Genomic DNA, 55125 nt, shown 5'->3' with positions numbered 1-55125 from the left:
CTTCGTGAACACCTGGCCGCCGCACGGCGTGATCGGCACGGCGGGCGCGGACTTCCACGAGGCGCTCGACCTCGCGCCGATCGAGGTGGTGTTCAGCAAGGGCCGCGAGGCCGCCGCCTACAGCGGCTTCGAGGGCCTGAACGACGACGCCCAGCCGCTCGGCGACTGGCTGCGCGAGCGCGGCGTGGACGAGGTGGACGTCGTGGGCATCGCGACCGACCACTGCGTCCGGGCGACCGCGCTGGACGGCGTCCGGCAGGGGCTGCGCACCCGCGTCCTGCTCGACCTCACCGCCGCCGTCGCCAAGGACACCACCGACCGCGCGCTGGCCGAGCTGCGCTCGGCGGGCGTCACCCTGACCGGAGACCCCGTGCTGCGCCCGTGACCCCCGAACAAGCACGCGCCGCCTGGGGACGTCCCCTGCCCGCCACCCCGATCGTGCTGGTCATGGGTGTGGCGGGCAGCGGCAAGACGACGGTCGGGCGGTTGCTGGCCCAGCGGCTCGAGTGGAACTTCGCCGACGCCGACCAGTTCCACCCGGCCGCCAACATCGCCAAGATGAGCGCCGGGACCCCCCTCACCGACGCCGACCGCATGCCCTGGCTGCGCACCATCGGCACCTGGATCGACGTCCACGGCGCGGTGGGCCGTCCCGGCGTCGTCACCTGCTCGGCCCTGAAGCGCTCCTACCGGGCGCTGCTGACCAAGGACCGCCCCGAGGTGCTCCCGGTCTTCCTGGACGGCGACAGCGTCCTCATCGCCCGCCGGATGGCCCAGCGGTCCGCCCACTTCTTCCGCCGGGGCATGCTCGACGGCCAGTTCCGCATCCTCGAGCGCCCGGCCCCGGACGAGCACATCCTCGTCCTGCCCATCACCGAGACCGCCGACGACCTGGTCTCCCTGATCGCCGCCGCCGTCCGCCCCTGACCGCGCCGGGCCCGCCCGGTGTCGGCTGTGGCGGGCCCGCCGGGTTCAGTTGCGGCGGCGGGCGGCCCAGTCGCGGATCTTCGCGATCCGCTTGCGGATGTCCTCGCCGGTCGCCTGGGCGAGGACGGGACCGCCGCAGGTGCGGCGCAGCTCGGAGTGGATCACGCCGTGCGGCTGGCCGGTGCGGTGGCTCCAGGCGCCGACCAGGCCGTTCAGCTCCTTGCGGAGGGCGTGCAGGTCCTCGGCGGCGGTGCGGTCGGCGCGCGGGTCGCCGGTCTTGCGGCTCCGCTCGTTCTTGATCTGCTCGGCCTGGCGCTTGCGCAGCAGCTGGGTGACCTGCTCGGGCTCGAGCAGGCCGGGGATGCCGAGGAACTCCTCCTCCTCGGCCGAGCCGGGCAGCGCCTGCATGCCGAACTCGCCGCCGTCGTACAGGACGCGGTCGAACGTCGCGGACGCCTCGACCGTCTCGAACGGCAGTTCGTCGCCGACGACGTCCGGGGTGTTGCGCTCGCGGTTGGCCTCGGCGAGCAGGTCGTCGTCCAGGCCGTCCTCGCGGACGGGGCGGTCGAGGACGTGGTCGCGCTCGGTCTCCATCTCAGCCGCGTGCCCCATCAGCGTCGGCACCGACGGCAGGAACACCGACGCCGTCTCGCCGCGCTTGCGGGCGCGGACGAACCGTCCGATGGCCTGGGCGAAGAACAGCGGCGTGCTGGTCGAGGTCGCGTACACGCCGACGGCCAGGCGCGGGATGTCGACGCCCTCGGACACCATGCGGACCGCGACCATCCAGCGGTCCTCGGTGTCGGCGAACGCCTTGATCTTCTTGGACGCGGTCGGGTCGTCCGACAGGACGATCGTCGCGCCCTGCCCGGACACCTCGCGCAGCGTCCTGGCGTAGGCGCGGGCCGCCTCGTGGTCGGTCGCGATGACCAGGCCGCCCGCGTCGGGGATGGCGCGGCGCAACTCGGTCAGCCGCTTGTCGGCGGACGCCAGGACGTGCTTCATCCAGTCGCCCTTGGGGTCGAGCGCCGCGCGCCACGCCTGGGACATCTGGTCCTGCGTGAGGGGCTCGCCGAGGGTCGCGGCCAGCTCGTCGCCGGCCCGGGTGCGCCAGCGCATCTCGCCCGAGTACGCCAGGAAGATCACCGGCCGGACGACGCCGTCGGCGAGCGCCGGGCCGTAGCCGTAGGTGTAGTCGGCGCGGCTGCGGCGGATGCCGTCCGGGCCCTCCTCGTACTGGACGAAGGGGATCGGGTTGATGTCGGTGCGAAACGGCGTGCCGGACAGGCTCAGCCGCCGCGTCGCGGGCTCGAACGCCTCCCGCGCCGCGTCGCCCCAGGACAGGCCGTCGCCCGCGTGGTGCACCTCGTCGAAGACGACCAGGGTCTTCTTCATCTCGGTGCGGTTGCGGTGCAGCGCCGGGCGCGCCGCGACGGTCGCGTAGGTCACGGCGATGCCGTGGAACTCGCGGCCGACCGCGCCCTGCCCGTTCTGGAACTCGGGGTCGATCTTGATGCCGACCCGGGCGGCGGACTCGGCCCACTGCCGCTTCAGGTGCTCGGTCGGGCAGATGATGGTCAGGGCCTGGACGAGGCGGCGGTCCAGCAGCTCGCGAGCCAGGCGGAGGGCGAAGGTCGTCTTGCCCGCGCCGGGGGTCGCGACGGTCAGGAAGTCGCGCGGACCGGGCTGCGTTCCGTCCGACCCGAAGTAGACCTCGAGGGCCTGCTGCTGCCAGGCGCGCAGGGACGACGCGGTCCCCCACGCGGCCCGTTCGGGGAACGCGGGGGGCATGCTCGATGCGGCGAAGGTGCTCACGGTCATCGAAGGCTACCGATCCCGACCGACAGATCGCGCCGCCTGTCCCCTGTCGGCCTCCGTCCGACCCTCCCGGTACGCCGCCCAGACGGCCCGCACACGTTGCCCCTGACCTGCGGTGAACTCGCTCATGCAGTCGTCCCAGGCGTAGTCCATGAAGTTGTGCACCGGATCGTCGCCGGGCTGCGGGCAGGTGTCCTTCCTCACGGGACACGCCTCGGCCGCCGACGCCTCGTACGGGGTGTCGTCGACCGAGTCGCCCGGCGGACGGCAGCCGTTCTCGAACGTGTGGTAGAGCCCCAGCCAGTGCCCGATCTCGTGGACGGCCGTGTACCCCCGGTCGTAGTGCTGGAACCGGCCTCCGGGGATCGCCCGGTAGTCGATCACGACGCCGTCCAGCACCGGCTTCTTCCGGTAGGCCTGCGGGAACGTCGAGAACCCGAGCACGTCCGAGCCGACGGCGGCCGTGTACAGGTTCAGCGTGCCGGGCCCGCCGTGCCGCAGGGCCCGCTTGAACCGCTGCTCGAGCCGCTGCGGGTCGCTGAACCAGTTCGCGTGGTTCGTCCGGTCGATCCCCTTCAGCTTGAACACGACCGTCGTGTCGACGCCGCCGATCTTTCCCCCGTAGGCGTCGTTGAGCGCGGACACCTGGCCCTTGACCTCCTCGTCCGTCAGCGCGCCCTGGGAGCCGTCGGTGAGCACGTGGACCCGGACCGGCACCTCCAGCGGCCCCGCCCGCCGCACCGACCGGTCGACCGCCGCGATGTCGGACGTCCCGAACCGCGCGACCAGCATGCGCCCCAGATCGGCCTCCATCGCCTCGAAGCGCCTCCGCCCCAGCGTCTGCCCGTCCGACCCCCGAGCCGCCCGCGCGGCCCCGCCCAGGCCCCCAGCGCGCCGCTGGCGGGTGCAGGCGGGATGGACGGCCGAGACCGTCCGGACCTCTCTGTGCGCGCCCGTCCGGGACGCACCGGACACAAGCGGACGGACATCACCATCCGCGCTCGCGACCGTACCGAACGTGACCGACAATGCGCACAACGACAGCGCGAAACCCCGCCCCATGAGTCACTCCCCCGAACAGACCCGTACCGGAAAACGTCGTGATCCCCCTGCCGATCGTCGCACGACCGGCAGGGGGATCACCGCGAAGAACGCGCGCGGCCTGCGGCTACTTGTCGCCGCCCTTGTCGCCGCCGCCCTTCATCGACTCGTAGATCTCCTTGCACTCCGGGCAGACCGGGTACTTCTTGGGGTCGCGGTTCGGCACCCAGACCTTGCCGCACAGCGCGATCACGGGCGTGCCGGTGACGGCGCTCTCGGTGATCTTGGCCTTCTTGACGTAGTGCGCGAACCGCTCGTGGTCGCCGTCGCCGGTCGACAGGTCCGGCCGTACGTCGCTCTCGGGAAGGATCTTCGTGCTCACGTCACTCACCTTAGCCGTCAGTTCAGGGTGGGGTCGTCGGGGAAGGTCGACACGAACGCCAGGTCGCCGGCCTGGCGGCGCAGGACCTGCTGCCACAGGTGCTCGGGCTCGGCGGCGAACACGTCGCCGGCCTCGGCGGAGACCAGGTACCAGGCGCCGTCCTCGATCTCGCCGAGCAGTTGCCCCGCGCCCCAGCCCGCGTACCCCGCGAAGACGCGGAGCTGGAGCAGTTCGGGCGCGAGCAGCGCGGGCGGGGCGTCGAGGTCGACGAGGCCGACTCTGGCCACCGAGGAGTCGCCGTCGAGCGCCCGCCAGCCGAGCGGCTCGTCCTCGCCCGGCAGCCGGGCCAGGGCCAGCGCGTTGTCCAGCGCGACCGGGCCGCCCTGGAAGACCACCGAGGGGACGGTCACCAGCTCGGCCCACGGCGGCAGCACGCGGTCGACCGGCACCTCGGTCGGCCGGTTGAGGACGACGCCGAGGGTGCCGCCGTCACCGTCGTGCTCGACGACCAGCACGACCGTGCGGCGGAAGTTGGGGTCGTCGAGCTGGGGGGTCGCCACCAGCAGGGTCCCGACCGTGATGCCGTCTTCCATTGCACCATCATGCGTCGCCACACGCCCCGGCGGCACATCCCCCCACCGGTTGCCCCGTTACACGGGCCCGGCCGGGGGGATATGAAGAAAAATGGGTCAGGGTTTATGCATGCTCTAGATTACGGCCGTGCGCGGGGCGCGGTCCCGTCGGGTCGCTGGGCCGGAGGTCACCGATGCAGTTGCCGAGGGTCGTCATAGCCGCCGTCTTCTTCGTCATCGGAGCGCTGATCGCCGTGCCGGCGCTGATGAAGTGGAGCTCGGGCGGGGCCCACGCTTCGAACGAGCCCGTCTCCAACTCCAGCTCGGAGCCGACCGGGTCGCCGTCCGGCGGGACGGGCTCCCCGACCAAGGGCGCGCCGACCAAGGGCAAGGCGTCGCCGACGCACGGGACGACGCCGTCGTCCCCTCCGACCGGCGCGCAGCCGCTTGTGGTCACGTTCGGTCCGGTCGACTGCCCCGGACGGACCGTCGAGGTGACCGTCCGCAACGAGAGCTCCAAGGAGCAGGGCTACTCGGTCGAGCGGGACGACAACTCCACCCCGGTCACGGCCAAGATCGCCGCCGGTGCGACCCGGATCAGCACGCTCAGGATGCAGCAGGGACGGCGCACGCTGGTCGTGGTGAACGACTCCGCGCACCGCCTCGTCAAGCAGAAGGCGATCAAGGCGAACTGCGCCGCCGCCGCGCCCGGCAAGAAGCCGAACAAGCTGCCGCACACCGGCGCGGACTCGGCCATGATCTGGGCGCGGGTCGCGACCGGTGCGGGCGCCCTGGTGACCGGCGCGATCATCCTCTGGTACGGCGGCATCTGGCCGCGCCGCCGCGACCACATGTTCGGAGGCAAGCCCGCCAAGTAGGGCGGACGGAACCGGAACGGCCCGGGGCGGCGAAAGCGCCCCGGGCCGTTCGGCTGGTTCGTGCGGTGTGGCCGGAAGGTCAGGCTTCCGTGCGGGGACGGCCTCCGGCGGCCTCGCGGACGGCGCCCGCGACCCGTCCCGCGACCTCCGGGTGGAAGACGCTCGGGACGATGTAGTTCGGGCCCAGCTCGCCCGGCGTGACGACCTCGGCGAGGGCCTGGGCGGCGGCGAGCAGCATGCCCTGCGTGACGCCGTCGGCCTGCGCGTCCAGCAGGCCGCGGAAGACGCCGGGGAAGGCCAGCACGTTGTTGATCTGGTTCGGGTAGTCGCTGCGGCCGGTGGCGACGACGGCGGCGTGCTCGCGCGCCTCGTCCGGGGACACCTCGGGCTCGGGGTTGGCCAGCGCGAACACGATCGCGTCGTCGTTCATCGCGGCGATGTCGTCCCCGGTCAGGATGCCCGGCGCGGACACCCCGACGAACACGTCCGCGCCCGCGACCGCGCCCTTCAGGTCGCCGCTGTAGCCCTCGGCGTTGGTGTGCTCGGCGATCCAGCGGAGCGAGTCGTCCAGGTCGGTGCGGCCCAGGTGGACGGCGCCGTAGTAGTCGCAGACGACCACGTTCTTGGCCCCGGCGTGCAGCAGCAGCTTCAGGATCGCGCTGCCCGCCGCGCCCGCGCCGGACATCGCGATGCGGACGGACCCGATGTCCTTGCCGACCACGCGCAGCGCGTTGGTGAGCGCGGCGAGCACGCAGATCGCGGTGCCGTGCTGGTCGTCGTGGAAGACCGGGATGTCCAGCAGCTCACGCAGCCTGGCCTCGACCTCGAAGCAGCGCGGCGCGGAGATGTCCTCCAGGTTGATGCCGCCGAACGCGGGCGCCAGGATCTGCACGGTCCGGACGATCTCGTCGGTGTCCTGGGTGTCGAGGCAGATCGGCCAGGCGTCGATCCCGGCGAACCGCTTGAACAGCGCCGCCTTGCCCTCCATCACCGGCAGCGCGGCCTCCGGGCCGATGTTGCCGAGGCCGAGCACCGCCGAGCCGTCGGTGACGACCGCGACGCTGTTGCGCTTGATCGTCAGCCGCCGGACGTCCTCGGGGTTGCGGGCGATCGCGAGCGAGACCCGCGCGACGCCCGGCGTGTAGGCCATGGACAGCTCGTCGCGGTTGCGCAGCGGCACCTTGGACTGCATCTCGATCTTGCCGCCGAGGTGCATCAGGAAGGTCCGGTCCGAGACCTTGTGGATCTTGATGTCGTCGATCGTCTCCAGCGCGGCGGAGATCGCCTCGGCGTGCTCGGTGTCGCGGGTGGCGATGGTGACGTCGATGCGCAGCGTCTCGTGTCCGGCGGTGTTGACGTCGAGGGCGGTCACGATGCCCCCGGCGTTCTCCACGACGTGGGTGATCTGGCTGACGGCCTTGCCGCCGGCGGGAACCTCCAGCCGGACGGTGATGGAGTACGAAACGCTGGGCACGCTGGCCACGACACTGCTCCCTATCTACCGGCTACGCGCGCCGGCTACGTTCGTCGACCCGTCCGGAGCCCGTGTACCGGGTCCGGGACGGCGTGAGCGCGCCACTCCGAGGCGTCCTTCGAGGAGGGCGTCGCATGGGGCGGGCGGGGCGCGGTCACCGCCAATGAGGATACGCGCTCGCCGCGCGCTCCCCGATCAGAAGGACACTTTGTGCTTGCGGCGTTAAAAACGCGCATTCTGCAACATGTCGCACTGGTGCGTTCTGTCCCGGCTCGCGGTAGAGGCTCCGGAAGCGTCGGGCGGGGACGGCGCAGGGCGCGTCCCCGCGGCGGAGGAGCGCGCCCTGCGGCATGCCGTCGTCCGGTCTGGAAGTCGTCCCCTCCGAGAGGAGACGGCGTCTAGAAGAGGGCGCTCTGCAGCGAGCGGCGGCCCTTGGCGACGCGCGGGTCATCCGGCGGGAGGACCTCGAACAGCGTCAGAAGGTGCTTGCGGACGGCGTCGCGGTCGTCGCCCGCGGTGCGGCGGACGGCCGACACCAAGCGCCCGAACGCGGCCTCGACCTGGCCGGAGACCATCTCGACGTCGGCGCCGTCGATCTGCGCCTTGGCGTCACCGGGCTTGGCCTCGGCGTCCCGCAGCGCCTGCTGGGCGTCCAGCGCCTGGACGCGACGGCTCAGGTCGACGAGGGCGATGCCACGCCTGGCCTCGTCGTCCCGGGGGTCGCGGGCGAGGATCTCCTCGAACGCGGCGCGCGCCTCGTCCAGGTTCCCGGCGCGCAGGGCGTCCTCGGCGGCGGCGTAGGTGGAGTCGGCGGACGGCTCGGCGGACGACGCGGGGGCCTCACCGGCCGGGACGTCCGAGATCAGGCCCTCCTTGACCAGCGCCTCGAAGAGCTGGTCGATGGCCTGGCGGACCTGGGCCTCGGGGGCCGCGCCGTTCAGGAACGGCAGCAGCTGCCCCTGGACGACCGCCGCCACGAACGGGATGCCGCGCACGCCCATCTGCTGCATGTAGGCGCCGAGCTGCGGGTTGGCGTCGATGTCGACCTTGGCGAGGACCCAGCGGCCCGCGGCCTCCCCGGCCAGTTTCTCCAGGATCGGGCCGAGCTGCTTGCAGGGCCCGCACCACTCCGCCCAGAAGTCCACGAGGACCGGGACGGCCTGCGACCGCTCCACGACCTCGGTGTTGAAGGTCTCGTCGGTGACGTCCACGACGTACGGGCCGCCCGCCGGTGCACCGGCGGCCCCGGTCGCGCCGTCCCCGGCCTCGGCCGCGCGCGCCTGGCGTTCCTGGCGCTGCTTCGAAGCCGCCTGGACGGCTCCCAAGTCGACGGCCCCGTACATCGAAAAGTCCCGAGAAGGCATATGTACATCCTGCCGCATGAGAGCGCGTGTCGCATGAGCAGCCGCAGGTGTCCTCTGGAGGCGAACTCGATCTGCCTCCCGCGCCGCGCACTCCGTGGCGCGCGGTCTGTAGCACGCGTCACACCCCGCCGCGCCTCGCCGCGCGTGACACCTCGTCCGGCGACCGATCGCGGAGTGCCCACGAAGGGAAGCAGCGGACATAGACGACCGGTCCGGAATTCGGGCGACACGGATCCGACAACGGCACGAAAAGTAAAGAATCAGATCGCCGCAGCTCAATAGCAAAAGCGAGCTGACGCCGATCACCAAGACTGGTTATAGTCGCCTGGTCGTGCACGGTTCGACGTCCACGAGAGTTTCATCAGCCGGCCTGCTCGGCCGGGTGAAACTCTCCGCCGGGCGACGGGGGTCGCGGGCGGAACCGGGGCGTCGCGAACCGAGCTCGTGAACCAACGGGGGGGAAAACTGAAATGGTCGCGGACGCTTCCGCGATCGTGGCCCATGGGATGGGGGTCCGCCGCGGGGGGCGGTGGCTCCTCCGTCCGACGGCCCTCGGTATCGCTGAGGGCCTGATCGGTGTCGCCGGTCCGCCGGGCGCGGGCAAAACGACATTGCTGGCCACGTTCGCGACGCTTCGCCGACCCAGTGTCGGCGAAATCGAAATCCTCGGTCACCGTACCGGGAAAACATCAGATCTGCGCGCCGTGCGCGCCAGGATCGGCTATCTGCCGTCGGACTTCTGGCGCGAACCGCATCTCACCGCCGCTGAATTCGTGGGTTATGCGGCCTACTACCGGCGGGCACGGGAATCGGACGCGCGCGGCATTCTGCGGCGCATGGAACTGGCGGACGTGGCGGACACCGAACTGGCACTGCTGCCACCGGACGTCCGGCTCCGCGTGGGCCTCGCCGCCACGTGCGTCCACGAGCCCGACCTCGTCCTGCTGGACGACCCGCTGGACGAGCTCGTCGAGAGGACCGGCCCGGAAGGCGATCGCGGGGAGTACACGGCGTCCCTGCCGCGCCTGCTCGGCCGGCTGGGCTCGTTCACCCGAGGCGAGGACGACGGGCCGTCCGACGCGGGCAGGGACGCGGCGGTGCGTCCGCGGGATCCGGAGGCTCTGGGGGGAGCGGCTCATGCGCGCGCGTTGTCAGAGCTGGTTCCGGTGTTGCGTTCGCTGGCGCCGACCGTCCTTGTCACCGGGTCCTCGACGAAGGCCCTCGCGGGCATTTGTGATCAGGTGCTCTCGCTCGCGCGCGGACGGCTCACCGTGGTCTCCGAGGTGAGCCACGCGTCCCCGCCCCGCGCGTACGCACGAGCCGCCGCGCCCGCGCCCGCGCGGAGTGGCACGAGCATGCGCAGCGCGATCGTCCACCGACCGCGCCGGAACGAAGCTCAGAACGCTCCGAAGGCCGACGCGCGCCGCCGGAAGGACAAGACGGCAGGCCTTGGGGTGTGGAGGAGGCTGGTGCCGTTGGGAAGCACGGCCGGTGGCTGACCTCAGCCGCGTGCTCCGGGCGGACGCGCGGCGGGCCAGGCCCTTGGCCGGGGCCGCGGTGCTGGCCGTCTCGGGCGTGGCCGCCGCCTGGCCGACCCTGCTCCCGGGGGTCGCCTACTGGGACAACTCCATCGTCGCCCTCGTGAACGCGGTGCGGGTGATGGGCCCGATCACCGCCGGGTTCGCCGCCCTCGCGGGCGTGCGCGAGCGGCGCCTCGACTACCTGCGGGTCGTCACGTCCCGCTCTCCGATCACCGGCGTGCTCTTCGATCTGGCCCTGCTGATCACGGTGGCGCTGGCGTCCTACGCGGTGGTGGTCGGGGTGATCGTCGTCCGGACCCTGCTGCGCGAGGAGGCCGGGCACCCGAACCTGCTCGGCCTGACGGCGGCGTCCGCCGCGCTGGGCCTGCACGTCACGGCGGGCTACCTGGCCGGACGGCTCGTCCCGCGCCCCACGACGGCGCTGGTCGTCCCTGCGGCGGCGGCCCTGTGGGCGGCGGCACGGCTGCCCGGGACGTCCTGGTGGAGCCTGCTCCCGCCCGCCGCGCTTCACCGCGTCGAGCTGTTCACCAGCCTGAACCCCGTCGTCCTGGCGGATCAGACGGTGTGGGCGGTGGGGGTCGCCGGGGCGCTCGCGCTCGCGTACTGCTGGTGGATGACGCGCCGGTCCGCGCTGCTGCTGGGGGTCGCGTCGGCGCTCGTCCTCACGGGGGCGGTCACGGTGCGGCTGCACGGCACGCACGGGACGGCCGTCCAGGCGTCCCCGGCCGCGGACGTGTGCCACGAGTGGCCGCTGCGGGTGTGCGTGCACCCGGCGCTCGCGCCCGCGCTGCCCACCCTGGAGGAGACGCTGACGCCGCTCGCGGCACGCCTGGCGGACACCTCCGCCGCGTTCACACGCGTCGAGCAGCGTCCGGGGTCGGGGCCGGGCCCGGCGCTGGTCCGGCACGGGCTGGTCCGGCTGTACCTGCCGGGCGAGCTGGGCCCCGGTTTCGCCGACGGCGTGCTCCGGGACGTCCGGGACGGCCTGATCCGCCGGAACGCGTGCGCCGGGCGGGCCCGTCCGCCCCAGGAGTACGAGGCCCTCGTGGACGCGTGGCTGCTCGGCGGCGCCGCCCCGGTGATCTCCGACCGCGGCGCGGCCCGCCGCTTCGGCCTCTGGGACGAGGAGGACCGCCGCGCCTGGCTGCGCGTCCACTTCACGGGCTACCGGAGGTGCTCGCTCGACTCGTCCGACTTCTCTCCGCACACGCTCGCGAGGGTGAAGCAGCGTCCCGGCACGACGGACGGAGCGCCCGCGGGGAGGGCGTCGTCGGGGAGGGTGTCCTTGACCACACGATCGTCCGGCGGCGCGTCGACGTCGGGCGGGACGTCAGTGTCGGCGGCAGGCGATGAGTCGTCGTCCGACGGGAAGTCGTCGCCCCGCAGGAGGGCGTCGTCCGGCCGGACGTCGTGGGGCACGTCACCGTCGAGCAGGGCGTTCCCCAGGCCGTCGGCGTCCCGCAGGCCGGTTCCCGGGAGAGGGACGTCCGGGCGGACGGCGCCGGAGCGGGGCTGGAGGCACGGCGGCGTGGTGCCCGCGCCGTCAGAGAAGAGTGGCGGAAAAGGAATGCGCCCCGCGCCGGACGATCCCTTTCAGGACGCCCGGCGGGGGCGCGAAGACCCTCTGCGCGGCCACGACAGGACCCCCCAGACCCGCCGCGGCCACGCAGAAGCTTTTTGACGCGGCGCTCAGACCGCCTGCCGCTCCGGGGCCTCGTCCGCCCGCACCGCGGCGTCGGCGACCGGCCGGAGCCAGTTCCGCTCGACGAAGAACGGCGCGATCGGGAGCACCGAGGCGATGAGCGCCAGCAGCGTCCGCTTGTTGTCCCAGCCGGTGGCCTGACGGCCGACCAGCACGAGGCCGACATAGGCCAGGAACAGGACACCGTGGATCGGCCCCATGATCTGGACCGCGACCGGAGCGTCGGCGCCGTACTTCAGCGGCATGGCCACAAGAAGCAACACCAGGAACGAGACGGCCTCGGCCACGGAAACGATCCGCAGGGTCTTAACGATGTCCACGTGGAACTAACGTACCGGCACCTCCGTAGTGTTTCGGACGGCCCTATGGCGCTGCTCACATCCGGAACCCGGCCGGTGTCCCCCCACACCTCTAGGGTGACCGCGTGGACTGGAGTTTGCTGACCTGCGCGCGTAAGGGACACATCACCTACGCGCCCGACGAGACCCGGTTGCGGCTGCGGCTGCACACCGAGACCCCCATCGGCGACGCCTGGAGGTGCCTGCGCTGCGGCGCCTACATCCACGGCGAGCCGCACGGCGAGGGCCCGGCCGACCACGCCCCGCTGGTCCGGCGCGGCAAGGAACTGCGTGACGCGTTCATCATGCGGTTCTTCGCGGTCGAGCGGGTCATCCGCGGCCTGGTGGTGCTCGCCGCCGCCTACGGGGTGTGGCGGTTCGCCGCCAACCGCGGCTCGATCCAGCGGATCTTCGAGAAGGAGATCCCCCTGCTGCGCCCGCTGGCCAGGCAGGTCGGCTGGGACCTGGACCACTCCAAGATCGTGGAGTCGTTCCGGAAGGTGTTCGACCTGAACGCCGACACCCTGCGGTGGCTGGCGGTGGGCCTGCTGGTGTACGCCGCCGTCGAGATCACCGAGGCCATCGGGCTGTGGCTGCTGCAGCGCTGGGGCGAGTACTTCGCGGTGATCGCGACCTCGTTCGGGCTGCCGATCGAGATCTACGAGCTGACCGAGCGGATCACCGTCGTCCGGATCGGCGCGCTGGTGGTGAACATCGGGCTGATCGTCTACATCGTGGCCACCAAGCGGCTGTTCGGCGTCCGGGGCGGCAAGGCGGCCCACGAGGCCCACCTGCGCAGCGCGTCCCTCCTGGAGGTGGAGGAAGCTGCCGAGAGCCACGCCTGAGGCGGTTTCGGAACGCGCCTGAGGCGGGCGGCGGAACCGCGACGAGGCCCGCGCCTGAGCGGTTCCGAGAAGAGCCCCACATTCGTCAATTGGTAGTAAAGCGCAGTCATGGGCATGTTCTGGTCATGGCACGCTCACGACCGGACGACGCCGGTCCCGGGACGGAGGCGCCCCCGGCGCCCTCCCGGGGCCACCAACCCCCTCGGCGGCGCATCGGGGTCGCGCTGCTGCTGGTCGCGGCGACCGTGGCCGCCGTGATCGCCCTGCAGAACGGCCTGCGGCTGCTCCCCCACTGGCTGAACCCCTTCGCCGAGACCACCAGGGACCGCAGCGGCCCGGCGCTGCTGCGGTCCGTCCGCGACATGCACCGCTACCAGGCCGCCAGCGGCGACTTCCAGGTCGTCGTCGACCTGGACAAGGAGGGCAAGTACCTCCCGAACTCGCTGCGCGGCAGGCGCACGCTGTTCATCGGGCAGGGCACGGTGAACGCCTACGTGGACTTCTCCCGGCTCGGATCGGGGGCCATCAGCGTGAACTCCGACCGGACGGCCGCGACCGTCCGGCTCCCCCACGCGCAGCTCGACTCGACCAGCCTCGATCCGAAGCGCAGCTACGTGTTCTCGACGCAGCGCGGCCTGTTCGACCGCGTCGGGGACTTCTTCAGCTCCAACCCCAACGACCAGCAGCAGCTGTACGTGCTCGCGGCCCAGAAGATCCAGACGGCGGCGCGGGACGGCGGCCTCCAGGCCCGCGCCGACCAGAACACCAAGACGATGCTGGAGAACATGCTCCGCGCCCTGGGGTTCAAGACCATCACCGTCCAGCAGGCGGCCCAGTAGGCGCGCGAGCCCCCGTCCGGCGGACCGGACGGGGGCTCGACTGCAACAGGATCAGGCGGACGGGACGCGCAGGATCAGCGCATCGCCCTGGCCGCCGCCACCGCAGAGGGCGGCGGCGCCGACGCCGCCGCCGCGGCGCTTCAGCTCGTAGGCCAGGTGCAGGACGAGCCGGGCGCCGGACATGCCGACCGGGTGGCCGACCGCGATGGCGCCGCCGTCGACGTTGACCTTCTCCGGGTCGACGCCGAGGTCGCGCATGGACTGGATGCCGACGGACGCGAACGCCTCGTTGATCTCGATGAGGTCCAGCTCGTCCACGGTCATCCCGGCCTTGCCGAGCGCGTGCTTGATCGCGTTGGACGGCTGGGAGTGCAGCGAGCTGTCCGGTCCGGCGACGTTGCCGTGCGCGCCGATCTCGGCGATCCAGGTGAGGCCCAGCTCCTCGGCCTTCGCCCTCGACATCACCACGACGGCCGCGGCGCCGTCGGAGATCTGCGAGGCGGACCCGGCGGTGATCGTGCCGTCCTTGGCGAAGGACGGGCGCAGCCGGGCGAGGGTCTCGGTCGTGGTGTCGCCACGGACGCCCTCGTCGGCGGAGAACACGATCGGGTCGCCCTTGCGCTGCGGGATCTCGACCGGGGCGATCTCGGCGTCGAAGCGGCCGTTCTTGATGGCGTCGGCGGCGCGCTGGTGCGAGCGGGCGCTGAACTCGTCCTGCTCCTCGCGGGAGATGCCGAGCTTGGCGTTGCCCCGCTCGGTGGACTCGCCCATCGAGATGCCCTCGAACGAGTCGGTGAGCGCGTCGTAGGCCATGTGGTCGAGCACCTCGACCGAGCCGTACTTGTAGCCGCCGCGCGACTTCGGCAGCAGGTGCGGGGCCTGGGTCATCGACTCCATGCCGCCCGCGACGACGATGTCGAACTCGCCCGCGCGGATGAGCTGGTCGGCGAGCGCGATCGCGTCCAGGCCGGACAGGCAGACCTTGTTGACGTTGATCGAGGGCACGTTCATCGGGATGCCCGCCTTGGCCGCGGCCTGCCGGGCGGGGATCTGGCCCGCGCCCGCCTGGAGTACCTGGCCGAGGATGACGTAGTCGACCTGGTCCCCGCTGATCCCGGCGCGCTCCAGCGCGGCCTTGATCGCGTGCGCGCCGAGGTCGGCGGCGGTGAAGTCCTTCAGGGAGCCCAGCAGCCTCCCGATGGGGGTGCGGGCACCGGCGACGATGACGGAACCGACGGACAAGGGGGCCTCCACGAGAACGTAGGCGGGACGTTTGCCACGATACTCAGCAGGATCGAACGCACTTCGCCCCGGGGAGGACCCTTGCTGACCCGCATCGACCACATCGGCATCGCCTGTCACGACCTGGAGGCCACCGTCGCCTTCTACCGGGAGACCTACGGCTTCGCCGACGCGCACTTCGAGACCAACGAGGAGCAGGGCGTCCGGGAGGCCATGCTCAAGATCAACGAGACCGGGGACGGCGCGGCGACCTACATCCAGCTGATCACCCCGATCCGGGACGACTCGACCGTCGCCAAGTGGCTGGCGAAGAACGGCGAGGGCGTGCACCACATCGCCTTCGGGACCGACGGCGACGTCCAGGACGAGGCGGACGGCATCGCCGCCAAGGGCGTCCGGGTGCTGTACGACAGCCCGCGGAACGGCTCGCTCGGCTCCCGGATCACCTTCCTGCACCCGAAGGACTGCCACGGCGTGCTGACCGAGCTGGTGGAGAAGGCCACGTCCTGACCCGGTCCGGGCCCCGGCGCGACCCCTGGCGGCCCCACCGCGAGCCCGCCGGGCGGGCCGCCGGCGGGCCACTGACGGGCCGCCGCGAGGGCTCTGCCAGATCGTGATGTGATCGATATCACAAGGCGGTTCGGGGGCGTCCCGGGCGGTGCGCTGTAACCGTTCAGACACTTCTGGTGCATTTCGGGGCCAGAACCCCTGCGATACCGGGCCTCCCGGGTTCACAGGACAAACAGGACAAACCTCCCAGTCCGTTCGGTTGGGCCCCCAACAGCACAGCACCCGGAGTACGCTTCATTCGCCGGAGGAGGTCTGGGGCGGCGCGCCCCTCAAGCAGGCGATCGTCCGGTCCCCGGAACCTTGGCCCGTAGCCCCGTCACACCAGGATTGAGCCACATGCAGTCCGACATCGACGCCCAGCTCAGCAACTTCTTTGAAGACACGCCCCCGCGCGAGTTCGACGTGGTGCTTCGCGGCTACGACCGGCACCAGGTCGACGAGCACATCAAGCAGCTCGACAACGAGGTCCGCACCACGCGTGAGTCGACCTCGCAACTCCAGCGCGAGCTGTCGGACGCGCACCGCCAGCTGCAGGAGCAGGAGCGCCCGACCTACTCCGGTCTCGGCGCCCGCATCGAGCAGCTGCTCCGGCTCGCCGAGGAGCAGGCCACCGAGCTCGTCCAGGCCGCCCGCAGCGAGGCCAACGAGATCAAGGCCGCCGCCAAGGTGGAGGCCGCCGAGCTGCGCGCCGCCGCCGAGAGCGACGCCTCCGAGCTGCGCGCGACCGCCCAGCGCGAGTGCGACGACATGCGCGGCTCCGCCGAGCGCGAGGCCGAGGAGGTGCGCACCGCCGCCCGCCGCGAGGCCGACGAGCTGACCTCCACCACCGAGCGCGAGGTCGCCAAGCTCCGCGCCACCGCCGACCACGAGGTCGCCGAGAAGCGCGCCGCCGCCGAGCGCGAGATCGCCAAGCTCCGCACCACCACCGAGCGCGAGGTCGCCCAGCTGCGGGCGTCCACCAAGCGCGAGCGCGACGAGATCCTCACCACCGCCAAGCGGCAGGCCGACGAGATGCGCGCGCAGGCGCAGCGCATCCTGGAGGAGTCCGAGGCGCAGCGGGCGCAGGCCGAGGCCGAGTTCGAGATCCAGCTGGCCGCCCGCCGCGAGGAGGCCGACCGCCAGGACGCCGAGCGCCACGCCGCCGCCCAGCAGGCCACCCAGAAGCTGGTCGCCGAGGCCGAGCAGCGCGCCGCGTCCGCCGAGCAGCGGGCGGCCAAGGCCACCCAGCAGGCCGAGCAGACCCGCCGCGAGGCCGACTCGCACGCCAAGCAGCTGATGGCGAACGCGCGCAAGAACTCCGACCAGATCATCAGCGAGGCCAAGGGCCAGGCCGAGCAGCTGCTCGCCGAGACCAAGGCCGAGGCCGAGCGGATCCGCACCGCCGCGCAGCGCCAGGTGGACGAGCTCACCCGCCAGCGCGACAGCATCACCAGCCACCTCAACCAGCTGCGCCAGCTCATCGGCGGCGTCGGCCCGGCGCTCGGCGGCGCCGAGGAGGCCCCGGCGATCGAGAAGGCGCCCGCCCCGGCCCCCGAGCCGAAGCCCGCTCCCAAGCCGGCCCCGGCGCAGCAGGGCGGCCAGTCCGGCCCGTCCGGAAACGGCCAGGCCAAGCCGCAGGGCGCCAAGCCCGCCCCGAAGGGCGCCCAGGGCAAGAAGTCCGAGGACGACGACGAGGACTGGTGGCAGGAGTGACGACCGCCTGACGGTCGTCCTGCCGAGCACACGGCATCACCGAGGCCCAGCGGCATCGCCGCTGGGCCTCGGCCTTTCCCGGCTCGCGGGAGTGTCGCGGGAGGTTAGCGCGCCTTTACCCGATGTATCGTTTCCGTCCTGTACGTTCCGCCCGGACCAGGACCTGAAGGAGAGCCGGAGTGCCCGACGACACCCCGCCGTCCGCCGGGACGGAATCCCCGACCCCCGAGGCCGCCGCCACGCCCACGCCGGACGGCGGCTCCGGAGTGGACGGCGCCGTTCCCCGGCCCGCGCCGGCCGCCGACGACGTCCCCGCCGAGGGCGACACCACGGCGGAGGCCGGTGTGCCCGTGAAGTCGGTGCCCGTGAAGTCCGTGGTGGTGAAGGCCGCGGCGGTCAAGGGCGACGCCGCAGGCAAGGGCGACGTCGCGGCCGAGGAGGACGTGGCCGCGGCCCGCGACGCGGTCGAGCAGGTGGAGCAGCTCAAACAGGAGGCGAAGGCCGACCGGTGGCCGTTCGGACGGCCCGGAGAGCCCTTCGGACGGCACCATCCGTTCGTGTTCGGGTTCACCGCCGCGCTCGGCGTGATGACCGCCTACCTGCTGCTGAAGGCCGCGACGGGGGCCAAGTCCACGCTGGTGACGATCGTGGTGGCGATGTTCCTCGCGGTCGGGCTGAACCCGGCGGTGGAGCGGCTGAAGCGGCTCGGGCTGTCGCGCGGCTGGGCGGTCGCGGTGGTGTTCCTCGGCGTGGTGCTGTTCTTCGCCGGGGTCGTCGCCTCGCTCGTCCCGCCGATCGTGGACCAGGTGAACGGGCTGACGCAGAACCTGCCGCACTACATCGAGCAGTTGCAGGGCAACAAGCGGATCGCGGACTGGGACCGCCGCTACCACCTGCTCCAGCAGGCGCAGGACAAGCTCAACGACTCCAAGTTCCAGCAGAAGATGGCCAACTGGGCGGTCGAGGCCGGGAAGCAGGCGCTCAGCGGGACGTTCAAGACGCTGACCATCCTGATCCTGACGCTGTACTTCCTCAGTTCGCTGCCGCAGATCAAGGCGTTCTTCTACCAGCTCGTCCCGCGGACGCGGCGGGCGCGCGTGGCGCTGCTCGGCGACGAGATCCTGGACCGCATCGGCGGCTACGTCGCGGGCCAGTTCACGATCGCGTTCATCGCGGGCCTGACGTCGTATGTGTTCCTGGAGATCCTGGGCGTCCCGTACGCGCTCGCGCTGGCGCTGATCGTCGCGGTGACCGACCTGATCCCGCTGGTGGGCGCGACGATCGGCGCGGTGATCGTGTGCCTGGTCGCGTTCCTCACCGGCACCTACGAGGGCATCGCGGCCCTGGTCTTCTACGTGGTCTACCAGCAGGTCGAGAACTACCTGGTCTACCCGCGCGTGATGAAGCGGACCGTGGACGTCCAGCCCGCGGTGACGATCGTCGCGGCGCTCATCGGGGCGGCGCTGCTCGGGGTCGTGGGCGCGCTGATCGCGATCCCGACGGCGGCGGCGATCTCGCTGCTGATCAGGGAGATCGTCCTGCCGCGCCAGGAGTCCGCCTGACCCCTTCCGGGGGTCAGCGGGCCGTGCGGGAGAGGGCGGCGGCGAACTCGGCGACGGCCTGGTTGAACAGGTCCGGCTGCTCGACCGGGACGAGGTGCCCGGCGCGCGGGACGATCAGCAGCTCGGCGTTCGGCATCGCGTCGGCCATCGCGCGGGCGTCCGCCTCGGACGCCAGGACGTCCTCCGCGCCGACCATGACCAGCGCCGGGACCTTCACCGCGCGGAGGGCGTCGAACGCCTCGGGACGTCCGGCCATCGCGCGCTGCGCCCACGCGGCCGCGCGGGGCGGGGTGGACTGGACGAGGCCGCGCACGCGCCCGTAGACCAGGGCCCGCTGCCGCATGGTGGTCGGGCCGACGAGGTCCGGGAGCACCTCGTCCACCAGGACCGAGACGTTCTCGTCCCGCTCGAGGCGCTCGGCCTGCCGGAGCCGCGTCGCGCTCGTCTCGGGGGCGTCGGCGGCCCCGCGCGTCGCGCACAGGACCAGGCCGAGGACGAGGTCGGGGTGGCGGCGGCACAGCGCCGTCGCGACGTGCCCGCCCAGGGACAGGCCGCCGACCACGGCGCGCTGGAGGCCGAGGGTCCGGAACATCCGGGCGACGTCGTCGGCCATGGCGTCCACGGACGGATCGTCCGGGCCGAGCACGGACCCGCCGAAGCCGCGCAGGTCGGGGGTGACGACGCGGAAGCGGTTCGCCAGCACCTCCCGCTGCGCCAGCCACATCGCCGAGGACAGGGGGAACGCGTGCAGCAGCACGAGCGGCGTGCCCGTCCCGACGTCCCTGGCGTACAGCTGCACAACGGTCATGACAGCGCTGCCCCTCCCCGTTGACGACCTCGACCCCCACCGGCCACGCGGCGGTCCGCCAATCGTCACCCCGAAGTGGTGGCACGCCGACACCTCTGGCCGCGATCGGCCGTCCGGGTTTGTCCACATCATGTGGACGAATGCTGGTTTAGGGCGAGATCAGTAACGCGGGGCGTTGCGGGAGCGGACGACGTTGGGCGCGCGCCGCAGCCGGGCCTGCCAGCAGGGGCGATGCCAGTGGCGGCGGTCGTCCGCGCCGCCGCGGTCGGCGGGCCACGCCACGATGTGCCCGACACCGGCCGGGATGAGCTGGTCGCAGCCTGGGCAGCGGTACGCCTTGGCCGCGTTCGCGCCGGCGACCGTCCGGACGTGCCACTCGCCGTCCGGCGCGTCCTCGGTGTCGTCGACCCAGGACGCGCCGCCCCCGCCGCCGGCACCGTGCTTACCGGGCGGATTGCGGCGATTCTTCCGGGGGCTCATGGGATCAAGGATAAAGGCGCGGCCGGGGTGCGCCCCCGCCGCGCCCTCATCCGGATGATCAGCGGAAGGTCAGGCCGAGGTCCCACTGCTCGCGGAGGCGGTCGGCGACGGCGGAGTTCGCCTCGTCCGGGTCGTACTCGAGCTGGTCGAGGGCGCGGCCGATGCCCAGGCGGTCGATCTCGGCGATCGGGCCCGCAGGGTAACCACAGCCCAGGGTCATCGCGGCGTCGATCGCGTCGGCGTCGGCGTACCCGGCGTCCAGCATGGTGACGGCGTCGTTGATGTACGGGAAGCGCAGCGCGTCCACGATGTAGCCGCGGCGGGCCCGGCAGCGGACGGGGGTGAGGCCCAGGGCGGCGACGAGCTCGGCGGCGCGGTCGGCGGAGGCGGACGTGGTGACCGGGGTGAGGCCGATCTCGACCAGGGGACGGTCCTTCTCGGGCTTGTGCGCGGCGAGCGCGCCGCCTCCGGTGAGGCCGCCGTCGCTGAGGACGACCGCGCCCTTCTTCGCCCGGCCCTCGATGGACGCCACGTCGGCCTCCTCGCCGGACGCCACGATCAGGTCGGCGTTCTCGATCTTGGCGGTCGGGGCGCCGACGGCGGACGCGGCGGCGGCGAACGCGCGGGACAGCGCCTCGTCCCCGACGATCGCCACGGACGGCGGCGGGCCGTCCTGCGCGGTCTCCTCGGCCGCGGCGGCGTCGTGGGCGTAGAAGCCGCGGCCGGTCTTGCGGCCGAGCAGCCCGGCGGTGACCAGCTCGCGCAGCACCGGCGCGGGCGCGTGACGGCGGTCACGGGTCTCGGCGTAGATCGCCTCCAGGACCTCCAGGCAGGTGTCCAGGCCGATCAGGTCCATGAGCGTGAACGGCCCCATCGGGAGGCCGCCGCCCGCGGTCATCGCGGTGTCGATGTCGTCCCGCGACGCGTGCTTGGTCTCGAGCATGCGCGCGGCGTCGTTGAGGTAGCCGAAGAGCAGCCGGTTCGCGACGAACCCGGCGCGGTCGCCGATCACGACCGGGGTCTTGCCGAGGCCCTTGACCAGGGCGGCGACGCGGTCCACCGCGCCGTCCTCGGTCAGGACGGTGCCGATGACCTCGACCAGCTTCATGACCGGCGCGGGGTTGAAGAAGTGCACCCCGACGACCTTGGCCGGACGGCTCGTCGCGGCGGCGATGGCGGTCACCGACAGCGAGGACGTGTTCGTCGCGAGGATCGCGTCGTCCCGGACGACCTTGTCCAGCTCGGCGAACACCCTGTGCTTCAGGTCGAGCCGCTCCGGCACGGCCTCGACGACCAGGTCGCACTCGGCGAGGTCGCCGAAGTCGGTGGTCAGCCGGATCCGGTCGAGGATCTCCCGCTGCCCGTCCTCGGTCAGCCTGCCGCGCTTCACCGCCCGTCCGGTGGACTTCTCCAGATGCCCCCGCCCGCGCTCCAGCGCGTCCTGGTTGATCTCGACGCCCACGACGGCGAGCCCGCCGCGCGCCAGCACCTCCGCGATGCCCGCACCCATGGTGCCGAGACCGACGACTCCGACCCTGCTGAACGAACCCTCACTCATGGACGGCAGTGTCCCAGAAGCCCCAGGCGTCCAGGACGGGGGCATCCGCTTCGGCACCCCTCACGTCCGGACCCACCCCGTCTCGTGCCCGGCGCGACCACCCCCGCGGGACGGGCGCTCACCGGGCGTGTGCGGTGTGGCGGCGCCGCGGACGCCACGGAGCGGCCACCAGCAGAGCCTCCCGGTCCCGCTGCTCCGCCGCCTTCTTCGCCCCCACCGCGTCCCGCTGCTCACGCGCGAACTCCTGACGCTCCCGCGCCCGCTCCCGCATCACCGCGTAGATCACGTCGTTGTGGAACATCCGAGTCCTCCTCAGTACCGGGCCACCTGACCCCGACACCCTCGAGAATCGCCCTAAGCCCCCACCCCCCACATCGGCACAACGCCCTAAGTCCCTCCCCGGGACGTCCTAGGCGGGCCGTTCGGGCCCGTGGGGTCGGTGGGGTCACTAAGCTCGGCGGTCGTGCGTCTCGTTATCGCCCGGTGCAGCGTGGACTACGCCGGCAAGCTCACCGCCCATCTGCCCTCCGCCGTCCGGCTGATCATGGTGAAGGCGGACGGAAGCGTGTCCATTCACGCCGACGACCGTGCCTACAAGCCGTTGAACTGGATGAATCCGCCGTGCTCGCTGCGGGAGGAGCCGTTCGAGGAGAACGGCGCCGTCTCGCGGTGGACGGTCACCCACACCAAGTCCGGGGAGCGGCTCATCCTCACGATCGAGGAGGTGCTGCTCGACCACGGGCACGAGCTCGGGCCCGACCCGGGGCTGGTCAAGGACGGGGTCGAGGCGCACCTGCAGGAGCTGCTGGCCGAGCACATCGGGACGCTCGGGGACGGGTACTCGCTCGTCCGGCGGGAGTACCCGACCGCGATCGGGCCCGTGGACATCCTGTGCCGGGACGCCGGCGGCGCGACGGTCGCGGTGGAGATCAAGCGGCGCGGCGAGATCGACGGGGTCGAGCAACTCACGCGGTACCTGGAGCTGCTGAACCGGGATCCGCTGCTCGCGCCGGTGCGCGGCGTGTTCGCCGCGCAGGAGATCAGGCCGCAGGCGCGGGTGCTCGCGACCGACCGCGGGATCGACTGCGTCACGCTCGACTACGACGCGCTGCGCGGCATCGAACACGAGGGCACCCTGTTCTGAGCCATCATGAGGCCATGAACGCTATCGCCGCCGGCACCTTCGACATCGACGCGTGGGACGACGAGAAGCCCTACGACGAGCGGGGCGACCGGAAACTCACCAAGGTCCGGGTGCGCAAGACCTTCCACGGCGACCTGGTCGGGACGAGCGTCTCCGACCTGATCACCGTGGAGACGGCGGGCGGGCCCGCGGCGTACGTCGGCGTGGAGACCGTGGAGGGGATCCTGCACGGCCGGGAGGGCTCGTTCGTGCTGCAGCACAGTGCGGGCAGCGACGAGGGCGCGCAGTGGCTGCGCTGGCTGATCGTCCCGACGTCGGGAACCGGGGAACTCAAGGGCATCCGGGGTGAGGGACGGATCACCGCCCGCCCGGACGGCTCGCACGAGTGGGATCTCGACTACACCCTCGACTGACCGCCCGCACGTCGTGACGTGCCGTTTCCGGGGGCGGACGCCGGAGGCGGGAAGGCCGTACGCTTCGGGCATGTCCCCTGGGGTTCCGGCCGCCGCCGAGCGTGCGCGCGAGCGGATCATCGACGCCGCCGAGGAGTGCTTCCGGCGGGTCGGCGTCGCCAGGACGACGGTGGAGGACATCGCGGCCGCGGCGGGACTGTCCCGGGCCACGGTGTACCGGGCGGTGACCGGCGGCCGGGACGAGCTGATCCTCGAGGTCGTGCTGCGCAGCCTGCGCCGGTTCCTGGACGTCCTGGCGGAGCGGCTGAGCCGGGAGCGGTCGGTGCCGGACGCGATCGTCGAGGGGACGCTGTCGGCGGTGGCGTTCGTCCGGGCCGAGCCGACGATCGCGCGGCTGCTGGTGCCGGAGGCGGCCGGGCATATGCAGGCTGCCGTCGCGGGCGCGGGCGAGCAGGTGCTCGCCGTGTGCGCCGACTACGTCCGGCCGCACTTCGAGACGGCCCAGCGGCGGCGGCTCGTCCGGGCCGACATCGACGTCGAGGGCGCGGTCGAGTTCCTGTTCCGGCTGATCACGTCACTGATCGTGATGGACCGGGACCGGAGCGAGGAGGCCACCCGGACCTTCCTGCGCACCTACGCGGTCCCCGCCATCGCGGCGTCCTGATCATCCCGGTTCCTGACACGGGGCACACTCCCGGACGCGATACCGTCGAATCCGTCGGGACGACCGGGGGGAGACTGCTGAGGATGGGCTCGGTGCACCAGATGCGGGACCGGGGAGCGGTGCGTCCGAGCCCGGTGTTCCTGGCGATCTGCGCGGTCACCGTGCTGTGCGGGCTGATGGCCTGGCGGTACGGCGAGATCACGATGACCCTGCTTCAGCACAGGTTCGAGGCGGGCCGCATCGCGGTGTTCGGGTTCGTGATCGCGGGCTGGGTGCTGTCGCTGTGCCTGCACGAGTTCGGGCACGCCTACCTGGCCTACCGGGCGGGCGACCACAGCGTCGCGACGCGCGGCTACCTGACGCTGAACCCGGCGCGGTACACCGACCCGATCCTGAGCTTCGCGATCCCGGTGCTGTTCATCCTGCTCGGCGGGATCGGACTGCCGGGCGGCGCGGTCTGGATCGACCGGTCGCGGATCCGGGGCAAGTGGCGGCACAGCCTGGTCTCGGCGGCGGGGCCGCTGAGCAACGTGCTGCTGGCGATCATGCTGGCGGTCGTCTACCGGAACTTCGCGAGCAACGAGCACGGGATCTTCTGGTCGGGCGTCGCGTTCCTGGCGTTCCTCCAGGTCACGGCCGCGCTGCTGAACCTGCTGCCGGTCCCGGGCCTGGACGGCTTCGGGATCGTCGAGCCGTACCTGCCGCCGCGCTGGGTGAACCAGGTGAGCGCGTACGGCGGCTACATGTTCCTGCTGGTCATCGCGCTGCTGTGGGTCGGGCCGATCAACCGCGCGTTCTTCGGGCTGGTCACGCACATCACGAACACGATCGGGCTGAACGAGCCGATCATCCAGATCGGGCACGCGGTGTTCCAGTTCTGGAAGGGCCTGAACTTCTAGGCCGTCTCCCCTTCGTCTCCACCGGAGTCGGCGAGGTGCGTGATGACGCGGCGCAGCTGGTCGGCGTAGCGGGCGCGGAACTCGGGTGACCTGGCGTCCTGACCGCAGACGTACTGGACGAGGTTCGGCATCGTGGTGGGGACGGCGACGGCGGCCATCATGATCAGCATGACGATCTCGGGGTCGAGGTCGGCGGCGAGTTCGCCCTCGTCCTGGCGGCGGCGCAGGTCGGACATGTCCTCGCGCTCGCCGGGCAGCTTGGTGTAGTCGCCCGTCAGGCCCATCCAGGCGTTCAGCCGGGTGGCGCGCGGCTCGTTCATCGACTGTTCCAGGTACCGGACGATCAGTTCCGGCAGCGGGACGTCCGGGGTGGCGAACTCGGCCTCCCGTTCGCTCCAGAAGCGGCCGATCTCCGCGTACAGCCCGGCCTTACCGCCGTAGTAGTAGCTGATGAGCTGCTTGTTCACCCCGGCGCGGTCGGCGATGTCCTGCACGCGCGCGCCCGCGTAGCCCTTGGCGGAGAACTCCTCGAGCGCCGCGTCCAGGAGCAGCCGCCTGGACCGTTCGGCGTCGAGCTTGCGCTCACCGTCGCGCGGCGCGCGCCGTCGCGCCCGTCCGCCCCCGGTCCCGTCCGGGGCGCCGTCGTCTCGCTCGTCCTTCATGGCGACATCGTAGCCAACGCTTCATCCATCTAGTTGGTTGACATGTTCATCTGTTCGGTTGAACATGGAGATGTTCAACCGAACAGATGAGACTGAACACATGAAAGAGAGACCCCCATGTTCCTGATCACCGGAGCCACCGGAAACGTCGGACGCCACCTGGTCGCCGAGCTGGCCAGCGCGGGGCACAAGGTGCGCGCGCTGACCCGCGACCCCGCGTCCGCGCGCTTCCCCACGGGCGTCGAGGTCGCCGCGACCCAGGACTTCCCGCTGGACGGCGTCAGCGCCGTCTTCGTCAACCCGTCGGTGTTCTGGGGCGGGTTCGGCGACCTGCTCGACCGCTGCCGTGAGCACGGCGTCCGGCGCGTGGTCATGCTGTCGTCGTCGTCCGCCGAGCACGCCGGGCCGGGCAACCCGATCGGCGAGTTCCACCTGGCCAAGGAGCGGGAGATCGAGGCGTCCGGGCTGGAGTGGGCGTTCCCGCGGCCCGGCGCGTTCGCCGCCAACGCCGCGAACTGGGCCGGGCAGATCCGCGACGGCGGCGTCGTCTCGGGCCCGTTCGCGGACGCGGAGACCGCGCCCATCCACGAGCGCGACATCGCCGCCGTCTCCGCCGCCATGCTGACCCGGGACGACCTGGTCGGGACGCGTCCGGTGCTGTCCGGGCCGGAGTCGCTGACCTTCGCCGACCAGGCCCGGCTGATCGGCGAGGCCATCGGCAGGGACGTCCGCTACGAGGAGCTCTCCCCTGAGGACGCGCGCGCCGCGATGCTCGGCGGCGGGCACATGACGCCCCAGATCGCGGACTCGCTGCTGGACATGTGGGAGCAGTGCGTGGGCCGTCCCGCCGAGATCTCGCCCGAGGTCGAGCGCGTCACCGGACGTCCGGCGCGTTCGTTCGCGGAGTGGGCGGCCGACAACGCCGGCCACTTCGCCTGAGCCCCACAGCTCCGCCAGAGCCTCGGCTTTTCGCCTGAGCCCCACCGTTTCGCTGGCGCCCTGGCTTTTCGTCTGAGCCTTACCGCTTCGCCAGAGCCCTGGCGTTTTGCCTGAGCCCTACCGCTTTTCCGGGGTGTCGCGCTCGGCCAGCTCCTTGAGGACCCAGTCGTACCATTCGCGCCGCATGGCCATGGAGCGCTTGCCGTACTCCATCGCGAGGCGGCCGTAGAACGACAGGTTGTCCTCGCCCCAGTCGATGGCGCCCTCGAGCTCGCCGAGCGCGACGAGGCGGGCGTCCAGGGCGGCGGCCTGCTCGCGGACGAAGCCCGCCGCCTCGTCCGGCTCGACCTGGCCGAGGAAGAACAGCCGCAGCAGGATCTCGTCCCGCCGGACGATCTTCGGCGGGACCTCCAGGAGCCAGTGCCGCAGTTCACCCAGGCCCGCGTCGGTGACGCGGTACTCCTTGCGGCCTCGCGGCCCCTCGCTCGCCACCTCGATGAACCCGTCCGCGGTGAGCCTGTTCAGCTCCCCGTAGAGCTGGCTCTGCGTGGCCTGCCAGACGTTGCCCATGGTGATCTCGAACATCTTGAGCAGGTCGTAGCCGCTGGCCCCGTCCATCTCGACCAGCAGTCCCAGCGCGGCATGTCGAAGGCTCATATTCCGGAGCATACACGTCGATGTTGACATGTCAGAAGTAGAAGGTCTACGTTTGACATGTCACAACAGACATGTACCTCCCGAGTGGCCAGAAGGCGGCGCGCACGATGTTGAAGTACTACGGGCTCACGTTCCTCCCCTGGATCATCCTGGCCGTGGTGAGCGGCTTCAACGCGCAGGCCGGAGCGGCGGCGGGCCTGGTCGCGGCGGTGGTCCTGCTGGCCGCCGACCTGCGCCGCGGGCGCCGCTGGGACGGCCTGGTCCTGGAGATCTCCACGACGATCTTCCTGGCCGGCTTCACCGGGCTGGTCCTCGCCGCGCCGCACGCCGCGATCGTCCACTACGGCGCGTCCCTGTCGATCGGCTGGCTCGCGCTGACCGCGTGGGTGTCGATCGCCGTCGGCGTCCCGTTCACCGAGGGCATCGGCCGCCGCCAGGTGTCGGAGGAGATCGCCAGGACCGAGCTGTTCCACCGGATCGCCGTCGTCCTGACCAGTGTCTGGGCCGCCGCGTTCACCGTCTCGGCCACCTGCCTCGGCATCGTGCAGCACTTCGCGCCGCACCAGACCGGGCTGCTGATCCTGGTGAAGGTCGCCTGCTTCCTGGTCCCGGCCTGGTTCACCCGCTGGTACCCGGAGGTCGCGCAGAAGCGGTACTTCGAGGAGCACGACATCGAGCAGCCCATCGCCTGACCCGCACCTCCACGCTTCCCTGAGGAGGACGCCATGGACCTCTGGCTCGACGGCCACCGGGCACCCGTCCCGGACGAGACCACCGCGCACGACCTGCCCGTCACGGGCGTCCTGCCCGCCGAACTGAACGGCCGCTACCTGCGCAACGGACCGAACCCGAAGCCGGGCGAGCCGAGCGGGCACTGGTTCACCGGGCACGGCATGGTCCACGGGATCCGGCTGCGCGACGGGCGCGCCGAGTGGTACCGCAACCGCTGGGTCCGGACGCGCCGGTTCACCGAGGACGCGCCGTTCGTCCGGGAGGACGGCACCTTCGACCTCGCGTCCGTCCAGGCGAACACACACGTGATCGCGCACGACGGGACGGTGTACGCGCTGGTCGAGGCGGGTCTCCCCCACGAGCTGACGCCCGAGCTGGAGACGGTCGGCGCGTGCGACTTCGGCGGGCTGCTCACGACGGCGATGACGGCGCACCCCAAGCGCGACCCGCGCACCGGCGATCTGCTGTTCTTCGGCTACGGGTTCGTCCCGCCGTTCCTGACCTACCACCGGCTGTCGGCGGACGGGAAGCTCGTCGAGAGCCGCGAGGTCGAGGTGCCCGGGCCCACGATGATGCACGACTTCGCGATCACCGAGCACAACGTCGTCTGGCTCGACCTGCCGATGGTGTTCGACCTGGAGCTCGCCGGACGCGCCGGGATGCCGTTCCGCTGGGACGACTCGTACGGCGCGCGCCTCGGTGTCATGCCGCGCGGGGGCGGCGGGCCGGTGCGCTGGTTCGACGTCGATCCCTGCTACGTGTTCCACGTCGGCAACGCCTATGAGAACGAGCGCGGGGGCGTCGTTCTCACGGGTGCGCGCTACCGCGACGCCGACATCACCGCGCTGTGGGGCGGCATCGGCGGAGCGCCCGGCCCGGCGTCCGCCGCCCCAGGGCTGGGCACGGCGACAGGGCTGGGCGCGGCGAGGCTGCACCGCTGGACGCTCGACCCGGCGACCGGACGCGCGTCCGAGGAACCGCTGGACGACCGGAGGGTCGAGTTCCCCACCCACGACGACGACCACACCGGGCTTCCTCACCGCTTCCTCTACACCGTCGCCGGATCCGCGCTGGTCAAGTACGACGTCCAAGCCGGGACGGCGGACGAGCGTGACTTCGGCGGGCACGTCGGCGAGGCGGTGTTCGTGCCGTCGGCGGACGCCCGGTCCGAGGACGACGGGTGGCTCCTGACCATCGCGTCCGACCCGGCGGGCTCCCGGCTGCTCGTGCTGAACGCGGGCGACCTGTCCGAGCGGGCCCGGGTCGAGCTGCCACGACGCGTCCCGGCGGGCTTCCACGGGAGCTGGATCCCGGACGACGACGTAAGGTGATTTACTAGCCGGTACGTTGGCAAGTGGTCACTTACCCGGTTGAGCACCCCGGAGGCAGCCCCCATGTCCGTCGCCACGGAGCGCACCACGTTCCCCTCGCTGAACCCGGCCACCGGCGAGGTGGTCGCCGAGCATCCCGTGCACGACGCCGCGGCGGTCGCCGAGGCCGTGTCCAAGGCCCGCGACGCCGCCGCCTGGTGGGGCGAGCTGGGCTGGAAGGAGCGGCGCGTCCGGCTGCTGAACGTCAAGGGCGCGCTCACCCGCAACCTCAACCGGATGGCCGAGCTCATCCACCAGGAGACCGGCAAGACCCTCCAGGACGCCCAGATCGAGACGATCATGGCGATCTCGCACCTGGACTGGGCCGCCCGGCACGCCGCCAAGGTGCTCGGCCCGCGCACGGTGTTCCCGGGCGTCCTGTCGCTGAACCAGAAGGCCGTCCTGGAGTACCAGCCGCTCGGCGTCGTCGGGGTGATCGGCCCCTGGAACTACCCGATCTTCACCCCGATGGGCTCGATCGCCTACGCGCTCGCCGCGGGCAACGCCGTGGTGTTCAAGCCGTCCGAGTACACCCCCGGCGTCGGCGTCCTGCTGGCCGAGCTGTTCACGACGGTGATCCCGGAGCGTCCGGTGTTCCAGGTGGTCACGGGCTTCGGCGCGACCGGCGGCGCGCTCGCCTCGTCCCCGGACGTCGACAAGGTCGCCTTCACCGGCTCGGGCCCGACGGCGAAGAAGGTCATGGCGGCCTGCGCCGAGAACCTCACCCCGATCGTCGCCGAGTGCGGCGGCAAGGACGCCTGCATCGTCGACTCGGGCGCCGACCTCGAGGCCGCCGCCGACTCGGCGCTGTGGGGCGCGATGGCGAACGCGGGCCAGACCTGCATCGGCGTCGAGCGCGTCTACGTCGTGGACGACGCCTACGACGCGTTCCTCGCCAAGCTGACCGAGCGCGCCGCCAGGCTCCGTCCGGGCTTCGACCGTGAGGCGGCCTACGGGCCGATCACCATGCCGTCCCAGCTCGACATCATCGAGCGGCACATCAGGGACGCGCTGGACAAGGGCGGCAAGGCGGTCGTCGGCGGGCCCGAGTCCGTCCGCAGGCCGTACGTCGAGCCGGTCGTCCTGACCGACGTCCCGGACGACTCGGCCGCCGTCCGTGAGGAGACCTTCGGGCCGACCATCACCGTCCACCGCGTCCGCGACCTGGACGAGGCGGTCGAGAAGGCCAACGCCACCAACTACGGCCTGGCGGGCTCGATCTTCTCCGGCGACAGGTCCCGCGCCATGGACGCCGCCCGCCGCATGCGCTCGGGCATGACGTCCATCAACGCCTTCGCCGCGTTCGCGATGGTCGCCGCCCTGCCCTTCGGAGGCGTCGGCGAGTCCGGCTTCGGCCGCATCCACGGCGCCGACGGGCTGCGCGAGTTCGCCCGTCCGAAGGCGATCACGCGTCAGCGCTTCGCCCTGCCGACGAACCTGGCGTCCTTCGACCGCACCGAGAAGCAGATGGCGCAGATCCTGCAGCTCGTCACCATGATCCACGGGAAGCGCTACAAGCGCTGACCTCGCCCGCTCAGCGGGCGCCGAGCGGCTTCCTGCGGGCCTGGACGGTGCGGCGGGTGATGCGCCAGCCGTCCGGGCCGCGCTTGACGACGTCCTGGTAGACGGCGCTTCCCGCGGTGCCGTCCGCCAGGATGCCGATCGCCTTGGAACGGGCGTGGACCTCGTCCTCCGACGCCTCCCTGAGGACGACGTTGGTGACGTGGTGGCCCACCGGGTTGGCGTCCCCGAGGGTCTCGGCGGCCGTCCTGAAGGCGGCCAGGCCGTGAAGCTCGCCGAAGCCCATGTCGGACACGTCGTAGACGAGGTCGTCGGTGAAGACCTCGTGGAGGCGGTCGAGCTCCCCGTCGTCGCACAGGTGGCCGTGCATGGAGATCAGGTCGGTGATGGCGGCGCGGTCGTCCGGTGTCATGTTCTCTGCTCCTTAAACGGGGAACTCCCCAGTTAAGGCGGTAGGCTACGGACCACGTCCTCGATCCACAAGGGGTTGCCGCCGATGCCTCCTCGTCGTCCGCGCGCCGATGCGGCGCGCAATGCCGCGCTGCTGCTGGCGGCGGCGAAGGAGCTGTTCGACGAGCGCGGGCCGGACGTGCCGCTCGACGAGGTCGCCAAGCGGGCCGGGGTCGGCAACGCGACGCTGTACCGCAACTTCCCCACCCGGGAGGACCTGCTCATCGCCGTGTACGCCGACGAGGTCGAGGGGCTCCGGCGGCTCGGGCGGGAGCTGGCGTCCTCGCCGTCCGGTGAGGCGCTCTACGTGTGGCTGGGCGAGTTCGTCGCGCACGTGGCGTCCAAGCGGGACCTCGCGCTGGCCATCACCGAGACCCCGGACGGACGCCGTTCACAGCTCTTCCACGAGTGGCACACCGCGCTGAACGAGGCGGCGGAGGTCCTCGCCGTACGAGCCAAGCGGGCCGGGACGCTCCGGGACGAGATCGCGACCGCCGACCTGCTGGCGCTGGTCAGCGGGGGCGCGATGACGACGGGGGACGCGGGCGACGCGCGCAGGCTGCTGCGCCTGGTCAGGGACGGCCTGGAGCCGCGGCGGGCCCGAACGCCTTGAGGAAGGTGTCGACGGCCTCGCGCGCGGCGGTCTTCAGCTCGCCCTCCGGAACGGTCCGGGTGCCGAGCCGGGTGCGCTTCTCCATGGGCCCCATCAGCAGCGCCGTGAACTGCTCGGCGGCCAGTTCGGGGTCGGTCAGGCTCAGCCGTCCGGCGAGGGCGAGGCGGGCGAACCGGTCGGCGAGGGTCCGCAGGACACGGTCGGCGACGCCGCTGTGCGTGACGTCCAGCAGGTCGGGGAACCGGTTCCCCTCGGCCAGCAGGATGCGCCGGACGGCCCAGGACCGCTCGTCGAGGTAGCACTCGAGCAGCCGGACGCCGACGTCCTCCAGCAGGACGCGCAGGTCGTCGCCCGCGTCGGCGAGGACCTCGAGCGCGGCGAGGTTGGCCGCCAGCACGCGCTCGGCCTGCGCCGCGAAGGACGCGCGGAGCAGGGCCTCCTTGTCGCCGAAGTGGTTGTAGACCGTGGCCTTGGCGACGCCCGCCTCGGCGGCGATGACGTCCACGCCCGCCTGCGCGTACCCCTCGCGGCCGATCACCGCGAACGCGGCGTCGAGGATCGCCTGCCGCTTGTCGATGCGGCCTCGCGCCGCCGCCGTCGCCTCCATGCCGCGCAGTGTACCGGCCGTTTTTCCAACTTGGACCCAACAGTCTAGTTATACAAACCACCTTGTCTAAGACTTCACAGACTCCTATGTTGGACGCGCCAGTCTAGTTAAGGAGTCTGATGAATACAGATGCGTTCGATCCCGCGCTGCGGCGCCTGATCGCCGTGGTGCTGCTCGGCGGGATCATGGGCATCCTGGACGCCACGATGGTGTCCGTCGCCGCGGACCGCCTCGTCGGCGAGTTCGGCACCACGCTCAGCGCGGTGGGCTGGGTCTCGACCGGTTACCTGCTGGCGCTCACGGTGACCGTCCCGGTGACCGCCTGGGCCGCCGGACGGTTCGGCACCCGGCGGCCCTGGCTCCTCGGCCTCGTACTGTTCGTCGCCGGGTCGCTGGCCTGCGCGTTCGCCGGGAACCTGCCGCAGCTCGTCGCGTTCCGGATCGTCCAGGGGCTGGGCGCGGGCATCCTCGACCCGCTGGTCATGGTGATCCTGGCGCGCGGCGCCGGGCCCGCGCGGGCCGGACGGGTCATGGGGCTCATGGGCGTGGTGCTGTCGCTCGGGCCCGTCCTCGGACCGGCCCTGGGCGGCCTGGTCCTGGACGGTCTCGGCTGGCGCTGGATGTTCCTGATCAACCTGCCGATCGGCGTGGTCGCGTTCGTCCTCGCGCTGCGCGTCGTGCCGCGCGACCGTCCGGACGGCCCTGCACAGCGACTCGACCTGCTGGGACTCGTCCTGCTCGGGCCGGGGTTCGCCGCCGTCCTGCTGGGCCTCTCGCGCGTGGCGGGCGGCTCGGACGCCTGGGCGCCGTTCGCGATCGGGGCCGTGCTGCTCGCGGGGTACGGCGTGCGCGCGCTGACCGTCCGGCGCACGCCTCCCCTGCTCGACCTGCGGCTCTTCGCCCGTCCGGCGTTCAGCGCCAGCGTCGGGATCATGTCGCTGTCGGGCATCGTGACGTTCGGGATGCTGTTCCTGCTGCCGCTCTACTACCAGCAGGCGCACGGGCACGGCGCGCGTGTCGCGGGCCTGCTGGTCGCCCCGGTCGGCCTCGGCGCGTCCCTGGCCATGCCGATCGCCGGACGGCTCTCCGACCGCGTCGGCTCACGCGTCCTCGCCCGCTGCGGCGCGCTGCTCGCCGTCGCGGCCCTCGTCCCGATGGCGTGGCTCGGCGCGCGGACGCCCGAGGCGTGGAGCGGGCTCGCGGCGTTCGCCGCCGGGATCGGCATGGGCCTCATGGCCGCGCCGACGATGGGCGCGCTCTACCGGACGCTGCCGCCCGAGCTCGTCGCCCAGGGCAGCTCGGCGCTGTACATGCTGAACCAGCTCGGCGGGTCCCTGGGGATCGCCGCGGTGGCGGTCATCATGCAGCGCTCGGACGGCGCGGTCCAGGGCGTCCACCATGGCGTCTGGCTGCTCGCGGGCGGGCTGCTCCTCGCCGCCGCGACCACCCTCCTGCTGCCCGGCCGTCCGGCGCCGGTCACCACGAACCCGCAGGTCGGACAGGAGGTGCCCCAGGCGTCCTGACCCTGCGTCCGCTCAGGTCTCCGGGCGTTCGGCGACGGCGGAGAGGGTCCGCGCCTAGGCCTTCTCCGCCGACTCAGGCGGGCGCCCGAGCGATTGGATAATACGTGCCGCGTACTAGGCCCGTCCTAGGACGCCCGAATAAGGCGTCATCCCCATGTGCCCACCGGGGTCTTAGGGCGAATCTATAGATGTCGGCAGGGACCTGCCGGCAGAGAAGAGGAGACAGAAGATGTTGCACCACTCGTTCACCCAGGGCATCGCCAACCAGCGCGTAGCGACGTGGCGCTCGGAGGCCAAGGCCACCAAGCGCGCGGCGAAGGCCAAGGAGAAGGCGCGTCAGCGGTGAACCCCGCAGCAGCCGGGCGACGCTCGTCCCTGAAACAGGACGGCTGTCGCGATGACAAGAGGCCCTCACCACCGCATGGTGGCGAGGGCCTCTCCCTTTTCACAGCGACGCGGCGGCGAGCGGCTCACGTCCCCGGATCAGGTCCGCGGCGCGCTCCGCGATCGCGATCGTCGGCGCGTTGGTGTTCCCGCGCGGCACGGACGGCATGACCGACGCGTCCACGACCCGCAGCCCCTCCACACCGCGCACCCGCAGCTCCGGATCGCACACCGACGACTCGTCCCCGCCCATCGCGCACGTGCTCGTCGGATGGAACAGCGTCGCCACCTCCCGCCGGACGAACGCCTCGACGTCCTCGTCCGACGCGGCCTGCTCGCCGGGCGCGAACTCCCCCGCGACCATCGACGCGAGCGGCCCGGTCGCCGCGATCTCGCGGGCCTGCCGGACGCCCGCGACCAGGATGTCCAGGTCCGACTTCGCCGCCAGGTAGGCCGGGTCGATCAGCGGCTTGGCGTACGGCGACGCCGACCGGAGCGTGAGCGCGCCGCGGCTCTCGACCGCGACCGCCGTGGCGAACACCGACAGCAGCCGCTGCGACGACTCCACCAGCCCCTGCTTCACGAACGGCGTGGGCAGCACGTGGTACTGGAGGTCCGGCGCGGGCAGGCCGTCCACGGTCCGGGTGAATCCGCCGACCTCCGCCACATTGGACGCATAGGGCCCGCGCCCGAACGCCTGCCACTGCGCGAACTTCAGCGGGCTCGGCAGCTCGAACAGGCTCTTCACACGCGGCGTCGCGAACATGACGTTCACGAACGGGTGGTCCTGGAGGCCCTGGCCGACCGGCGCGTCCACGACCACGTCGATGCCGTGCTCGCGCAGGTGTCCGGCCGGTCCGATCCCGGACAGCATGAGCAGCTGCGGACTGTTCACCGCGCCCCCGGACAGCACGACCTCGCCTTCGGCGCGCGCCGTGACCGTCTCGCCGCGGGCCTCGTAGGTCACGCCCACGGCCCGTCCGTCCTCGATGACGACCCGGGTGACCAGGGCGTCGGTGACGACGGTCAGGTTCGGACGCTCCCGGACGGGACGCAGGTACCCGGTCGCCGTCGACCAGCGCCGCCCCTGCTTGTGCGTGACCTGGTAGTAGCCGACGCCGTCCGGGTCCGCGCCGTTGAAGTCGCGGTTCTCCGCCAGCCCCGCCGCCCGCGCCGACTTCACCCAGGCGCGCGAGAGCGGGTGCGTGTACCGGCGGTCCTCGACGTGCAGCGGGCCGCCCACGCCGTGGAACTGCGACTCGCCGCGCGCCTGGTCCTCGGCGCGCCGGAAGTAGGGCAGCAGGTCGGCGTAGCCCCAGCCCTCGCAGCCGTGGGAGTCACGCCAGGTGTCGTAGTCGTACCGGTGCCCGCGGATGTAGATCATCGCGTTCGTGGACGACGAGCCCCCGAGCGTCCGGCCCCGCGGCCAGTACACGCTGCGCCCGTCCGCGTGCTCCTGCGGGACGGTCGAGTAGTCCCAGTCGAACGGCCCCTTGATCAGCGCCGCCACCGCCGCCGGGATGTGGATCTCCACGGCGTCGTCCGGCGGCCCCGCCTCCAGCAGCAGCACCCGCGTCCCCGGGTCCTCGCTCAGCCGGTGCGCGAGCACGCAGCCCGCGCTGCCGGCGCCAACGATGATGTGGTCGTACGTCACAGCCGCCTCCGAGCAGGGGGTCAGACCAGGGCATGTAAGTGAGAACCTACAGAACCAGACTCGGGGCCCCGCTGGATAGGCTCGGCGTATGGCGAAGAACAGGGAGACCCCCGTCGTGCTGTCGCGCATCTACACCCGCACGGGTGACGACGGCACCACCGCGCTCGGCGACATGTCCCGCACCCGCAAGACCGACCCGCGGCTCGCGGCCTACGCCGACGTGGACGAGGCGAACGCCGCGATCGGCGTCGCCGTCACGACGGGCGGCCTCGGCGAGGACATCGTCACCGCCCTCACCCGTGTCCAGAACGACCTGTTCGACGTCGGCGCCGACCTGTGCGCCCCCGTCGTCCCCGACCCCGAGTACCCGCCGCTGCGCGTCGACGCGTCCTACGTCGAGCGCCTGGAGGGCCTCTGCGACGAGTTCAACGCCGACCTGGAGCCCCTCCGCAGCTTCATCCTCCCCGGCGGGACGCCCGGCGGCGCCCTCCTGCACGTCGCCCGCACCGTCACCCGCCGCGCCGAGCGCACCGCGTGGGCCGCGATCGAGGCGCACGGTTCCGCCCCGCTGGACGAGTCGGGCCGTCCCACCGGGGACGCGGAGGCGAACGGCGTCAACCCGCTCACCGCCAAGTACCTCAACCGCCTGTCCGACCTGCTGTTCATCCTCGGCCGCGTCGCGAACGCCGAGCACGGCGACGTCCTGTGGAAGCCGGGCGGAGAGCGCTGATCCACCCTGGGGGTGGGGTTAACCCCACCCCCAGGTCTGTAGCCCCCCACCTCGTGTTTCATGGCGCCGGGCCGGGAGAATCGAGGAGTTCGCTTCTCCTGACGGAAAGACGCCACGCAATGAGCCTGTCCGCGAAGACCCTTACTTCGGCCGCCGCACTGCTGGCCGTCCTGTCCCTGTCGGCGTGCGGCAGCGGCACGAGCTTCGGCCTCACCAAGACGGAGAACGACCAACGTTCCTACACGGTGGCGCAGAAGCTGACCGGCCTGCGGGTCACCGGACACACCGGCAAGGTCGAGATCGTCGGCGCGGACGTCAGCGCCGTCAGCGTCACCGAGAAGCTCCGCTTCACCGACAACGGCCACCCGAACGCCCGGCACCAGGTCACCGGCGGCGTCCTCGAACTGACCTACTCCTGCCCCGGCTCCATCTCGCTCAGCGGGCGCACCTGCGAGGTCGACTACCGCGTCACCGTCCCCCGCGCCCTGACCGCCGAGCTGCGCACCGACACCGGCGACATCACCGCCTCCGGCCTCACCGGCTCGGTCACCGCCCGCGCCAACACCGGCACGATCACCGGCACCGCCCTGCGGCCCGCCGCGTCCGCGCACGTCACCGCCCGCACCGACACCGGCAGCATCCGCCTCAGCCTCGGCACGGCCCCCGCCGACGTCAACGCCCACGCCAACACGGGCCAGATCCGGATCCTCGTCCCGTCCACCGGGCAGTACGCCGTCACCGCCGACACCAACACGGGCAAGAAGAAGATCACCGTGCCGACGTCGTCCTCCGCCCCCCACACCATCCAGGCTCGGACCGACACCGGCGACGTCACCATCGCCTCCGCCTGAGGCGCCCGCCGAAAGCAACGAGCCCCGCACGGAGCCGAGACGGCTCCACGCGGGGCTCAGGCCGCTGGGATCAGCGGACGAGGTGGCCACCCCGGTACAGGGGAGCCGTCGGAGCGGGCTTGGCGAACGCGCGGCCGGTGCGAAGGGCCTCGCCGTTCACCGGAAGGGTGCTCTTGGCGAACGACTGGACGGCGAAGGCGACGCCGTCGGCGTTGGTGTCGAGCAGGTTCCAGTTGATGTTGGTGAGGCGGTCGCACTTGGCGTGGTAGCAGCCGTCGTAGGGCTTGCCCGCCTCGCCGCCGAACAGCTTGGCCTCCTCGGCGGTCTTGATGCCCTCGGCGCCGGTGTCGATGCCGCCCGCCGGGATGCCCGCCTCGAGGAACGGCCCGTAGTCGGAGCGGCCGTTGAAGTCGCTCGGGACGGTCGGCAGCCTGCGTCCGCCGAAGTAGTCGTTGATGACCTTCTGGATCGCGGCCGAGCCGTGCGGGGCCGTCGGGTCCGAGCCGTTGTAGACGCCGCGGACGCCGTTCGGGGACGCGGTCATGTCGAAGTTCAGGTTCAGCGCGATCTTCGCCCGGTCACCCGCCGACAGCGAGGTGACGTAGTGCTCGGCCCCGAGCAGGCCCTCCTCCTCGGCGCCCCACCAGGCGAAGCGGACCTTGTTCTGCAGGCCCTTCTTGCCCAGCTTGGAGGCCTTCTGCGCGACCGCGAGAAGGGTCGAGGTGCCCGAGCCGTTGTCGTTGATGCCGGGGCCCGCCTCCACGCTGTCCAGGTGCGCGCCGACGACCACGACGTTGTCGGAGCGCCCGGACTTCGTCTCCGCGATGACGTTGTTCGTGGTGCGCTTCTCGTTGAGCGTGTCGGTCTTGACGTGCAGCTTCAGGCCGCCCGCCTTCGCGAGCTTCACCAGGTCCGAGCCGACCTTGTAGGTCGGGCCGACGACCGGGAGCGTGGCGGGGCCGCCGAGCGTGCCGCCCACCGGGGAGTCCGCGACGGTCGGCTTCTGGTAGATGACGACCGCGGTCGCGCCCGCCGTCTTGGCGTTGGCGGCCTTCACCGCGAAGTCGCAGCCACCGCGCTGGATCAGCGCGATCGCGCCCTTGGGGAAGGACGCGAAGTCCTCGGTCTGGCACCCGGAGTCGCCGTCGGTGTTCGGGGCCGGGGTGTCGACCGCGGCGGCGTCCGCCGTCACGTCGCCGCTGCCGGAGTACTGGTACGAGGTGAACTCGTCACCGTTCTTGTAGTCGACCTTGTTCGGCGCGGTCTGGCCGAAGGTCGCCGGGGACTTCTCCTGGAAGTAGTCGAAGTCGAAGTTCTGGACCGTCGGGGTGTACCCGGCCTTCTTCAGCTCGCTGACCACGTACCTGGTCGAGACGGTGAAGCCCGCCTGGCCCGCGGCCCGGTTGCCGCCGTTGTGGTCGGCGATCGTCTGCAGGTTCCGCAGGTGGCGCTTGATGTCCTTGGCGGTCACCAGCTTCGCGAGGTCGGGCGAGGCCGGGGCCGCGTTGGCGGACGGCACCGCGAGACCGGTGGCGGCCAGCGCCGCGGCGGCGCCTATGGCGAACTTGCGCACATGAACTCCCGAGGGGGGACGTACAGGGGTGCCAAGATCATGAAATGAACGGGACCAATACGACAAGTGTCGTCGCGAGATTTGACCAAGGCGAGACTCTTCGCGCCGGGCCGCGGTCAGGAGTCCTGCCCCGGCGGATCCACCGGTGAACCGGGCGGCGCCGCCTCCAGCCACGCCAGGAACCCGGTCAGCGCCGCCGCGCCCATCGCCAGCTCCAGCCGCCGACCGCCGTCCCGCACCTCGACGATCGTCACGTCCGGCAGCAGCCCGGCCGCCTCCTCGCCCTGCGGGACGCGACGTCCGGCGACGACAAGGCCCCGGCGGTGAATCACCTGCCGGGGCCTACGCCTGAAACCGAACACGCGGTGCCACTGGAGCACGTCGCCTTTGTAGCGGCCGAAACCGAGCCGCCACGGACCATGGCCGCCGTCCGCCGCGTCGCCGTCCGCGCGCAGCTCGCGCAGCGAACACTCGACCGTCCCGCCCGCCCGGACGAACAGCCAGCGCCGCAACGTGAGCACGCCGAACACCAGCGCGACCAGCAGGACGACGGCGGCGAGCACCGTGCCCGCGTCCAGAGCCAGGTGTCCGCCCAACGCCGTCGGCTAGGCTTCCGAGCCCGCCGCGCGCAGCCGGGCCCGGGCCCGGCGCTCGGCCGTGGTGTCCTGGTCCGCTCCCGCCGCCGTGAGCGCCTCGTCCAGCGCCCGGCGTGCGTCGGCGACGTCCACCTCGGAGCCCAGTTCCGCCTGCTCCGCGAGGACCGACACCTCGTTGTCGGCGATCGAGAAGAACCCGCTGCCGACCATGGCGCTGATCCACTCGCCGCCGTCGGCCGGCTCGATCTTCACCACGCTGCCGTCCAGCAGGACGCCCAGCACCGGGGCGTGACCCGGCATGATGCCGAGCTGGCCCTCGATGGTCTGCGCGACCACCATCTTGGCCTCGCCGGACCAGACCTCACGCTCCGGTGAGACCAGCCCGACCTTCAGGGTTGCCACGAATCATTCCTCCGAAAACTGGAGCGGACCGCCGGCCCGCGCCCGCGCGTGGCGGACACGGACCGGCGGAGCGGACTACTTCTCCAGCTCCTTGGCCTTCTTCTCGACGTCCTCGATGCCGCCGCACATGAAGAACGCCTGCTCGGGGATGTGGTCGTACTTGCCCTCGCAGAGCGCCTTGAACGAGGCGATCGTCTCGTCCTTCGGCACGGTGACACCGGGCTGGCCGGTGAACTGCTCGGCCACGTACATCGGGTGCGACAGGAAGCGCTCGATGCGCCGCGCCCGCTGGACGGTGACCTTGTCCTCCTCGGACAGCTCGTCGATACCGAGGATCGCGATGATGTCCTGGAGTTCCTTGTACTTCTGCAGGATCCGGATGACCTCCTGCGCGACGGAGTAGTGCTCCGCGCCCAGGATCTGCGGGTCCATGATCCGGGAGGACGAGTCCAGCGGGTCCACCGCCGGGAAGATGCCCTTCTCGGAGATGCCACGCGAGAGCACGGTCCGCGCGTCGAGGTGCGCGAACGTGGTGTGCGGCGCCGGGTCGGTGATGTCGTCCGCGGGGACGTAGATCGCCTGCATCGAGGTGATCGAGTGACCCCGGGTCGAGGTGATGCGCTCCTGCAGCTCGCCCATCTCGTCCGCGAGCGTGGGCTGGTAGCCCACCGCGGACGGCATGCGGCCGAGCAGCGTGGAGACCTCGGAACCGGCCTGCGTGAACCGGAAGATGTTGTCGATGAACAACATCACGTCCTGCTTCTGGACGTCCCGGAAGTACTCCGCCATCGTCAGACCCGACAGGGCGACGCGCATACGCGTGCCCGGCGGCTCGTCCATCTGGCCGAAGACCAGGGCGGTGTCCTTGAGGACGTCCGCCTCGTCCATCTCGACCCAGAGGTCGTTGCCCTCACGGGTGCGCTCACCCACGCCGGCGAACACCGAGGTGCCACCGAAGTTGCGCGCGACGCGGCGGATCATCTCCTGGATGAGGACGGTCTTGCCCACACCCGCGCCACCGAACAGGCCGATCTTGCCGCCCTTGACGTACGGGGACAGCAGGTCGATGACCTTGATGCCGGTCTCCAGCATCTCGGTCCGCGACTCGAGCTGGTCGAACGCCGGAGGCTTGCGGTGGATCTCCCACCGCTCGTTGATCTCCAGCGACGCGGTCGGGACGTCCAGGGTCTCGCCCAGGGCGTTCCACACGTGGCCCTTGGTGATGTCACCGACGGGCACCGAGATGGCCGCGCCGGTGTCCACGACCGCGGCGCCGCGGACCAGGCCGTCGGTCGGCTGCATGGAGACCGCGCGGACCATGTTGTCGCCGAGCTGCTGGGCGACCTCGAAGGTCAGCTTCTTGGTCTCGCCGCCGAGGTTGATCTCGGTGTGCAGCGCGTTGTTGATGCCCGGAATGGCGTCGGCGGGGAACTCCACGTCGACGACCGGGCCGATGACCCGGGCGACGCGGCCGGTGGCCGTCGTCGTCTCCTCTACCTGTGCGGTCACTCTCTCACTCCCCGCCAGAATCGGCGAGCGCGTCAGCGCCACCGACGATCTCGCTGATTTCCTGGGTGATCGCCGCCTGTCGCACCTGGTTCATCTGGCGCGTGTAGACACCGATCAGTTCGTTGGCATTGTCGGTCGCCGACTTCATCGCGCGCCGCCGCGCCGCGTGCTCGGACGCGGCCGACTGCAGCATCATGTGGAAGATGCGGCTCTCGATGTAGTTCGGCAGCAGCAGGTCGAGCACGTCACCGGCCGTCGGCTCGAACTCGTACGCCGGGGGCGTACCGCCGTCGGTGGCCGTGGTGTCCTCGATCTCCAGCGGGATCAGCCGGCGAACCTGGACCGCCTGGGTCAGCATCGAGACGAACTCGGTGTAGACCACGTGGATCTCACCGACACCGCCCTCGGCGTCGGTCTTCAGGAAGTCCGCCGCCAGCCGCCGCCCGATGCCCTCGGCGTCGGGGAAGGACGGCCGGTCGCTGAACCCGGTCCACTGCGCGCCGATCTCCCGGTTCCGGAACCGGTACCAGGTGACGCCCTTGTTGCCGACGACGTACGGGACGGGGCGCTTGCCCTCGGCCCGCAGCTTGGCGATCAGGGCCTCGGCCTCGCGGATCACGTTGGCGTTGTAGCCGCCCGCGAAGCCGCGGTCGCTGGTGATGATCAGAACGGCCGTGCGCGCGTCCTCCGGCTGCTCGTTGAGCAGCGGGTGGTCGATCCCGACGTTGTGGCTGACCAGCGCGGTGAGGGCGCGGACGATCTGGTCGGCGTACGGCTTGGAGGCCGCCACCGCCGTCTGCGCCTTCACGATGCGCGACGTCGCGATCATCTCCTGGGCGCGCGTGATCTTCGCGGTGGACTTCACCGACCGGATCTGCTGCCGCAGTTGACGAATCTGGGCCATTGCGTCAGCCCTTCTTGACGCGCTTGATCGTCTCCTGCTCGACGGCCTCGTCCGCGATCGGCTCGGCGGACTCGTCGCCGAGCAGCCCGCCCGAGCTGGTCTCGAACCCCTTCTTGAACTCCGTGATGGCGTCCTTCAGGGTGGTCAGGCCGTCGTCGGAGAGCTGGCCGGTCTCGCGGATCGCGGTGAGCATGCCGCCGTGCTGGCGCTCGAGGTGGTCGAGGAACTCGGACTCGAACCGGCGGATGTCCTCCACCGGCACGTCGTCCAGCTCGCCGGACGTGCCCGCCCACACCGAGACGACCTGCTTCTCGACCGGGAACGGCGAGCCCTGCGGCTGCTTCAGCAGCTCGACCAGGCGGGCGCCGCGCTCCAGCTGGGCGCGGGAGGCCGCGTCCAGGTCGGACGCGAACGCCGCGAACGCCTCCAGGTCACGGAACTGCGAGAGGGCCAGACGCAGGGTGCCGGCGACCTTCCGCATGCCCTTGATCTGCGCGGAGCCACCGACGCGGGAGACCGAGATACCGACGTTCACCGCGGGCCGGACGCCCTGGTTGAACAGGTCGGTCTCCAGGAAGCACTGGCCGTCGGTGATGGAGATGACGTTGGTCGGGATGAACGCCGAGACGTCGTTGCCCTTGGTCTCGATGATCGGCAGGCCGGTCATCGAGCCGCCGCCCAGGTCGTCCGACAGCTTCGCGCAGCGCTCGAGCAGACGCGAGTGCAGGTAGAAGACGTCGCCCGGGTAGGCCTCACGGCCCGGCGGACGGCGCAGCAGCAGGGACACGGCGCGGTACGCCTCGGCCTGCTTCGACAGGTCGTCGAACACGATCAGGACGTGCTTGCCCTGGTACATCCAGTGCTGGCCGATCGCGGAACCGGTGTACGGCGCGATGTACTTGTAACCGGCCGGCTCGGACGCCGGGGCGGCCACGATCGTGGTGTACTCCAGCGCGCCCGCTTCCTCGAGGGTGCGGCGCACGTTGGCGATCGTGGAGCCCTTCTGGCCGACGGCGACGTAGATGCAGCGGACCTGCTTGCTCTCGTCGCCCGACTCCCAGGCTTCCTTCTGGTTCAGGATGGTGTCGATGCAGACCGTGGTCTTGCCGGTCTGCCGGTCACCGATGATCAGCTGCCGCTGACCGCGACCGATCGGGGTCATCGCGTCGATGGCCTTGATGCCGGTCTGCAGCGGCTCCTTGACCGACTGCCGCTGAACGACGGTCGGGGCCTGCAGCTCCAGCGCACGACGCTCGGTCGACTCGATCGGGCCCTTGCCGTCGATCGGGTTGCCCAGCGCGTCCACGACGCGGCCGAGGAAGCCGTCGCCCACCGGTGCCGAGAGAACCTCGCCGGTGCGGCGGACCTTCTGGCCCTCCTCGATCTTGCTGGAGTCACCCAGAACGATGGCGCCGATCTCACGGACGTCCAGGTTCAGAGCCAGACCGCGCGTGCCGTCCTCGAACTCCAGGAGTTCGTTGGCCATCGCGGAGGGCAGGCCCTCGACGTGCGCGATGCCGTCGCCGGAATCGACGACGGTGCCGACCTCTTCGCGCGCGGCGGCCTCGGGCTCGTACGACTGGACGAAGCGCTCCAGCGCGTTCCGGATCTCATCCGGACGGATCGTCAGCTCCGCCATGATTCCTCTCTTGCTCCCTTGGGGCTCAGGTGGCTCGTCGGTGGCTCGTCGTGCGTGAAGCGCGTGCCGAGCGACGCGAGCCGTCGCTCGTCAGCTCGCGAGCCGCCGGCGGACGTCGTCCAGCCGTCCGGCGATCGTGCCGTCGATGATCTCGTCCCCGATCTGGACCGACAGGCCGCCGACCAGGTTCGGGTCGAGTTCGATGTTGAGGTGTACTTGGTGGCCGTACGCCGTGGCGAGCACGGCGGCGAGCCTGTTGCGCTGTTCGGCCGACAGTTCGACCGGCGTGCGCACCAGCGCGACCAGCCGCTCCCGCCGCTTGGCGACGAGCTTGCCGTACTCGGCCAGCCCGCCCTCCAGGCTACGTCCCCTCGGACGCAGCACGAGCTCGGTGACCAGCTCGAGCGTCGCGGCGGTGACCTTGCCGCCGAGCAGCGCGTCGAGCACGCCCGTCTTGCGCTCGTCCGGCAGTCCGGGCGACGACAGCGCCCCGCGCAGCGCGGGGTCGCCCTCCACCACCCGGGAGAACCGGAACAGCTCGTCCTCGAGGTCGTCGATCCGGTCGTCGGCCTCCGCGCGGGCGGCCTCGGCGGCGACCGCGAGGGTCTCCACCGCGTCCGACAGCTCCGAGGGCTTGGACCACTTCGACCGCACGACATCGGCGACCAGCCCGAGAGCGGCCGGCGAGACCTTGCCCTCAAGCAGGACCTGAACGAGCTGCGCCTTGTCCGCGCCGTCCCGGGACGGGTCGGAGACCGCCCGCCGCAGGCCGTGCTCGCGGTCGAGCAGGTTCAGCACCGCGAACAGGTCCGCGCCGAGCCGGCTCAGGTCGGCGGACGGGATGACCGTCTCGAGCCGCTCCTGGGCCGTGGCCAGCGACGCCCTGCTCACCGCTCCCGTGATGGTCATGATGTGATCTGCTCCCGCGTGCTCGCGCGTCCCTCGAGCTCCTCGAGGAACCGGTCGACGACGCGGCTCTGCCGGGCGCTGTCCTCGAGGGACTCGCCGACGACACGGCCCGCCAGCTCGACCGACAGGGTGCCGATCTCGGCGCGCAGCGACTGGAGAGCCTGCTGCCGGTCGGCCTCGATCTGGGCGTGCGCCGACTCGACGATCCGCCGGGCCTCGGCCTGCGCCTGCTCGGTGATCTCGGCCTTGATCTGGGCACCCTCCTCGCGAGCCTCCTCGCGAAGCCGGGCGGCCTCCTTGCGGGCCTCGGCGAGCTGGGCGCGGTACTGCTCCAGCGTCTCCTTGGCCTCGTCCTGCGCCTCCTCGGCGCGCTTGAGACCGCCCTCGATCGCGTCCGTCCGCTCAGCGAGGGTCTTCTGGATCTGCGGGACCAGCTTCCAGCCGACCAGGATCAGGACGACCAGGAACGCGACGGTACCGAAGATCAGCTCAGAGGCTTCTGGGACCAGAGGGTTTTCCGAAGCCAGAATCATCTAGTTCCCACCTTCCGATTCAAGTAGTGGAAGGACGGTTCTTTACTTGTGCACGAAGGGCACAACGAAACCGATGAGGGCGAGCGCCTCGGTGAGCGCGAAGCCCAGCAGCATGTTCTGGCGGATGACGTTGGTCAGCTCGGGCTGGCGGGCGATCGCCTGCACACCCTGACCGAAGATGATGCCCACGCCGATGCCCGGGCCGATGGCGGCGAGGCCATACGCGACGGAGCCGAGGCTGCCGGTGACGGAGTCGCTGCCAGCAAGAACGTTGACGGCTTCAGCGAGCATGTGCTCTTTCCTTTTCACTCGACCGGCGGGGCCGCCCCGCCGGAGGGTTGCTTGGTTGCGGGTGGTTCTGATCAGTGGTCCGCGTGCAGGCCGCTCTGGATGTAGCTGGCGGCGAGCAGCGTGAAGATGAACGCCTGGAGAGCCTGGATGAACAGCTCGAAGGCCGTCATGACGATCGTCATGACGAAGCCGACGATCCCGACTCCGGCGCCCAGGACGGTGAGCTTCTCCACCAGGAACCAGTAGGCGACCGAGGCGAAGAAGGCGAGCAGCAGGTGACCGGCGAACATGTTCGCGAACAGTCGGACCGAGTGCGTGAAGGGGCGCAGGATCAGGTTCGAGAGGAGCTCGATCGGCGCGAGGATCACGTACAGCGGCTTGGGCAGGCCGGGCGGGAACATCATGTTCTTGAAGTAGCCGACCAGGCCCTGGTGCTTGATGCCCAGGAAGAGCATCATCACGTACACCGCGATCGCGAACACGATCGGGAACGCGATGTGCGAGTTCACCGGCAGGTACAGAACCGGGACGACGCCCATCCAGTTCATGAACAGGATGAAGAAGAAGGTGGAGAACAGGAACGGCATCCACCGGTCGCCGTCCCTGCCGAGCATCGGCCGGGCCACCTGGTCGCGGACGAACAGGTAGGCGACCTCGCCCACGTTCTGCATGCCCCGCGGCACCAGCTGCGCGCCGGCGAACGCGCGCCAGGCGAACACGATCGCGATCAGCCCGGCCAGGGCGACGATCAGGGTGGGCTTGGTGAGCCAGTGCAGCCACGAGGGACCGTCGGGGAACAGCGGCCCCCAGTGGAAGATTTCGAGGCCGGGTGCCTCGAACTCGTCTCCACTGCCGGAGGCGAGGAGGTGCGGCGCGCTCACGCGGCAGTCCCTTCGTCAGTGACTCGGCTAGTCAGTCGGTGGTTCTTCGTCGGCTGCGTGCCCGGGGGCAGCGGCGACATTCCAAAGTCGGCGTAGGGCTTCGCGGCTGCGGTCGGACCGTGCTGCGGCTGTCGCCTCAGCTCGTTCGCCCGTAGCGGTGGAAGACCAGGTAGAGCGCGAGAGCAAGGCCCACCAGGATTCCGATGGGGAACAGCGCCGAGGTGCCCAGCCATCGATCCAGCAGCCAGCCGAGACCGCCGTACACCGCCATCCCGCTCAGGATGTAGCTCGGGATCGACCAGGCGGCGTTGGCGAAGCCTCGGTGTTCCGCATCGATTCGATCCTGCTCGGATTCCTCGGAGTCCTGCGGATCGGGCCGGTGCCCCTCCTCGCTCATCGCAGGACGGACCATAGCAGGCCACCCCCCCGGTGGTCATATTGGAGTAGTCCAATCCCGCCATGATCATCCGAGCGCGCATCACGGGCTCCGGTCGGCCGGAGTCGCGACGTCCTGCTCGGACACGTCCTGCGCCTGGGCGTTCTGCCCGGACGGGGCGGGGTCGACGTAGAGCTGCTTGGCCTTCAGCGTGGTGCGGATCTCGGCGCCGAGCCAGACCAGGGTCAGGGCGACGACGGTGAACGCGAACGCCCGCGGGTTCCACGCGGTGGCGTCACTGAAGGCGGCGATCAGCGCGAGCATGACCAGCAGCTTGCCGATGTAGCTGAAGACGGCGGCCGCGAACATCATCTGCGGCGAGATCCGCGAGGCGTAGCTGACCGCCACGACGCTCACGGAGAAGAAGACGAGGACCGTGACCGTGCCGAGCCCCGCACCGATGGCTCCCTTGGTCCCGGCGAACAGTGTCGCGAGAACGATGGCGATGACCCCGGCGATCGCCGAGGGGATCGCGGCGCCGCGTAGCATGCGGGCGTCGGAAGTGTGCATGTGGGCTCCGAGCGGTCACTTTCAGTGGTCGGCTCTTGTTAGTGAAAGGTATCACAAGCGTCCAGAACGTCCACAATTACCCAAGATGTAATGAATGGACGCTCCCCTAACGTTACCTGCGCACCACGGACTGTAGCCCAGGAGAACGTTCGGATTCCGCGGAACGCCGTGGGGCGCGCCGGGGTCCGGCACACCCGCTGCATCCTGCGGTGACGGGCGCCAGTCTAGGAGCTACCGAACCGTGCTCGGACCGTCCGGAGGTCCGGTCAGATGTGCTGGCGGTGCTTGCCGGTGCCCGTGTCCGGGACGTCCGGACCCGGGGCCTGAGCTGCGGAGACGTCGGGAACCGGCAGGTCGGCGGCGACCACGGGGGCGACCGTCGCGCCGACCGGGACCGACAGCGTCGGGCCCGCCGTGGCGGCGGCCCGGCGGCGGGCCACCCGCGGCAGGACGATCATCAGCACGACCCCGCCGACCGCGACGGTCAGCGTGGCCGACCCCACCAGCACGAGGTTGCTGGTGGTGGCCATCCCCATCAGCCCCCCGGCGAGCAGCCCGACCCAGAAGTACATGATCAGGACGGCGCGGCGGACCGAGTGGCCGAGTTCCAGCAGGCGGTGGTGCAGGTGCCGTTTGTCGGGGCTGAACGGCGAGCGGCCGTCGTTGGTGCGCCGCCAGACCGCGAGCAGCATGTCGACGAACGGGACGGCCGCGACCAGCGGCACCAGCAGCAGCGGCACGTACAGCGGGAAGAGCCGGTAGGTGCCGATGATGGCCGGGTCGAACTGGCCGGTCAGCATGATCGTCGAGCCGGACAGCAGCAGCCCGATCAGCATGGATCCGGTGTCGCCCATGAAGATCCGGGCCGGGTTGAAGTTGTGCGGCAGGAAGCCCGCGCAGATCCCGACCAGCACGGCGGCGGTCAGCGTCGGACCGCTCAGCGTCGTGATGCCCTTGGCGTGCGACAGCAGGTAGGCGTAGGAGAACAGGGCCAGCGAGGCGATGCCGACGACGCCCGCGGCCAGGCCGTCCAGGCCGTCGATGAAGTTCACCGCGTTGATCGTCGCGACCACGACCAGGACGGTCAGCGGGACGCCGTAGGCGGGCGGCAGCGACAGCGGCTCGCCGCTCGGCAGGGGCAGCACGTACAGCTGGATGCCCTGCATGATGAAGATCCCGGCGGCGGCGACCTGCCCGGCGAACTTGGTGAGCGGGTCCACCTCCCAGCGGTCGTCGGCGATGCCGAGCAGGACGATCAGCCCGCCCGCGAGCAGCAGCGCGCGGCCCACGCTCACGTCGCCCTCGGCCAGCACCTGCCGCATCTTCGGCAGCCCCGAGGCCACGATCAGCGCCCCGACCATGCCGACGAACATCGCCAGGCCGCCCAGCCGCGGCGTCGGGATGACGTGCACGTCCCGGTCGCGCGGCACCGCCTGCGCCCCGAACCAGACCGCGAACTTCCGGACCGCCGGGGTGATCAGGTAGGTCACGAGGGCGGCCACGAGGATGGTCAGCAGGTACTCCCGCAACGCCCCGCGCCTCCCCTCGGCAGTGGTCCTGGGTGGGGCTCCGCGGCCCCACGGAGGTGTCTACGTACGGCGGGCACCGAAAGGTTCCGCGTCGTGCACCCTGGTGGTGTTCCGGGCCAACTCTATTCCTCCCGTCCGTCGCATGACGCACATTGCCCGCACAGTGCCGCCGCTCCGGCGATCACCATCGTGATCCCCGCCACGGTCAGATCGCCCAGCGACACCGCCCAGATCCCGTACTGATCAACGTCGGCGGCGGCATCGCAGAGAACCGCGAGAACCCCCGCCACCAGCAAGATCCGCCCGTACAGAACGCGCCGCGCGGCCCCCGCCAGCCGGACGGCCTCGGCGGGCCCGGGACGCCGCAGCATCCACGGCAGCAGGACGAGAGTGAGGCCCAGCAGGCCGGTTCCGGTCCATCCCCCGTCCCAGTATGGGCGGACATACCGGGGTGATTGCGGTGTGATCGCGCTCCCGGGTAGCCGTACCCGGACGGTCATGCCCTCATGCGGGTCGAGCCCGGTCTGCAGGAAGTCCACGGCGTAGGGGCCGTCCCGGTCACGCAGGCAGGGGACGGTCGCGTCGCCGTGTCCCGCCCTGCAGGACGACTTCCAATGCGCGGTCGGCGATTCCAGCCGCACGGCGGCGTTGTCGATCGGGACGTCCCAGGTGGTGCCGATCGCGTCCCATTCCAGCTCCCACCGGCCGTCCGGCAGCCGCGCGAACGCCCGTCCGAGGTCGTACTCGATCACGTACGCCTGCGGCCCGCGGACCGTCTGGTGGCGGTCCCCGACGGTGATCTGGAGATCATGCGGCAGCGTGCGGGTCCGCGCCCGCGCAGGGGCCCCGGTGGACGAACTGGTCCGCAGGTCACGGATGTCGAACATCCGTTCGCCCCGCCGGTACGGCACCCGCCGCGTGAACCCGTGCCCACCCTCGGCCCCGAAGTCGTAGGTGATCGTCTCCCGGACGTCCACGACCCCGTCCCGCCGAATGACCATGGCCACGTCGTAGGTGGGGATCGTCCCGTCCGCGGCGGGCCGCCGAACCCCCTCGCGCGCCCGCGCGGGCGCGCCGGACAACAGGACCAGCACAAGCGCGCAGACGCCCGCGACCGCCGTCCCACGGCTCCGCACCGGCACCTCGCCCCCAGCTCTCAGCTCAGCCCGCCCATGCTCCCACCGCCCACCACGAGACGCCCATACAACGAAATGATTACTCTTCGAATCCTTTGACCACTCTGCGTAGAGGGCGCGTGGCGCATCCGCCGCCCAGCACTTCCCATCGGACGCCGGCCGCCGTCCGTGGACGCCGGCCCACCAATGGGACGCTCCCCGTGCGCCCGGCATTCCTCGGCGGCGCCCCCTCGCCCTCACGGCCCCACCCCCGCCCCGCCGACCGTGATCACGGAGCGTGCGCGAACGGACCCCCACCAGGCGCGCGATGTCGGACTGAACGTGTAAAAGTACCGAGATGGTCGCCGCCGATCTTGCTACGGTGGCGATCTTTCCCTGGCCCGCACCCCCCTCATTCAGCAAGTGGAGGAACGCATGCGACGCATCGCCACCGTGGCGATCACCACCGGCGCACTCGCCGCCGGTCTTCTGGTCAGCGCCGGCTCCGCCAGCGCCGACCAGGGCTTCACCCAGTCCGCCAAGCTGCCCACCGCCTCCGGCGTGCAGGCCGCCGCCTCCTACTCTTGGACCTCCAAGAACGGGTGGACGACCATCAAGGCGTACGGGAAGTACACCCGCTCCAAGAGCGGCGTGAAGGTCAGCTTCTCGCTCGCCGACGGCAAGAAGAACGGCTGGTCCCCGGCCGTCCAGTTCCGCACGAGCAACGGCTCGCGGTACTACACCTCGGCCGTGTACTACCTGCGGTACGGCGGCGTCCCGGCGGACTTCAAGTTCAGCCACTACTACGGCGTCTTCAACTCGAGCTACACCAAGCACCTCTACGTGCGCGAGGCCGGCGTCTCCACCAAGAACACCAAGAAGATCGCCTACGGGCCGTGGAAGAAGCTCTACTGAGCCTTCTAAGCAAGATCATCTAAATGGCCGGGCGATCCCTCATCGCCCGGCCATTCGCCTTTCCCGGGTCTTGCCGATCCGTTCTCGCCGCCGTTTGCCCGACCGTTCTCAGGTCCGGACTCGGTCGCCCGGAAAGAATGTGGTCAAGGCCACACCACAGTCGGGCACTTTCCAGGCGATTCACGTTTCCGCAGGTCAGAAGACTTCCGAGTAGCTCCAGAGGAGCATCCCGGAGCTGTCCCGAGGGTGTTTGGACGTCGGTCGAAGCGCTTCGGTTCCCGTCTCGGCGAACATTGCCGTGCGTCACGGAAAAGGGTCGCGGTGGTGTCGGAGGATCCTGCTACGGTTACGGCGATCTTCACCCGATATCCCCCCAGAAATGGAGGATCCATGCGACGCATCGCCACAGTGGCGATCACCTCCGGCGCACTGGTCGCCGGACTGCTGGCGACGGGCGGAAGCGCCCTCGCCGACGACGGAGTCCTCAAGGGCTCCGGCGCGGCTCCGGCCACCTCGGCCCCGGTCCTCGCCAAGGGCGACGTCCAGGCCCAGGGCAAGCACGGCTTCACCCTCAAGTACTCCGGCCTGGCCGCGACCAGCGCCTGGGGCTACTACTGGTGGGGCAAGTACAAGTACCACGGGAAGTACTACAAGACCCGCGTCGTGGACGGCTACGTCCGCGACAACAAGAAGGGTCTGTACTCCTGCATGGTGGTCGCGTTCCACGCGGCGAGGGGCCAGAACTTCAAGACCGACACCGAGGTGATCTACAACCGGTCGGGCAAGGGCACGACGGCGCACCGCGCCATCCAGTCCTTCAACGTCGGCAAGATCTACATGCGCGAGTGCGAGGGATACCCGACCAGCAAGGGTTTCCACATCTCGCACGCGGGCAAGTGGCGCGTGTTCTCCTGATCTCCTCTGTCCGCCGCGCTGACGGCCGGCGGACGTGATCAGTAGGCGGAACAACGACGGGGGCCTCACCGCAGCGGCTGCGGTGAGGCCCCCGTTTCGTTGTCCTCGGAGCCCTGTGCTCGACATCTTTGGGTGTCGAGCACAGGGTTTCGTGGCGTCTTGGATGGGTTTGACGTCCGGAATGGGGTCAGACGGCGCTCAGGAGGCCGTACCCGGCTCGTCCTTGCGGGACGGGGGCTCCGCCTCTCCCCCGGGGGTCTCGGCGCGCTGCGCTCCGCTCGCGGCCTCGGGCTCCTCGGCCTTCGGCTGCTCCTTGGACGACCCGTCCGACTCGGCGGCGGACGGCTTCTCCGGCTCGGCGGGGACGTCCAGCGGGGCTTCCGGCTGGATGTCGTCGTCCGGCGTGAAGTCGTCCTCGTCGGTGAGCAGGACGCCGACGACCGCGCGGATCTTGTCCTCGGAGATCGCGCCGAGGCGCAGCAGGCGCGGAATCGGGCCGGTCAGGTCCACGATCGTGGACGCGTCGCCCTGCGCGACCTGGCCGCCGTCCAGGTAGACCTCGACCGAGTCGCCGAGCATCTCCTCGGCCTCATCGGCGTTCCGGGCGGCCGGACGACCCGACAGGTTCGCGCTGGACACCGCGAGCGGGCCGGTCTCCTTCAGCAGCTCGACGGCCAGGGTGTCCATCGGCATCCGGACGGCGACGGTGCCCTTGGTCTCGCCCAGATCCCACATCAGGTTGGGGTTCGCGCGACACACGAGGGTCAGCGCGCCCGGCCAGAACTCGTCGATCAGGTCCTGCCCGTAGGTGCCGAGATCGTCGATCAGGGCGGTCGCCGCGCGGACCGAGCCGACCAGGACGGGCGGCGGCATGTTCCGGCCGCGGCCCTTGGCGTTCAGCAGGCCGGTCACCGCCGACGGGGTGAACGCGTCCGCGCCGATCCCGTACACGGTGTCGGTCGGCAGGACGATCAGCTCGCCGCGCCGGACGGCCGACACCGCCTCGGCGATCCCGCGCGTCCGCTCCATCGGATCCGAGCAGTCATAACGTCGGCTCACGGCTGTCCCCGTCGAACTCGGCTTGCTGTGCTGACGTGGGAAAGACTATCGGCGGCCGGGCAGTGCGCGGGCGCGGGCGGTTCGCGGGCCGGTCAGGACGTGCCGAGGCGGGCGGTGACGAAGCGGTCGCGGCCGACGAGGTCCTTGTGGTTGCGGACGTCCCGCCAGCCGTTCTCCTCAGCGAAGATCCAGTAGACGGCGGTGCCCTGCAGGTCGCTGTGCTCGACCGCGATGTGGCCGCCCGGACGCAGCAGGCGGCGGGCGGTGCGCTCGACCACGCGGATCGCGTCCAGGCCGTCCTCGCCGCCGCCCCACAGGGCGTCCGCCGGGTCGTGGTCGCGGACGTCGGTCGGGACGTACTCCCACTCGCTCATCGGGATGTAGGGCGGGTTCGACACGACGAGGTCGACCGAGCCGTTCAGCTCGGGCAGGGCGGACGCGAAGTCGCCCAGGTGCAGCTTCACCTGGCCGCGCTCGTCGAGGTCCTCGATGTTGCGGTCGGTGTGGACGTAGGCGGTCGGGTCCTTCTCGACCGCGTGCACGCGCGCGCGGGGGGCCTCCTGCGCCAGCGACAGCGCGATCGCGCCGGAGCCGGTGCCGAGGTCGACGACGAGCGGGTCCTGGACGTCCATGTCGCGGAGGGTCTCCAGGGCCCAGCCGACCATGACCTCGGTCTCCGGGCGCGGGACGAACACCCCCGGCCCGACCTTCAGCTCCAGGTACCGGAAGAACGCGCGTCCGGTGATGTGCTGCAGCGGCTCGCCCGCCTCCCGGCGCGCCACGTACTCCCAGAACAGCGCGTCGAACGCGCCGTCCGGGACGGTGTGCAGCTCGGCGCGGCTCACCTCGTGCACGGCGGCGGCCAGCTCCTCGGCGTCCGCGCGCGGGGAGGCGACCCCGGCGTCGGCGAGCCGTGCCGTGGCCCTGGCGATCTCGTCGAGCAGCAGGTTCATGACGACTGCTGGGCCTCCGCGAGGCGTCGCTCGGTGTCGGCGTCCACGAGGGCCTGGACGACGTTGTGCAGGTCGCCGTCCAGCACCTGGTCGAGGTTGTACGCCTTGTAGCCCACCCGGTGGTCGGAGATCCGGTTCTCCGGGTAGTTGTAGGTGCGCACCCGCTCGGACCGGTCGACCGTCCGGACCTGCGACTTGCGCTCGGCGGACGCGGCGGCCTCGGCCTCCTCCTGCGCCATCGCCAGCAGCCGGGACCGCAGGATGCGCAGCGCCTGCTCCTTGTTCTGGAGCTGGGACTTCTCGTTCTGGCAGGAGACGACCACGCCGGTCGGCAGGTGGGTGATGCGGACCGCCGAGTCGGTGGTGTTGACCGACTGCCCACCGGGCCCGGACGACCGGTAGACGTCGATGCGCAGGTCGTTGGCGTCGATCTGGACGTCCACCTCCTCGGCCTCCGGGGTGACCAGCACGCCGACGGCGGAGGTGTGGATGCGGCCCTGCGACTCGGTCGCGGGCACCCGCTGGACGCGGTGGACGCCGCCCTCGAACTTCAGCCGGGTCCAGACGCCCTCGGCCTCGGCGGAGCCGGACTTGTTCTTCACCGCGACCGTGACGTCCTTGTACCCGCCGAGGTCGGACGGGTGGGTGTCGATGATCTCGGTCTTCCAGCCGGTCCGCTCGGCGAAGCGCAGGTACATGCGGAGCAGGTCGCCGGCGAACAGGGCCGACTCCTCGCCGCCCTCGCCCGCCTTGATCTCGAGGATCACGTCCTTGTCGTCGCTGGGGTCGCGGGGCAGCAGCAGGTGCCGCAGCCGCTCCTCCAGCTCGCCGGCGCGGCCCTGAAGCTCCTCGGCCTCGGTGGCGAAGGCCGGGTCCTCGCCCGCGAGCTCACGGGCGGCGGCGAGGTCGTCCTCGGTCGCGCCCAGCTCACGGTAGGTCTCGACGATCGGGCGCAGCTGGGCGTACCGCTTGCCCAGCTTTCGGGCGAGCGCCTGGTCGGCGTGGACCGA

At 71.2% G+C, this 55125-nt stretch carries 58 protein-coding genes (2 of these 58 only partly in view); 24 read left to right on the top strand and 34 right to left on the bottom strand.

Annotated elements, in window-relative coordinates:
* Both P696_RS0134525 and P696_RS0134520 read left to right on the top strand, forming a co-directional pair.
* A protein-coding gene (locus P696_RS0134525; RefSeq protein WP_026415901.1) for an isochorismatase family protein crosses the window boundary here: on the top strand, positions 1–385 show its 3' portion. 194 nt of this gene lie to the left of the window's left edge; 385 of the gene's 579 nt are visible here — the last part of the coding sequence; its start codon lies off the left edge, out of view; the stop codon is at positions 383–385.
* On the top strand, positions 382–927 hold the full coding sequence (locus P696_RS0134520; protein ID WP_245627927.1) for a gluconokinase: 546 nt from the start codon (positions 382–384) through the stop codon (positions 925–927). Before P696_RS0134525 ends, P696_RS0134520 begins: the two co-directional genes overlap by 4 nt.
* 45 nt (positions 928–972) lie before the next feature.
* Here P696_RS0134520 and P696_RS0134515 read toward each other — a convergent pair whose 3' ends face one another.
* From P696_RS0134515 to P696_RS0134500, 4 genes are all read right to left on the bottom strand, one after another.
* Positions 973–2718: a DEAD/DEAH box helicase gene (locus tag P696_RS0134515; RefSeq protein ID WP_051468655.1), complete on the bottom strand. Its 1746-nt coding sequence runs from the start codon at positions 2716–2718 to the stop codon at positions 973–975.
* A gap of 36 nt (positions 2719–2754) precedes the next feature.
* Complete coding sequence (locus P696_RS50035; RefSeq protein ID WP_051468503.1) at positions 2755–3558, bottom strand: zinc metalloprotease; 804 nt, start codon at positions 3556–3558, stop codon at positions 2755–2757.
* Positions 3559–3913: 355 nt separating this feature from the next.
* Positions 3914–4168, bottom strand: coding sequence for a DUF3039 domain-containing protein (locus P696_RS0134505; RefSeq protein ID WP_026415898.1), 255 nt, complete (start codon positions 4166–4168; stop codon positions 3914–3916).
* A gap of 17 nt (positions 4169–4185) precedes the next feature.
* Positions 4186–4761 (bottom strand): YqgE/AlgH family protein, encoded by a 576-nt coding sequence (locus tag P696_RS0134500; RefSeq protein WP_026415897.1) that lies wholly within the window; start codon positions 4759–4761, stop codon positions 4186–4188.
* 173 nt (positions 4762–4934) lie between these two features.
* Between P696_RS0134500 and P696_RS0134495 the strand changes: the two genes are divergently transcribed.
* The gene (locus tag P696_RS0134495; protein ID WP_026415896.1) at positions 4935–5618 is read left to right on the top strand and encodes a hypothetical protein; all 684 of its coding nucleotides are present in this window, start codon (positions 4935–4937) and stop codon (positions 5616–5618) included.
* A gap of 79 nt (positions 5619–5697) precedes the next feature.
* On the opposite strand, the gene P696_RS0134490 is transcribed toward P696_RS0134495, so the two are convergent.
* Together P696_RS0134490 and P696_RS0134485 are read right to left on the bottom strand one after the other, a co-directional pair.
* Positions 5698–7101: an NAD-dependent malic enzyme gene (locus tag P696_RS0134490; RefSeq protein WP_026415895.1), complete on the bottom strand. Its 1404-nt coding sequence runs from the start codon at positions 7099–7101 to the stop codon at positions 5698–5700.
* 389 nt (positions 7102–7490) lie between these two features.
* Positions 7491–8456, bottom strand: coding sequence for a tetratricopeptide repeat protein (locus tag P696_RS0134485; RefSeq protein ID WP_026415894.1), 966 nt, complete (start codon positions 8454–8456; stop codon positions 7491–7493).
* 470 nt (positions 8457–8926) lie between these two features.
* Between P696_RS0134485 and P696_RS58500 the strand changes: the two genes are divergently transcribed.
* Both P696_RS58500 and P696_RS50025 read left to right on the top strand, forming a co-directional pair.
* Positions 8927–9955: an ATP-binding cassette domain-containing protein gene (locus tag P696_RS58500; protein WP_051468502.1), complete on the top strand. Its 1029-nt coding sequence runs from the start codon at positions 8927–8929 to the stop codon at positions 9953–9955.
* Complete coding sequence (locus P696_RS50025) at positions 9948–11678, top strand: hypothetical protein (RefSeq protein WP_064744186.1); 1731 nt, start codon at positions 9948–9950, stop codon at positions 11676–11678. Before P696_RS58500 ends, P696_RS50025 begins: the two co-directional genes overlap by 8 nt.
* 8 nt (positions 11679–11686) lie before the next feature.
* On the opposite strand, the gene P696_RS50020 is transcribed toward P696_RS50025, so the two are convergent.
* Positions 11687–12019 (bottom strand): DUF3817 domain-containing protein, encoded by a 333-nt coding sequence (locus P696_RS50020; RefSeq protein WP_051468501.1) that lies wholly within the window; start codon positions 12017–12019, stop codon positions 11687–11689.
* Positions 12020–12123: 104 nt separating this feature from the next.
* On the opposite strand from P696_RS50020, the gene P696_RS0134465 reads away from it, so the two are divergent.
* Together P696_RS0134465 and P696_RS50015 are read left to right on the top strand one after the other, a co-directional pair.
* Entirely contained in the window at positions 12124–12882 is a 759-nt protein-coding gene (locus P696_RS0134465) for a DUF2127 domain-containing protein (protein WP_026415893.1), read from the top strand.
* Between the two features lie 125 nt (positions 12883–13007).
* On the top strand, positions 13008–13721 hold the full coding sequence (locus P696_RS50015; protein WP_084338624.1) for a DUF4230 domain-containing protein: 714 nt from the start codon (positions 13008–13010) through the stop codon (positions 13719–13721).
* Positions 13722–13772: 51 nt separating this feature from the next.
* On the opposite strand, the gene P696_RS0134455 is transcribed toward P696_RS50015, so the two are convergent.
* Positions 13773–14963 carry an acetyl-CoA C-acetyltransferase gene (locus tag P696_RS0134455; protein WP_026415892.1) on the bottom strand — a complete coding sequence of 397 codons (1191 nt, stop codon included), beginning with the start codon at positions 14961–14963 and terminating at the stop codon, positions 13773–13775.
* Between the two features lie 81 nt (positions 14964–15044).
* On the opposite strand from P696_RS0134455, the gene mce reads away from it, so the two are divergent.
* From mce to P696_RS50010, 3 genes are all read left to right on the top strand, one after another.
* Positions 15045–15473: a methylmalonyl-CoA epimerase gene (mce, locus tag P696_RS0134450; RefSeq protein WP_026415891.1), complete on the top strand. Its 429-nt coding sequence runs from the start codon at positions 15045–15047 to the stop codon at positions 15471–15473.
* Positions 15474–15869: 396 nt separating this feature from the next.
* Positions 15870–17225 (top strand): DivIVA domain-containing protein, encoded by a 1356-nt coding sequence (locus P696_RS0134445; RefSeq protein WP_026415890.1) that lies wholly within the window; start codon positions 15870–15872, stop codon positions 17223–17225.
* 179 nt (positions 17226–17404) lie between these two features.
* Positions 17405–18787, top strand: coding sequence for an AI-2E family transporter (locus P696_RS50010; protein WP_245627926.1), 1383 nt, complete (start codon positions 17405–17407; stop codon positions 18785–18787).
* Positions 18788–18800: 13 nt separating this feature from the next.
* Here the strand turns inward: P696_RS50010 and P696_RS0134435 are convergent, their stop codons facing one another.
* The 4 genes from P696_RS0134435 to P696_RS0134420 all read right to left on the bottom strand — a co-directional run bounded on the left by P696_RS0134435 (position 18801) and on the right by P696_RS0134420 (position 21934).
* On the bottom strand, positions 18801–19595 hold the full coding sequence (locus P696_RS0134435; protein ID WP_026415889.1) for an alpha/beta fold hydrolase: 795 nt from the start codon (positions 19593–19595) through the stop codon (positions 18801–18803).
* Between the two features lie 159 nt (positions 19596–19754).
* On the bottom strand, positions 19755–20075 hold the full coding sequence (locus tag P696_RS0134430) for a hypothetical protein (protein WP_026415888.1): 321 nt from the start codon (positions 20073–20075) through the stop codon (positions 19755–19757).
* A 58-nt stretch (positions 20076–20133) separates the two neighbouring features.
* On the bottom strand, positions 20134–21633 hold the full coding sequence (locus tag P696_RS50005) for a 3-hydroxyacyl-CoA dehydrogenase family protein (protein ID WP_051468500.1): 1500 nt from the start codon (positions 21631–21633) through the stop codon (positions 20134–20136).
* A gap of 118 nt (positions 21634–21751) precedes the next feature.
* Positions 21752–21934: a hypothetical protein gene (locus P696_RS0134420; protein ID WP_026415887.1), complete on the bottom strand. Its 183-nt coding sequence runs from the start codon at positions 21932–21934 to the stop codon at positions 21752–21754.
* Between the two features lie 162 nt (positions 21935–22096).
* On the opposite strand from P696_RS0134420, the gene nucS reads away from it, so the two are divergent.
* The 4 genes from nucS to P696_RS0134400 all read left to right on the top strand — a co-directional run bounded on the left by nucS (position 22097) and on the right by P696_RS0134400 (position 24753).
* Complete coding sequence (nucS, locus tag P696_RS0134415) at positions 22097–22777, top strand: endonuclease NucS (protein WP_026415886.1); 681 nt, start codon at positions 22097–22099, stop codon at positions 22775–22777.
* Between the two features lie 14 nt (positions 22778–22791).
* Positions 22792–23190 (top strand): DUF3224 domain-containing protein, encoded by a 399-nt coding sequence (locus P696_RS0134410; RefSeq protein WP_026415885.1) that lies wholly within the window; start codon positions 22792–22794, stop codon positions 23188–23190.
* 70 nt (positions 23191–23260) lie between these two features.
* Positions 23261–23854, top strand: a complete 594-nt coding sequence (locus P696_RS0134405; protein WP_026415884.1) for a TetR/AcrR family transcriptional regulator — start codon at positions 23261–23263, stop codon at positions 23852–23854.
* Between the two features lie 83 nt (positions 23855–23937).
* Entirely contained in the window at positions 23938–24753 is an 816-nt protein-coding gene (locus P696_RS0134400) for a site-2 protease family protein (protein ID WP_026415883.1), read from the top strand.
* Here P696_RS0134400 and P696_RS0134395 read toward each other — a convergent pair.
* Positions 24750–25415 carry a TetR/AcrR family transcriptional regulator gene (locus P696_RS0134395; RefSeq protein WP_026415882.1) on the bottom strand — a complete coding sequence of 222 codons (666 nt, stop codon included), beginning with the start codon at positions 25413–25415 and terminating at the stop codon, positions 24750–24752. The two genes, P696_RS0134400 and P696_RS0134395, sit on opposite strands and share 4 nt — an antisense overlap.
* Before the next feature lie 117 nt (positions 25416–25532).
* Here P696_RS0134395 and P696_RS0134390 point away from each other — a divergent pair, with 117 nt between their 5' ends.
* Positions 25533–26354 (top strand): NAD(P)H-binding protein, encoded by an 822-nt coding sequence (locus P696_RS0134390; protein ID WP_026415881.1) that lies wholly within the window; start codon positions 25533–25535, stop codon positions 26352–26354.
* A 117-nt stretch (positions 26355–26471) separates the two neighbouring features.
* Here the strand turns inward: P696_RS0134390 and P696_RS0134385 are convergent, their stop codons facing one another.
* Entirely contained in the window at positions 26472–27011 is a 540-nt protein-coding gene (locus P696_RS0134385) for a PadR family transcriptional regulator (protein ID WP_026415880.1), read from the bottom strand.
* Positions 27012–27082: 71 nt separating this feature from the next.
* On the opposite strand from P696_RS0134385, the gene P696_RS0134380 reads away from it, so the two are divergent.
* The 3 genes from P696_RS0134380 to P696_RS0134370 all read left to right on the top strand — a co-directional run bounded on the left by P696_RS0134380 (position 27083) and on the right by P696_RS0134370 (position 30637).
* A complete protein-coding gene (locus tag P696_RS0134380) occupies positions 27083–27703 on the top strand; it encodes a hypothetical protein (RefSeq protein WP_157430092.1) in 621 nt (206 codons plus the stop codon).
* A gap of 33 nt (positions 27704–27736) precedes the next feature.
* Positions 27737–29074: a carotenoid oxygenase family protein gene (locus P696_RS0134375; RefSeq protein ID WP_026415878.1), complete on the top strand. Its 1338-nt coding sequence runs from the start codon at positions 27737–27739 to the stop codon at positions 29072–29074.
* Between the two features lie 63 nt (positions 29075–29137).
* Positions 29138–30637 (top strand): aldehyde dehydrogenase family protein, encoded by a 1500-nt coding sequence (locus P696_RS0134370; protein ID WP_026415877.1) that lies wholly within the window; start codon positions 29138–29140, stop codon positions 30635–30637.
* 10 nt (positions 30638–30647) lie between these two features.
* Here P696_RS0134370 and P696_RS0134365 read toward each other — a convergent pair whose 3' ends face one another.
* Entirely contained in the window at positions 30648–31046 is a 399-nt protein-coding gene (locus P696_RS0134365; RefSeq protein ID WP_026415876.1) for a nuclear transport factor 2 family protein, read from the bottom strand.
* An 84-nt stretch (positions 31047–31130) separates the two neighbouring features.
* Between P696_RS0134365 and P696_RS0134360 the strand changes: the two genes are divergently transcribed.
* Positions 31131–31697: a TetR/AcrR family transcriptional regulator gene (locus P696_RS0134360; RefSeq protein ID WP_034488325.1), complete on the top strand. Its 567-nt coding sequence runs from the start codon at positions 31131–31133 to the stop codon at positions 31695–31697.
* On the opposite strand, the gene P696_RS50000 is transcribed toward P696_RS0134360, so the two are convergent.
* Entirely contained in the window at positions 31657–32304 is a 648-nt protein-coding gene (locus P696_RS50000; RefSeq protein WP_034488322.1) for a TetR/AcrR family transcriptional regulator, read from the bottom strand. The two genes, P696_RS0134360 and P696_RS50000, sit on opposite strands and share 41 nt — an antisense overlap.
* Positions 32305–32423: 119 nt before the next feature.
* Here P696_RS50000 and P696_RS49995 point away from each other — a divergent pair, with 119 nt between their 5' ends.
* Positions 32424–33827 carry a DHA2 family efflux MFS transporter permease subunit gene (locus tag P696_RS49995; protein WP_051468499.1) on the top strand — a complete coding sequence of 468 codons (1404 nt, stop codon included), beginning with the start codon at positions 32424–32426 and terminating at the stop codon, positions 33825–33827.
* 445 nt (positions 33828–34272) lie between these two features.
* Here P696_RS49995 and P696_RS0134340 read toward each other — a convergent pair whose 3' ends face one another.
* Positions 34273–35865 carry a GMC family oxidoreductase gene (locus P696_RS0134340; RefSeq protein WP_026415874.1) on the bottom strand — a complete coding sequence of 531 codons (1593 nt, stop codon included), beginning with the start codon at positions 35863–35865 and terminating at the stop codon, positions 34273–34275.
* Positions 35866–35953: 88 nt separating this feature from the next.
* Here P696_RS0134340 and P696_RS0134335 point away from each other — a divergent pair, with 88 nt between their 5' ends.
* Both P696_RS0134335 and P696_RS0134330 read left to right on the top strand, forming a co-directional pair.
* Positions 35954–36595, top strand: a complete 642-nt coding sequence (locus P696_RS0134335) for a cob(I)yrinic acid a,c-diamide adenosyltransferase (RefSeq protein WP_026415873.1) — start codon at positions 35954–35956, stop codon at positions 36593–36595.
* A gap of 119 nt (positions 36596–36714) precedes the next feature.
* Entirely contained in the window at positions 36715–37446 is a 732-nt protein-coding gene (locus P696_RS0134330; RefSeq protein WP_026415872.1) for a DUF4097 family beta strand repeat-containing protein, read from the top strand.
* Positions 37447–37516: 70 nt separating this feature from the next.
* On the opposite strand, the gene P696_RS49990 is transcribed toward P696_RS0134330, so the two are convergent.
* The 14 genes from P696_RS49990 to P696_RS0134260 all read right to left on the bottom strand — a co-directional run bounded on the left by P696_RS49990 (position 37517) and on the right by P696_RS0134260 (position 50294).
* Positions 37517–39019 carry a M28 family peptidase gene (locus tag P696_RS49990; protein WP_034488319.1) on the bottom strand — a complete coding sequence of 501 codons (1503 nt, stop codon included), beginning with the start codon at positions 39017–39019 and terminating at the stop codon, positions 37517–37519.
* 116 nt (positions 39020–39135) lie between these two features.
* Positions 39136–39615 carry a DUF2550 domain-containing protein gene (locus tag P696_RS0134320; protein ID WP_157430091.1) on the bottom strand — a complete coding sequence of 160 codons (480 nt, stop codon included), beginning with the start codon at positions 39613–39615 and terminating at the stop codon, positions 39136–39138.
* Positions 39616–39624: 9 nt separating this feature from the next.
* Positions 39625–40017, bottom strand: coding sequence for a F0F1 ATP synthase subunit epsilon (locus P696_RS0134315; protein ID WP_026415870.1), 393 nt, complete (start codon positions 40015–40017; stop codon positions 39625–39627).
* Between the two features lie 75 nt (positions 40018–40092).
* Entirely contained in the window at positions 40093–41526 is a 1434-nt protein-coding gene (atpD, locus tag P696_RS0134310; RefSeq protein ID WP_026415869.1) for a F0F1 ATP synthase subunit beta, read from the bottom strand.
* A gap of 4 nt (positions 41527–41530) precedes the next feature.
* Positions 41531–42430, bottom strand: a complete 900-nt coding sequence (locus tag P696_RS0134305; RefSeq protein WP_026415868.1) for a F0F1 ATP synthase subunit gamma — start codon at positions 42428–42430, stop codon at positions 41531–41533.
* A 4-nt stretch (positions 42431–42434) separates the two neighbouring features.
* Positions 42435–44069, bottom strand: a complete 1635-nt coding sequence (gene atpA, locus P696_RS0134300) for a F0F1 ATP synthase subunit alpha (protein WP_026415867.1) — start codon at positions 44067–44069, stop codon at positions 42435–42437.
* Positions 44070–44159: 90 nt separating this feature from the next.
* Positions 44160–44978, bottom strand: coding sequence for a F0F1 ATP synthase subunit delta (locus tag P696_RS0134295; RefSeq protein ID WP_026415866.1), 819 nt, complete (start codon positions 44976–44978; stop codon positions 44160–44162).
* Positions 44975–45511, bottom strand: a complete 537-nt coding sequence (locus P696_RS0134290; protein ID WP_026415865.1) for a F0F1 ATP synthase subunit B — start codon at positions 45509–45511, stop codon at positions 44975–44977. Before P696_RS0134290 ends, P696_RS0134295 begins: the two co-directional genes overlap by 4 nt.
* A 42-nt stretch (positions 45512–45553) precedes the next feature.
* Positions 45554–45802, bottom strand: a complete 249-nt coding sequence (atpE, locus tag P696_RS0134285) for an ATP synthase F0 subunit C (protein ID WP_026415864.1) — start codon at positions 45800–45802, stop codon at positions 45554–45556.
* A 71-nt stretch (positions 45803–45873) separates the two neighbouring features.
* Positions 45874–46683: a F0F1 ATP synthase subunit A gene (gene atpB, locus P696_RS0134280; protein ID WP_026415863.1), complete on the bottom strand. Its 810-nt coding sequence runs from the start codon at positions 46681–46683 to the stop codon at positions 45874–45876.
* Between the two features lie 136 nt (positions 46684–46819).
* Complete coding sequence (locus P696_RS49985; protein WP_064744184.1) at positions 46820–47080, bottom strand: AtpZ/AtpI family protein; 261 nt, start codon at positions 47078–47080, stop codon at positions 46820–46822.
* A gap of 81 nt (positions 47081–47161) precedes the next feature.
* The gene (locus P696_RS49980; protein WP_051468498.1) at positions 47162–47629 is read right to left on the bottom strand and encodes a Cg1360 family ATP-synthase-associated protein; all 468 of its coding nucleotides are present in this window, start codon (positions 47627–47629) and stop codon (positions 47162–47164) included.
* A gap of 266 nt (positions 47630–47895) precedes the next feature.
* A complete protein-coding gene (locus P696_RS49975) occupies positions 47896–49158 on the bottom strand; it encodes a glycosyltransferase family 4 protein (protein ID WP_084338620.1) in 1263 nt (420 codons plus the stop codon).
* A 122-nt stretch (positions 49159–49280) separates the two neighbouring features.
* On the bottom strand, positions 49281–50294 hold the full coding sequence (locus P696_RS0134260) for a DUF2207 domain-containing protein (RefSeq protein WP_170026666.1): 1014 nt from the start codon (positions 50292–50294) through the stop codon (positions 49281–49283).
* A 414-nt stretch (positions 50295–50708) separates the two neighbouring features.
* Here P696_RS0134260 and P696_RS0134255 point away from each other — a divergent pair, with 414 nt between their 5' ends.
* Together P696_RS0134255 and P696_RS0134250 are read left to right on the top strand one after the other, a co-directional pair.
* Positions 50709–51188 carry a hypothetical protein gene (locus P696_RS0134255; RefSeq protein WP_026415860.1) on the top strand — a complete coding sequence of 160 codons (480 nt, stop codon included), beginning with the start codon at positions 50709–50711 and terminating at the stop codon, positions 51186–51188.
* A 390-nt stretch (positions 51189–51578) separates the two neighbouring features.
* Positions 51579–52103 carry a hypothetical protein gene (locus P696_RS0134250; protein ID WP_157430090.1) on the top strand — a complete coding sequence of 175 codons (525 nt, stop codon included), beginning with the start codon at positions 51579–51581 and terminating at the stop codon, positions 52101–52103.
* Between the two features lie 198 nt (positions 52104–52301).
* Here the strand turns inward: P696_RS0134250 and P696_RS49970 are convergent, their stop codons facing one another.
* The 3 genes from P696_RS49970 to prfA form a co-directional block, all read right to left on the bottom strand.
* Entirely contained in the window at positions 52302–53162 is an 861-nt protein-coding gene (locus tag P696_RS49970) for an L-threonylcarbamoyladenylate synthase (protein WP_034488316.1), read from the bottom strand.
* 92 nt (positions 53163–53254) lie between these two features.
* Positions 53255–54115: a peptide chain release factor N(5)-glutamine methyltransferase gene (gene prmC / locus P696_RS0134240; protein WP_026415858.1), complete on the bottom strand. Its 861-nt coding sequence runs from the start codon at positions 54113–54115 to the stop codon at positions 53255–53257.
* Positions 54112–55125, bottom strand: partial view of a peptide chain release factor 1 gene (gene prfA / locus P696_RS0134235; RefSeq protein ID WP_026415857.1) — the 3' portion only. Its footprint extends 60 nt past the window's final position; 1014 of the gene's 1074 nt are visible here — the last part of the coding sequence; the start codon falls outside the window, past its right edge — the gene reads right to left on this strand; the stop codon is at positions 54112–54114. The genes prmC and prfA overlap by 4 nt, the downstream gene beginning before the upstream one ends.

The sequence above is a fragment of the Actinomadura oligospora ATCC 43269 genome (assembly GCF_000518265.1).
GTDB classification, from domain to species: domain Bacteria; phylum Actinomycetota; class Actinomycetes; order Streptosporangiales; family Streptosporangiaceae; genus Spirillospora; species Spirillospora oligospora.
Note: the sequence above shows the minus strand (reverse complement) of the source record. Positions and strands in the feature narration are given on the sequence as shown.

Coding starts and splice junctions, on each gene's coding strand:
- P696_RS0134515 (WP_051468655.1), bottom strand. CDS start 2,718: ATGCCCCCCGCGTTCCCCGAACGGGCCGCGTGGGGGACCGCGTCGTCC.
- P696_RS50035 (WP_051468503.1), bottom strand. CDS start 3,558: ATGGAGGCCGATCTGGGGCGCATGCTGGTCGCGCGGTTCGGGACGTCC.
- P696_RS0134500 (WP_026415897.1), bottom strand. CDS start 4,761: ATGGAAGACGGCATCACGGTCGGGACCCTGCTGGTGGCGACCCCCCAG.
- P696_RS0134495 (WP_026415896.1), top strand. CDS start 4,935: ATGCAGTTGCCGAGGGTCGTCATAGCCGCCGTCTTCTTCGTCATCGGA.
- P696_RS0134485 (WP_026415894.1), bottom strand. CDS start 8,456: ATGCCTTCTCGGGACTTTTCGATGTACGGGGCCGTCGACTTGGGAGCC.
- P696_RS58500 (WP_051468502.1), top strand. CDS start 8,927: ATGGTCGCGGACGCTTCCGCGATCGTGGCCCATGGGATGGGGGTCCGC.
- P696_RS50015 (WP_084338624.1), top strand. CDS start 13,008: ATGGCACGCTCACGACCGGACGACGCCGGTCCCGGGACGGAGGCGCCC.
- P696_RS0134445 (WP_026415890.1), top strand. CDS start 15,870: ATGCAGTCCGACATCGACGCCCAGCTCAGCAACTTCTTTGAAGACACG.
- P696_RS0134435 (WP_026415889.1), bottom strand. CDS start 19,595: ATGACCGTTGTGCAGCTGTACGCCAGGGACGTCGGGACGGGCACGCCG.
- P696_RS0134430 (WP_026415888.1), bottom strand. CDS start 20,075: ATGAGCCCCCGGAAGAATCGCCGCAATCCGCCCGGTAAGCACGGTGCC.
- P696_RS50005 (WP_051468500.1), bottom strand. CDS start 21,633: ATGAGTGAGGGTTCGTTCAGCAGGGTCGGAGTCGTCGGTCTCGGCACC.
- P696_RS0134420 (WP_026415887.1), bottom strand. CDS start 21,934: ATGTTCCACAACGACGTGATCTACGCGGTGATGCGGGAGCGGGCGCGG.
- P696_RS0134410 (WP_026415885.1), top strand. CDS start 22,792: ATGAACGCTATCGCCGCCGGCACCTTCGACATCGACGCGTGGGACGAC.
- P696_RS0134405 (WP_026415884.1), top strand. CDS start 23,261: ATGTCCCCTGGGGTTCCGGCCGCCGCCGAGCGTGCGCGCGAGCGGATC.
- P696_RS0134400 (WP_026415883.1), top strand. CDS start 23,938: ATGGGCTCGGTGCACCAGATGCGGGACCGGGGAGCGGTGCGTCCGAGC.
- P696_RS0134395 (WP_026415882.1), bottom strand. CDS start 25,415: ATGAAGGACGAGCGAGACGACGGCGCCCCGGACGGGACCGGGGGCGGA.
- P696_RS0134390 (WP_026415881.1), top strand. CDS start 25,533: ATGTTCCTGATCACCGGAGCCACCGGAAACGTCGGACGCCACCTGGTC.
- P696_RS0134385 (WP_026415880.1), bottom strand. CDS start 27,011: ATGAGCCTTCGACATGCCGCGCTGGGACTGCTGGTCGAGATGGACGGG.
- P696_RS0134380 (WP_157430092.1), top strand. CDS start 27,083: ATGTACCTCCCGAGTGGCCAGAAGGCGGCGCGCACGATGTTGAAGTAC.
- P696_RS0134375 (WP_026415878.1), top strand. CDS start 27,737: ATGGACCTCTGGCTCGACGGCCACCGGGCACCCGTCCCGGACGAGACC.
- P696_RS0134370 (WP_026415877.1), top strand. CDS start 29,138: ATGTCCGTCGCCACGGAGCGCACCACGTTCCCCTCGCTGAACCCGGCC.
- P696_RS0134365 (WP_026415876.1), bottom strand. CDS start 31,046: ATGACACCGGACGACCGCGCCGCCATCACCGACCTGATCTCCATGCAC.
- P696_RS0134360 (WP_034488325.1), top strand. CDS start 31,131: ATGCCTCCTCGTCGTCCGCGCGCCGATGCGGCGCGCAATGCCGCGCTG.
- P696_RS50000 (WP_034488322.1), bottom strand. CDS start 32,304: ATGGAGGCGACGGCGGCGGCGCGAGGCCGCATCGACAAGCGGCAGGCG.
- P696_RS49995 (WP_051468499.1), top strand. CDS start 32,424: ATGAATACAGATGCGTTCGATCCCGCGCTGCGGCGCCTGATCGCCGTG.
- P696_RS0134335 (WP_026415873.1), top strand. CDS start 35,954: ATGGCGAAGAACAGGGAGACCCCCGTCGTGCTGTCGCGCATCTACACC.
- P696_RS0134330 (WP_026415872.1), top strand. CDS start 36,715: ATGAGCCTGTCCGCGAAGACCCTTACTTCGGCCGCCGCACTGCTGGCC.
- P696_RS0134305 (WP_026415868.1), bottom strand. CDS start 42,430: ATGGCCCAGATTCGTCAACTGCGGCAGCAGATCCGGTCGGTGAAGTCC.
- atpA (WP_026415867.1), bottom strand. CDS start 44,069: ATGGCGGAGCTGACGATCCGTCCGGATGAGATCCGGAACGCGCTGGAG.
- P696_RS0134295 (WP_026415866.1), bottom strand. CDS start 44,978: ATGACCATCACGGGAGCGGTGAGCAGGGCGTCGCTGGCCACGGCCCAG.
- P696_RS0134290 (WP_026415865.1), bottom strand. CDS start 45,511: ATGATTCTGGCTTCGGAAAACCCTCTGGTCCCAGAAGCCTCTGAGCTG.
- atpE (WP_026415864.1), bottom strand. CDS start 45,802: ATGCTCGCTGAAGCCGTCAACGTTCTTGCTGGCAGCGACTCCGTCACC.
- P696_RS49985 (WP_064744184.1), bottom strand. CDS start 47,080: ATGAGCGAGGAGGGGCACCGGCCCGATCCGCAGGACTCCGAGGAATCC.
- P696_RS49980 (WP_051468498.1), bottom strand. CDS start 47,629: ATGCACACTTCCGACGCCCGCATGCTACGCGGCGCCGCGATCCCCTCG.
- P696_RS0134255 (WP_026415860.1), top strand. CDS start 50,709: ATGCGACGCATCGCCACCGTGGCGATCACCACCGGCGCACTCGCCGCC.
- P696_RS0134250 (WP_157430090.1), top strand. CDS start 51,579: ATGCGACGCATCGCCACAGTGGCGATCACCTCCGGCGCACTGGTCGCC.
- prmC (WP_026415858.1), bottom strand. CDS start 54,115: ATGAACCTGCTGCTCGACGAGATCGCCAGGGCCACGGCACGGCTCGCC.